Raw genomic sequence first — 57,671 nt, forward strand, 5'->3', positions numbered from 1 at the left:
ATGCATAAATGGATCCGGGTGGCCTTAGCCGTCTTACAATCGGGGAAGCCGTTTGATTCTCGACTAAACCTGCCAACCGAAGAAAATTTGGTTTCAAACTTGTAAAATTTGACAGTTCATAGGTACGACATGTTTGTAGCAAAACGAATCACCCGATTCCTCCCGCGTGCCTTTGGGTACGCAACAAGTGCAGCAGATTGCGTACCCAAAGGCACGCGGGAGGAATCGGGTGATTCGTTTTGCTACAAACATCAGTCCGCTACGCGGCCAATAATCCCATAGTTCGCGTTAAAATTAGAGGTATTACAAAAAATAAAATTGTGTGGTAGTCAAAATGATCAATTTATGGCGGACGAAATAATAAAAATAAGAGAATTGCTTAATATCGTCGAAAAATCAATGCTGGCAGACAATGCTACTAGTATTAAAGTAGCATTCGATATCTTTGAACTTCCACAAATTACCAAAGACATAGTTGATTTCTTACAGCCATTAATATCGCCTTACGAAATGGATATTTATTGGTTTATGTTTAGACATTCAATTTTAGAAACGGGCGACACTTTATTGAGAGTTAGCAATGGAAAATTGGCAAAAGGTATTGGTACAAAATTCAAAAATATTGAAAAACAAAATTTTCGTTTTGGAGAGAAAACAGTAACCGAAAACTTAAGGTTTTTAGAAAATTTAGGTATAATAAAAAAAGTTGGCGATACAAATAGAGATGGAACCCTTTACAAAATTTTTCTGCCGGAAGAAATTGAGATCTGTAAGGAAAAGATGCAAAAACACCATCTTGAGCATTTGCCAACTGTAGACCCACGCAAAGAACAAGACTATTATAATATTAAAGAAAACCGTTTAAAAGTCTTTGAACGTGACATGTTTATCTGCTATAAATATAACAAACAATTGACACGTTTTAATGCAACACTTGACCACATACAACCCATCAGCGAAGGGGGCAACAATTCTTACGATAACCTTGCAACCTGCTGCTTTCAATGCAATACAACTAGACGTGCAACACCAATTTTAGATTTTATAGGCCGATAACAAGTAGGCACCTCATATTGCATAGTACAACCTAATGAAATAAATCTTTTCTCTTTATCATTACAGAATTGATGAGCGATATTTTACCTTTATGAAGGTTTTGGATGGCTATTTTATAGAATTTATATAAAATAAAGGTTAGTACCTCCAACAATCAAATTCAAACAATGAAAACCAGAACTGCCCATTTTAATCCTTCGGATTTCGAACCCGTACGAACGGTGGCGCTCCGGTTTCCGGGAACCGAAGAAAGCGTCTCGCACGAAAATACGCCCTCCATCAAAGTGCGGGGCAAACTGATGTGCCGGTTGCACGAATCCGGCGAATTTATCCCCATCCGGCTCGATTTTGCCATCCGGGATGCCTACCTCGACAGCCATCCCGAGATTTTTCATTTACCGGATCACTTCAAAGGCTACCCTTATGTCTGCATGTGGATTCATCCGTACGACTGGAAATTGCTGGCTGAAATCCTGGAACTCAGTTGGCGGGGGCTGGCCACCAAAAAACAACTTTTGGAATGGGAAGCCCGAACGGGTTCAGATGAACCCCACTGAATTGTCTAAAAACCAGTTCTGCCATGAAAATCGGTGTAGCCCAGCCCCACCCCGTTAAAGGTGACATTCCGCGCAACATTGCCAACCACCTAAGGCTCATTGACCTCGCCGTTTCCGACGGTGCCGACCTCCTCATTTTCCCGGAATTATCCCTGACCGGCTACGAACCGGAACTGGCCGATGCCTTGGCCACGACTCCGAATGATAGCCGGTTCGATGTGTTTCAGACCCAAAGTGATGCCCACCGGATTACGATTGGCGTTGGCGTCCCGATCCGAAGCGAGAAGGGCATCTGGATCAGTTTGCTCATTTTCCAACCGAATCAGCCCCGGCATCTGTATTCAAAAACGTACTTACACGCGGATGAAGAACCGTTTTTTGTCAGCGGCCAGAGTACCCTTCGTTTTCTGGGCGAAAAAGCCAACGTAGCCCTCGCCATTTGCTACGAATTGTCGGTTCCGGAACATTCGGAAAATGCCTTTCAAAATGGCGCAGCAGTCTACCTGGCCAGCGTAGCGAAATCAGCCCCTGGTATGGAAAAAGCCAGCAAAATGCTGTCTGCGATAGCCCAAACCTACGCCATGACGGTTTTGGTTTCCAACTGCGTGGGACCTTGTGATAATTTTGAAAGTGCCGGAGGTTCAGCCATCTGGAACACCAAAGGCGAGTTAATCAGACAACTTAATGACGTTGATGAGGGGATTCTGATCCTCGATCTGGAGACCGGGTTATGACGCCGGACACAGCCGCTAAAGTTCTATTTTTTTATCTTTTCACTCGCTACCAACCCAGCGGTTTCCGAATGCCGGATGGCTTCAGAACTGTGATTAAAATAACAGCACAGCACCCCGGCAGCGACAATCTGATCGACAAATTCCTGGGTTCGAACGCCATTCTGCTTGTGAACCCGGCGCAGATACACACACCGGATTTGATGCGGAAAATGGGAGACCAATGAACTGTAGATGTTGGGATCTTCCTGCGTATCGTCGCCCAGCAGCACAAATTTCATTTCCGGAAACGCTTCCAGAATCCGGACAATCCGGGCAAATTTGGTAACGTGTTTATTCTGACCGGTTTTCCAGACTTCGCGAAACCGCTTGATCTGGCTCAGGAGATAAATCCCGTTGGGCATGTCATTCTTTTCGCAGAACGTCAGAATGTAGTCGTACAGATTCCATTCGCTGCTCGACACGTAAAAAAACGGGTTCGTCGCATTGCCGTCCGTTCCGGCGCGCGCCAGCAGTTGATAATGCGTCACCACATTTTCAAACGGATCACGGCTGTGGGCATTTTGGGTGAGCAGAACGTGCAACCGCTTGCGAAGGTTGGACGAGTGCGAAATCAGAAACGTATCGTCGATGTCGGAAACAATGCCAAACTGCGTCGAATGCGGCCGGTAGACTTCGCCCTGACCCGTTGCAACCGGATCGTCCGGCCCGAGGTTGGCCGTAATCAAATCGACTTTCACCGGATGCCAGCCGGGCGTAAAGGGTTCGTCGGGCGTCCATTCCAACCGAAAAAAACCGTCCTTTTCGGTAACAAACCGCACATCTTCCGCAATTCCACTGACTTTGACGGTCACGCCCGAAACCGGGCGCATCATGAAAAGCCGCAGCAACGCAAAGGTGTTGATCCAGAAATTCTGCCGGTATTTCTGGCGGGGCATCGGGCTCACCCGCAACACATGACCAAACACCACGACCTTCTGCTGGTGGACATAGCCCCGGTACACTTTCACCACGGGCTTGTCCGTAATTCGGAGCCACGTTAAGATTTTATCTTTTATTCCGCCACTTGCCTTCATTCTTTGTTTATTACAAATAGTTAATCAATCTGGTGTTCTGTTTCCTTGTTTCATTATTCGCTATTCAATATTCATTATTCGATATTAAGAACTCAGGAACAATGAATAACGAATATTGAACACTGAATATCGAAACAAGGAAACAGAACCCTCAATCCCTGCAAACTAACTCAGGAACATGCCGGAAGCTAAAAAGTTAAAATTTCTGTTCGCCATCAACCCGATTTCCGGCGGACAGGACAAATCGACCTGGGAATCAGGCATTCTTTCTTTTTTCGAAAAACAACCGCATTCGGCTAACCTGTTCATCCTGGATGGTAAAAACGACGACAAGGAACTCCCAAAACTCATCGAATCCTACCAACCCGACCGATTGGTGGCCGTGGGTGGCGATGGCACCATCAAATTCGTGGCCGAACACGCCCTGACGGCCAATCTGCCGATGGGCATTCTGCCAGCGGGCTCGGCCAACGGTATGGCCAAAGAGCTGGGCATTCCGTCGACGCTGGAGGAAAGCCTGGAGGTGGTGGTCAACGGGGTCGAAAAACCGATCGATCTCATTGGCATCAACGGCACCGAACACTGCCTGCACCTGAGCGACATCGGGATGAACGCCCAACTCGTGAAGTATTTCGAAGAAGGCAAGATGCGGGGTAAACTCGGCTACGCGCGGGGCGTATTGCGGGTGTTGATGCGGAGACGGCTGCTGCGCATCCAGGTCAACACGGGCAACGAAGTGGTACACCGGGCGGCATTCATGGTGGTGCTGGCCAACGCCCGCATGTACGGCACGGGGGCGGTGATTAACCCCGACGGCGACGTGGCCGACGGCAAATTCGAGGTGGTGGTGATCCGTAAACTGTCGTTGCTGGCCATTTTCCGGATGTTCATTCACTTCCGGCCGTTCGATCCAAAACACATCGAAATCTTCCCGGCCACCTCCGTTCACATCATCACCAAACGAAAAGCCTACTTCCAGATCGACGGCGAATACCGGGGCCGCATCCGGGAAATCACCGCCGAGATTGCGCCGGGCCTGTTGCGGGTGCTTTTGCCGGAAAATACGTCGGTTTAGCCTTCTAGAACTTTCCCTTTTTGCCCCGTTCCCCTAAAGGGGACTTGAACGCAGATCCTCCGGATTCTAAAGTCCTCTTTAGGGGAACGGGGCAATTTGTCACTGTGACAGAATGATCAGACATAAGTCTCACTTTCTTCGTTTCAAACACCCCCGGGTTCCCGATTTCCACCCGTTATTCATCCAAAACCACCAGTTGTTAAATCAGGGTAGCCTGCCCGCCCCTTCTGCCCTACTTTTGAGCCATCGTTCAACGCAAAACAACGCAACAATGGCTAATGTAAAAACCGTGATCGATGAATGGGCGGTTAAAGACCTCGAAGACGGTTCGTCGCTGAAAATTGCAGTTCTCGGTTGTACGGAACTGGGCAACGAGTCACGACCCGGCATTCAGGTCATCTATATGGGAACCATCATCAACTACGAACCCCTGTTTGTGGAACGACTGGCGTATCAGGCGCACAAAGCGGGGGTCGATGAGTACCTGCTGGAAAGCTACTCCTGGATGGTCCACGACGATCAATACATCAAAAATTCGCTGGTGCTGGGTTTTCCGCTGAAAGCCAAAGTGGAAGTCAAAACCCGCTCCTCAAAACCCATTATCAAAGAATACGACCTGCCGTTTGAAGTTTAGAATTAGACAAGAGAAGTAAGATAAGAGACAAGAGAAGTAAGACAAGAGATGGGAGACATGAGAGTAAAGACTTTTTCAGTAGTCTCTTGTCTCACGTCTATCTTCTCTACTCTTGAAAAACATTGAAACCATATCCACACCATCGTAAAAAACAAACCCGGTTGATCAGCGTTTGCCGATCAACCGGGTCTTTTGTTACCGTACACATCGTAGCGCCCCTCTATTATTTTGCCCCCACGATCAGTTCGTGCCTGTCCTCGGCGGTTTGCTGAGTAAACGGCATTTTGCGAAAGCTAACCTGGCTCATCGCGTCTTTCTCATATACCGCCAGGCAGGACGGTTCAAACTTTTTATCAAAATGGGGCCGCTTCGGAAAAACCTGCGTGGGCGCGGGCCGGCTTTCCGGAAAGAAATAGACTTTGGTCGTTCCGTATTTGGTGTACAGCATAAAATCACCGTATTGTCGCATTTCCTCCCAGAGCGTGTCCTTCACCGTCACTGCATAAATCCGAACGATGGGGCCGGTATTGTTCTCATTCCGGTACATCGCCACTTCCCGGTAGGTTCCTTTCAAGTCATTGATCCCGGGTTCTGAGCCCGCATCATAGACCATGTAGGCCACCAGCAAAGCCACGAGTCCGAACAGGATGTATTTCCCTTTTTTACCAACCATTTTTATTTCGCACTCACCATCAGTTTGTACATTTCGTCGGCCACCAACTGATTTCCGGTATCGTTCAAATGAACGCGGTCGGTGGTCAGAATGCCTTTCTCCGCATTGGTGGGGTTGTTTTTCAGGTTATACGCCAGAAAAGCCTTCCGCAGATCGCAGAGAGGCAGATTATGACGGGCGGCCAGTTCGCGAATCAGCGTCGAATAGTGCTGCAAATCCCCATCCTGATCATTGGAGAAATCGGTTTTTTCGCCAATGACCGCGGGTGTGCAAAGAATAACCTTGCTGCCAGCCGCCTGTAGTTTTTTAATTACCGCATCGTAAAACTTCACGAACTTGTCGGGGTCGGTGCCGGTGCCGTAGGTGCGTTTATGCCAGACGTCATTCACACCCACATACACAAACGTAACCGTCGGCTGTTTGGCCAACACGTCCTCATCCATGCGCAGAAACAGGTCGTAAATTTTGTTTCCGCCAATACCAGCGCCAACCAGTTCATACTCATTCGACAGGTTCTGTTTCTTCAGCATGTCGCCAATGCGGGTGATGTAACCGCCGGGCTTCACACCCGCCTGCGTAATGGAATCACCAAAAAAAACAACGCGAACCGGTTTCGACGGGGTTAGAGCCAGCCACATGAAGGTGAGCAGGAGAATAGGGAATGTACGCATGATCAATTTGTGTCAGGTTAGGGAGTTGGTTACAGAGGTTAATACGTAATCCGGCGTTTGCGGGCTTCAATGGCCCAGCGACCGGTGGTTTCGCCATTCAGAATTACCTGGGCTTCGTCGTGCAGCGCCACCGTGGGGCAAATGTGATACGGCACCCCGTACAATACATCGCCAACCTGAAGGTCATCCCAGTTTTCAACCTGCAAAACCAGGTGTTCTTCACTTTGTCCGGTGATTTCGTAGCCCGTCAGGTTCAGAAACTTCACCCGTTTCGCCAACGGATTTTCGGCCGCGACGGCTTTGTGTCCCAAATCGGTGGTCACAATGCCGGGTGCCGGTTTTGACACCACGCGGGTGAGTAGCAGGGCGGCCCACTGAAAATGCTGTTCGGTCAGTAAATCGCCGTAGCCCCAATCCCACAACAGGCAGGTTCCGGGGCTGCACCAGACGTTCGGGCGGTGGGCATGGTTGGAGAAAGTCGGCGTTCCTCCCACGATCATCACCGGGCGCGGTTGCCCTTCCTCCTCCAGCTTGTCGGCCAGCAATTCCAGCGGTTTGATGGCCGCATCGGCATGAATCTGACGGATCGCTACGTCAGCATCCCGAATGTGACCATCGTAGCCATGAAAACCGCGCAAATCCAGCCGGTCATCGGCTTTCAACTGCCGGTACAAAGCTTCCAGTTCGTCATCGACGACGTGCCCCGTCCGGTTCATGCCGAGGTTCACGTCGATATAAATCACGGGTTTGTGAACGGTTTTCTCAAACTCCCGCGCCAGTTCCTCCGCCGACGCCAGGTTGTCGACCAGCGACGCCCATTCGACCCAGTTATAGGCCTGCACCAGTTCGCAAAACCGGTGGAGTTTCGGACCGGTCAGTTGGTAAGAAATCAGGACGTGCCGCGCGCCGGTATCAGCCAGCATTTCGGCTTCGGCGATGGTCGCACATTTGAATTTGGTAATGCCCGCTTCGACCTGCATTTTGGCAACTTCCGCCATTTTATGCGTTTTGACGTGCGGAATCAGCTTATCGGCATCGCCATCCACCATCTCCAGCATGGTCTTGATGTTGTCGGCAATGCGTTCGGGATAGACCAACAGGGCCGGAGAATCGATCAACTGAACGTTGTGAACCAGGTATTCATCCATGTAGTAAAAGCTCTAAACCCTGACAGCGGCCCAAAGGCCCTGTCAGCGGTTTGAACGGAAATTAGTAAATTGTAACTCGTATTTTGAGCCGTAGATTCAAACCCTGACAGCGGCCCAAAGGCCCTGTCAGGGTTTGAACGGGGATCAGTATATAGTATCTCGTATTTTGAGCCTTGAACTAAAACCGCTGACAGGGCCTTTGGGCCGCTGTCAGGGTTTTAGTCCGCCAGTTCGAACATCACTTCAATTTCGACCGGGATGTTTTCCGGCAACGTGCCCATGCCCACGGCCGAGCGAACGCCGACGCCGTTGTCTTCTCCCCAAACTGCCACAAAAAGCTCACTACAGCCGTTGATGACGAACGGATGCCGCTCAAAGTCCTCCGTTGCATTCACCATGCCCAGCGTTTTGATCACGCGTTTGATTTTGTTCAGGGTACCAAACTTGGCTTTCAACGTCGCCAGGATGGTCAGGCCAACCTGCTGAGCCGCCAGCTTGCCTTCGTCGATGTTCATGTCGGCCCCAATGCGACCAATGATGCGGCTTCCGTCGTTCTTCACCGGCCCATGACCGGAAACGTAGACGAATTTGTCGACAATCAAACACGGTTTGTACACGCCCATCGGCTTCGGCGCGGGCGGCAGGGTCAGCCCGAGTTGGGCGAATTTTTCGTCAGGAGTCATAAGTGCAGGTTCTGCGAGATGGTCAGGCTCAGGCCCGAATGTTAGGTTTTTATCGGGTTCAGGCCCGAGGTTCAGATACATGTGCGAGGTGTATTCCATATAAACTAGTTGGTTTTTGGTTTACGGTTTTCGGTGGCTGACGAATTCGGGGACAGCAGCCACCGAAAACCGTAAACCAAAAACTGAAAACCGTCTTTAAACCACCAAATTTAATGCTAAAACGCCCAACAGACCCACAATGGAGACAATTGTTTCCATGACAGTCCAGGTTTGCAGCGTTTCTTTGATGCTCAGGTTAAAATATTCCTTGAAAAGCCAGAAACCGCCGTCGTTCAGGTGCGACATCATCAGGCTGCCGGAGCCAATGGCCAGCACCATCAGTTCCGGTTTGATGTTGGGGTTGCCCTGAATCAGCGGCAGAATGATCCCGACGGTTGTCAGGCCCGCAACGGTGGCCGAACCCACACAAACCCGGATGACGGCGGCAATGCCCCAACCCAGCAACAAGGGCGAAATATCCACACCCTGAAGCATAAAACCGATGTATTTGCTCGTTCCGCTGTCGATAAAAATCTGTTTCAACGCCCCGGCTCCGGCAATGACGAGCAAGACCGGCGACGCGGCTTTGATGGCTTCTTCGAGGTCTTTCATCACCACTTTCATCGTCTGCCCCCGCTGAATTCCCAGCGTATACACCGCCACCAGCACGGAAAGCAACATTCCGATATACGGCTCGGCCAGCAGCGTAACGACCTGATGACCAGCGGACCCTTCCGTGAATACCGCCTTCAGGGGGCCGGTCAGCGTCAGCAACAGAACCGGTAACAGTGCCACGAAAAAGCTGATACCCGCACTGGGCAACTGGTCTTCAGGAATCACTTTGACGTTGAAAAGTTCCCGGTCAATTTTGGGTTGGTATTTCGACAAGGTTTTCCCGAAAATCGGCCCCGCAATGACAATCGCCGGAATCGAGACGATGATACCGTAAATCAAGGTCCGGCCAATGTTGGCACCCAACTGCCCGGCAATGGCCGCGGGCGACGGGTGCGGTGGCAGGTAGCCGTGGGCCACCGACAAAGCCGCCAGCATCGGAACCGCCACGGTCATCATCGGCAAACCCGACGAAGCCGTAATCGTGACGATCAGCGGAAAAACGATGATAAAACCGGCGTTGTAGAACAGCGGAATCCCGATGATAAAACCGGCCAGTGCCAATCCCCAACGCAGGTTTTTGACCCCAAATATTTTAATCAGGACGTTGGTAATCCGCATCGCGGCTCCGCTTTCGGCAACCAGTCGGCCCAGCATGGCTCCAAATCCGACAATGAGAACCAACTCGCCCAGCGTTCCGCCGATGCCCGTCTGAATGGATTTGCCAACTGCCGCAACATCCATTCCCGACGCCAGCCCAATGGCGAGCGACACGAGAACAAACGATATGAACGTGTCGATCTTGACAAAGGCGATCAGAAATACCAGGGCCAGAATGCCCAGAAAAGTGAGTAGAAGTGGCATTTAGGAAAGTCGAGGGTTTAGGTGTTCGGGGCGTAAGTTAATTAAGTTAATGATGAATGATGAATGATGAACGATGAATTCTTTCGTCGACCCATTCATCATTCATCATTCATCATTCATCATTACGTTCAAAACTGCTTCCTCCAGCGGCACATTTACGTCGAACGGAACGACGCGCAGGTGCAAGGTTTCATCGTAGCCGAAGAGGTCGAGCGGGTGTTGAAAAAGCGCCGAAGCCGGGTAAATCAGAACCAATTCAGAAGCTTCGTATTTTTTGCCGTAGGCATACAACTGGTACAGATCGGCCTGGTCGATGCCGTAATTTCCGGCCGTATTCGTGGCATCGATTCGTTTCCATTTGGTATCCAGAACCGTCGTTACGCCGTTCTGGCGCAGAATCAGATCCGGGCGCAATTTGAACTTCCGCAGTCCGCTGTGGTTATCGATCAGGTGCTGCGACGATTCCTGCACAACGACGTCGCCCGTGGTAACATACCGTTTAAAACCGGCCGCCACGTAGTCTTCAAAAACCCGTTCCATCGGAAACAAGAGCGCCAGATTCAGGTGTTTGCCAGCCGCCAGACCAAAAGCCCGGCCACTCAGCAGGGCTTCGGCCCAGCGCAAAGCCGGTTGATAGTGGACAAAAAGGCGGTTTCTCGTTGCAACGGCCCGCAAATCGTCCGCAATCCGGTCCGACGGCGGGATGTCATCCATCGCAAACAGCAGTCGACGGATGCGGCTCTGGTTGGGAACCGTCCGGGCGCGGGTCTGCACAAATTCCAGGGCGGATTTCAGCAGGCGGTTGGGCGGCAGATTCGTCGTTTGCTCATCGAACGTGGTAACCATACGCTCGGCATGGTGGCGGTTTTGCCGGATCTGCTCCGCCAGTTCCAGCTTCCCTTTCAAAAACCGCTGATTATTGGTTTGCGACACATACGACTTCTGCAAGCCCCGCGTCAGAAGCGGGGTCACTTCGTCCAGAAACATCGCGATAAATACTTCCCACAACGGCAGTCGGCTGATTCCCAGCCGCACCGACTCGACGGACCGAAACGGGCTGTTGCGCAGATGAAGCAGCATTCGCAGCAGGGAGGCCCGGGCCGCGTTCGGTCTGTCGCCGATGGTTTTGGGCAAAATCTCAAGCTGGGTTCCGTCTCTGGTTTCGAGCAAACCGACGTAGTTTTTCACCCGGATGCACTCCCGGCCCCGTTGCAGAAAAAATGTCATCACCGCATCGGCTTCGTTGTCGGTCACGAAGTTTTTGAGGGATTCAAAGGCCACATCCGCCAGAAACAGTTCCGTCAGCGAATTCGGGCGATCCGGAAAATCCCGGATGCGCCGGATGAGGCCGTATTCGGTAATGGAAAGCGTCATAACCTTGATCTAGCGCGTGGTACTTCCTTCTTTTCTCACCATTTTCCGAAACGACATCACGTACTTTCCGTCGGCCAGCAAGGTCAGGCGGTTGTTGCTGATGCGGTAGAGCGTGACGCTTTGCAAAGCCGTCAGAAAACCGCTTTCGAAGTTGTAGGGACAGGCCCGGCGCGTGGTGGAAAGAGCCTCGAACCGGACGTTATCGCCATCGGCTTTTACCTGCCCGTTCAGGGTATTACAGCCGGTGAATCCCTGCAACCGGTTCTCTTTCAGGTTAATGTCGAGCGTCGGAATTTGCCGGTTTACAAACTGTTCGGCGTGGAGTCGCTGGCCACGATACGTTTCCAGCACCCACTGGCTGTTCAGCCGGGACATGCCGTTGAGAAATGTCCCGCAACCGCTGTAGCGCTGGCCGTTGGTTTCAATTGTCACGCCGTACGCGTACGTTTGGCCGGAACGGGTATCGCGGCACACCACCGGACTGATGACCACCTTCAGCCGACCCTCGCGCCGGGTGACCATTGCCGAACGGCTGGCAGATCGGCTGATTGATTCGCTTGCGTCGGCAATCAGCGCGGCATCGAACAGAATACCGTTGCCGCGCGGATCGCGTTGGGACTTGGGAACAGCCGCCGTGAGCAGCGGGCCGTTCGGGGTCTGAAAACGAATGGTTTTGGCAAAATCGATGTCCAGCGTCCAGGTCGGCGTGGCGCCCTGCGCCGTAAAGTCGATGCCCTGCCGCCGTTTGCTACCCGCGTCCATCGCCGTGATGTCGACCGTTTCCGCTGGTTTTGAACCCTCCGAGGGTGGTTTTCGGCAACCATCTGCCAGCACCAGGAAGCCGCTCAGGTAAACAAGTTGTGCCAGTTTTTTCATGATCCGATGCGTTACTTCCAGAACGTTACGCATCGGATTTTGTTGAATACCGCCTAGGAACTCAATCGAACGGGCTGCCGGGTGCGGGTCGATTCGTAAATAGCCTCGAACAAAGCAACCACTTTGCGGCCTTCTTCGCCCGTCACCAAGGGCTGGCGGCCGTCGCGAATGGCCTGACCGAAATCCGCCAGTTGCCGCGAAAAATAGTGACTGGACGAATCGACACTGTTGAAAACCGCATCATCTTCCGCTTTCCAGACCAGCCGCTGATCTTCTTCGCCCACCACCGACCACACATCGTTGTAGGGTGCATCCTGAATGCCCGTCATGCCCGCGATGAACATCGATCCGCCATCGGTCTGAACGCCAATCGACGCACCGTTCTGGCCGTGAATATGCACTTTTCCGTAGAGCCCCGGTTTTTGCGAATTGCTGACAATCACGTTGCCAATTCCGCCGTTTTTGAAACGAACAATGGCCACCGCCGTGTCGTCGACCTCGATTTCGGGGTGGTTGAGGTTCGCCCAAACACCGTAGACTTCCTCCATTTCGCCCATGTACCACAGCAGCAAATCCAGTTGATGCGGAGCCTGATTGACCAGCACGCCCCCGCCCTCGTGTTCCCACGAACCGCGCCAGGGGTCGCTGCGGTAGTATTCTTCGCTGCGCCAGCCGAATAGCTGCGCCATACCAAGCACCGGTTTCCCGATTTTTCCGTCGGCAATCGCCTGGTGCATCCGCATGCAAGGTTCATAAAACCGCCGTTGGCTCACCACGGCGAGTTGCCGGTTGGCGTTCCGGGCCGCGTTGATCATGGCGTCACAATCGGCCAGCGACGACGCCAGCGGTTTTTCGACCAGCACATTGGCCCCGGCTTCCAGTGCCGCCACGGTCACGACGCGGTGGGCGGGGTGCGGGGTGCAAACGATGCAGATGTCGACATTCTCGCGGTCGACCATGTCATAAATGTCGGAATACGCCGTGATGCCGTATTGATTGGCAAATTCGTCCGCTTTGATATGATTCCGGCCGTAGATGGCAACGAGTTTGGTGTCAGGGGTTTCTAAAGTAGCCCGGGCGTGGTTATGAGCTACTTTGCCGGGGCCGATCAGGGCGATGTTCAGGATTCGGGACATGAAAAGAATTAAATTAATTATAGGATGCAATCCAACGATTGGTTTGCCAAATGGCTCCTCTTTACAAATGTAGAATAGTCATGAAACTACTGATTTTATTTGCGCTGATTTTAACCCTCTCCACTTCCTGTGACCGATCAAAACGGGAAGCATCCCCTTCCGATTGGCTCTACCGAAAATGGGAGTTGGTGGAGACAAAAAGTGGTACTGAAAATTGGAAACCGGTCTCGTATGTGTGGCAAATCGAGTTTCGCAGCGATGGCGGCATCTTGTATCACAACACCAAACCGCCCTGCTGTTCGCCGGTTCGATTTGAACGCGACCAACAGACGCTGAAGGTTACCGAACTGTACGGAGGGCCCGGTTGTGAGTACGTCGATTGCGCATCTCCCTCGGAGTTGAAACTGGTTGCGTTAACGGCCAACGAATTAATCGTGGAGAATGTATTTGGCTCATCCTACCCGGCTGGTCAGTATGTTATGAAATATAAACCGGCCAGCGGACTGTGATCGTTGTTGTTCGTTATTCAATATTCGTTATCAGTAGTGTACGAAGGATGCATTTTTTTCCACCCTCTTTGACTGTTGGCGTAGAACGATCTTTAGAATGGTTTTTTCTGATACTGTAACGCGAATGAGGGATGGTTGGCCGCGTAGCGGACGGATGTTTGTAACGAAAAGACTACCCGGTTCCTCCCCCGTGCCTTTGGGTACGCAACAGGCAGGTGCAGGTGATTGCGTACCCAAAGGCACGCGGTCTTTTTTGATGGCACACTGTGGCTACAAACATCCGTCCCTCATTTGCATTAGCATCGACAAGCATTTGCAAAAATCGTGACCAAAAAAGGGAAGGAAAACGGTTTACCAATCATTTTAAATCCTTCGTACAGTACTGATATTGAATAACGAATACTGAAGTTTATGAGCTTGTCAGGGCTTTAACACCACCTTGATCAATCCTTTTTCTTTATCGTACAACCGCTGGAACCAACTGGCTCCTTCAGTCAGGGGTACTTCCGCGCTCAGAATGGCTTCGACGTCGATTTTACCGGACGAAATCAGCGCCAGAGCCGCTTCATATTCGCCGTTGATCGCACAGGAACCCTGCAACCGCAACTGACGGGTCACGATGGCCTGCAACGATACTTCAACCGACTTCGACAGATTCCCCACCAGCGTCACCGTAGCGCCTTTCCGAACGCAGTCGATGGCGGTTTTTACAGCGGGGGCAATGCCAACGACTTCAAACGAAACATCGGCCCCGCGCCCGTGGGTCAATGCCTGAACCTCCGCCGTAATGTCTTTCTCACGGGCATTGAGACCAACCGTTGCACCGAGTTTCAGCGCCAGTGCCAGGCGGTCATCGTCCAGATCGACAGCGATGATGGAACCACAACCCGCCAGTTTCAGTGCCTGAATGATGAACAGGCCAATCATGCCCGAACCCACAACCACCGCCGTATCGTTCACCTGAATGGGCGTCAGACTCAGGGCGTGCAACGCCACCGCCACCGGCTCGACCAAAGCTGCCTGCGTATAGCTGACGTTGTCGGGAATCTGGTAGAGGATGTGCTGCGGCACCACGATGAATTCGGCAAAAGCCCCCTGCCGACGAAAATCCGGGGTCGAAACCCCCAGGACTTCGCGACCGTCGCTGAGGTTATACATGCCTTTCCGGCTGAACCAATCGTCTAACGCATAGACAGTCGAGTCGAAGGTTACCCGGTCGCCAATGTGCCAGTTTTTAACATTTTCGCCGGTTTCCACCACAATGCCTGCGGCTTCGTGCCCCATCACGATGGGGGGAATCCGCCGACCGCTGCTGCCGTCCATGCCGTGGACGTCGCTACCGCAAATCCCTACGGCCTGAACCTTCACCAACACATCGGATGGGCCAGGTTTGGGGCGGGGAAGGTCTTGTAATTCAAAGTGTTTGTACTCAGTTAGGACGAGAGCTTTCATAATTTTTGACGGACCCGCAGAATTAAATTCTACTTTTTTGTGGTGAACAGAAAACTGTAACACAAAAACGTGAACTTTCGTCCACCAATACGTCATTATTTTTGATAAATAGAGATAAATGCTTCTTTCGGCACTTGATCATAATTCCGCCGGAGCAGATGCGGATTGATTTCAAACGTGACCACTTCGGTCAGGTCATCCGGCTCTTCCCCAAAAATCTCTTTGATTAAAGCCGGTCGATACTGCTTTTTTACCCAAATTAATTTCTGATCGGGAGATTTTCCCCAAGCCTGATTATCACCCAAAACGAACTGAATTTTCCGCCAGTCGTTGTAAAAATATTCCTGCAACAACGGAATGATCCGGTCACTGAACGCATCGCACAATTCGGCATGTGACTGAATGTTCATCAGATATGCATGACCGATAAGGTGATCGCGGTCATAAAGATATTCAATTCGTTCGTTAATCATTCGCAATACTTCGCCCAGATCAACCCCATCGACCACGGTAAGCAGCGTCGGGTCGGGCAAAACCTCCCGAAAATGAAAACGGCGACGCAACGCAATGTCTAACAAGGCAATAGAACGGTCGGCGGTATTCATGGTGGCCACAATATACAGGTTGGCCGGTACCCCAAACCGCTCCTGTGAGTAGGGCAACGTCAATTCGACTTCATGGGCGGCTCCCAGCCGTTTGTCCGGCTCGATCAGGGTGATCAGTTCACCAAAAACCTTGGAAATATTGGCCCGGTTGATTTCGTCGATGACCAGCACCTGTGCATCCGCCTGCGCCAGTTTTCGCTGCCGGTTTTCGGCCGAATCGTTCAGGCAATCGGCCATCGTGGCATACCCGGCTTTCTGGAGAGCGGCCAGGCAGGATTTATAGAAAATCCCTTTGCCTACTTTGTAACTGATCTGCCCGCCACGGGTTTCGGGCCGGATTCCTTCCAGAAACTCTTCGTAACCAAACGACGGATGAAACGTAATCCACTCGCTGGCAAAGGCCTGGCTCAGTTGCCGGGCTTCGTACGATTTTCCGGTACCGGGCGGGCCAAAAAGGATAAAGTTCTGCGGAACAGCGGGTCGGGTCGCAACGGTTTTTTCATACACTTCCGGTTCTTCCTCCACCCGATCCCATTCATCATCCGACCGATCCGGCCGGAGCAGGGCCGTCATGATTTCGCCCCGAATGGCCTCATCGTCAGCAGCCTGATAAATAAACGGGTTGTGACTGGCCGTATGCGGGCCGCGTTTGGTCGTCACCAGCAATTCCATCAGGCAATCTTCCCAGCAGCTCCGCAGCACAGGATGGTTCAGCAAATGATCCGACGATTGCCCAATCACGATGGAAATATAATCCGACTTCTCCGACAACGGCACCACATCCACCACCGCGATCGACTCGATCCGCTCCCGGCATCCTTTCTTCACCGTGAGCCAGTATTCGATTTCGCCCTGACGCGGGCGGAACAGACGTAAAGCCAGAAAAAAGTTGATGTGCGCCGAAATGCCTTTCCGATCCCGGTCGACCACAAACGCCAGCCGGGCATCGCCGTTGGGCAGATTGACCATGTCGATCAATTCCTTGAGCAACCCGAAGTATTTTCGGGCCGCTTCCGGCTGATCGATGGTCCGTAATTTTTCAATAAGCTGGTGTCGTTGCTGGGTCAGGGTCATGGTATGGTTTGGTATCCCGCCTATCGAAACTACGACATTTTGATAAATAGTTCGTATTTTGGCGGTTCATTGTTGTTCCGGGCATCTTTATACATGAAAAAATGGTTTGGCTACGGAGGGATAGCCCTGACGCTGGTTGCTTGTACGCTCAAGAACCCCACTCCTGCCGATACGGTTTGTCTGGTCACGGAACTGGTTCGCTATCAGCAAAGAGATGATGATCAGCAGGAAATTGGCCGACAATCCTTTGCCTATAACAATGGCCAGCTCACCTCGTACACGAGTACGACACCCGACCGCTCTATTTCTTTCCGATTTGACTACTTGGGCGGAAAAATTGCTTCCGCTTATACCGAAGACCGTTCGATCGTACTGAGTCTCGATTACAATGCCCTCGAACGGGTCGAAAAAGCATCGTATGTGGTCAACAACAAGGAACAATCCGTGTTTTCACTTTTTTACGATTCCGTTGATCGTACGGTCCGTTTAATCCGCCTGGTCGAGACGCGGGTGACATTGCCGACCAATTCCTTCATTGCCAGCCGGACCTTTCAGTTTTCGTACGATACCATTGCCCGTAATACCGTAGATCTGGTTTCACAATCGGTTCAGAATGGGTACAAAGATGGTTCACGAACCGAGGAAGAATTGGCTTTTGAGCAAAGTGCCGACAATCATTCGCCGTTCTACGACTCGGGGCAGGCCATTGTGCTTGCACTGCTGGCCCTGACCAACCCCGCTGAAGCAGACATTGCACGATACTTGCAACGGTATGACTGCAAGGGCTTTACCCGAAAAACCAGAAATACCAATGGGGCGGTCATCCTGGAGGAATCCAGTCAGTTCACGACCAGTTATGACGGAAATTTCAACCCGCTACAGGCCATCCAACTTTCCCGCTTGTCGGTTCCGGCCGACACCTTTCCGGCCGACCGGCACTACCGGCAAACGTACCAGTACAACTGTGTAGAATAAGGGTACCTGATTCCGGTTTCTAGTTCAGAGCATCGAACAGGATTTCCGCCGGATGTTTTGCCAGACGTCCTGTTCCATCTTTGATCTGATGGCGGCAACTGGTTCCGGGCGCGGCAATCAACACCTCCGCGGGCTGCTCACGGACCGTCGGAAACAACACCAGTTCACCCACCTGCATCGACAGCGCGTAGTGTTCTTTTTCGTAGCCAAACGATCCCGCCATCCCGCAACAACCGGAAGGAATCAGTTGCACCTCGTAGTTTTCGGGCAACGACAGCATTTTCTTCGTCGGCACCTGCGAGGCCAGGGCTTTCTGGTGGCAGTGTCCGTGTAGCTTGATCAGTCGTTTTTCGGACGTGAAGGCGGTTTTGGTAATGTTGCCCTTGTCCATTTCCTGTGCAATGAATTCATCGACCAGCAACGAATGCTTGGCCAGGTGCTGGGCGGCTGCTTTTAATTCCGCAGGCATCAAATCCGCGTATTCGTCCCGGAATCCCAGAATGGCCGACGGTTCGATGCCGATCAACGGGGTTTCAGCCGTGATCAGGTCCTTCAAGCGGTTTACGTTTTCGATGGCTATCTTCTGCGCATCCCGCACCAGGCCTTTCGAAAGATACGTCCGTCCGCTTTCCAGATGGTCGGGAATGATCACGTCATAGCCCAGTCGTTCAAGCAGTTGGATAGTTTTCTGTCCGACTTCCACGTCGTTGTAATTCGTAAATTCATCGCAGAAGAGGTAGACGGTTCGGCGGTTTTTATGCGCCGGAACGTCCCGGTTTTTCCACCATTTTTTCAAAGTCGTTCCCGCCAGTTCCGGCATGGTTCGATCCGGGTGAAAACCGGCCATCCGGTTGGCAATCCGCCGAAGCGCGGGCGTGTCATAAATCGCGTTGTACGCCCAGGGAGCCAGACTCGCCAGCGACATCAGTTTCGTAAAATTACCAATCAGCCGGGCGCGCAAGGGCGTTCCGTTGGCGTCGTAATAATGCTGCAAAAACTCCGCTTTCATCCGGCTGATATCGACACTCGACGGACACTCGGATTTGCACCCTTTGCAGGACAAACACAGATCCATCACTTCCTTGATTTCCTCGTGATCGAAGTGATTGGCCTTGTCGGAGTTGGTCAGAAACTGGCGGAGGATATTCGCCCGCGCCCGGGTCGTGTCGCGTTCCCGGCGGGTTGCCATGTAGCTGGGACACATCGTTCCACCCGTAACGGCGGTTTTTCGACAATCCCCTGATCCGCTGCATTTTTCGGCCAGATTGAGAATGCCGTCTTCCGCCGAAAAATCAAAAATGGTGTCGATCTGAACCGCTTTCTGATCGGGCTGATACCGCAGAAATTCGTTCATCGGCGGTGTATCGACGATTTTTCCCGGATTAAAAATGCGCTGCGGGTCCCACATCCGCTTGATATCCTGCACCAACTGAAAGTTAGCGTCGCCAATCATGTAGGGAATAAACTCGCCCCGCAAGCGTCCGTCGCCGTGTTCGCCCGACAGCGAACCACCGTATTTTTTTACCAGCTCCGCGGTATCGGCCAGCAAGGCCCGAAACTGCAACCGGCCTTCATTCGATTTCAGGTTGATCAACGGCAGCACATGGAGTTCGCCCGCACCGGCGTGGGCCGAATATTCGAGCGTCAGGCCGTGCTTTTCGGCGGCCATTCGGTCCAGTTCATCAATGTAGTCGGGCAGATCGCGGACATCCACGGCGCAATCTTCGATAACGTTCGCCGGTTTATCATCGCCCGGAATGTTATACATGATGCTCAACCCGGCCTTCCGCAGGTTCCAGGCTTTCACCGCTTCCTGATCGAACAAAATCGGAAAGGCGTAACCTAACCCTTTCTCCTTCAACGCAGTAATAAGGCGATTGGCTTTTCCGGTGACGGCTTCAACGGTATCATCAAAAAACTCGACCATCAATACCGCCTTGGGATCACCCTCGACAAAATCCCGGTTTTTGGCCTGCTCGATGTTGCCTTTGGTCAATTGCAGAATGTAATCGTCGACCAGTTCAGAAGCCGAGCAGCGGTGCTCCAGCGCCACCAGATTGGCTTCCAGCGATTGCCGGATGGTGACAAAATGGGCGCAAACCAATGCACTTTTTTTCGGCGGCAGTGGCAGCAGGTTCAGTTTGGCTTCGGTAATAAAACACAGCGTTCCTTCCGAGCCCGCAATGAGTTTGCAGAAGTTGAAGGTCTGGTCGGGATTTTGCTCAAAAAACGGCAGTAATTCATCGAGCGCGTAGCCCGTATTCCGGCGGGTGATGGTCGGCTTGGGAAAACCGGCCCGGATCTGTTTCTGATTTTGTGATCCACTGAGCAGGTCGCGAACCTGTTGATACAACCGCTGTTCGAGCGGACTCACGACCCCAACACCCCGGCATTTGCCGTCAAATTCGTCACGACTCAAACTCCGGAAGGTCACTTCGGCACCGTCGCTCAGGATTGCTTTCACTTCCAGCAGATGGTGGCGCGTGCTGCCCCAGACAATCGAGTGCAGTCCGCAGGAATTATTGCCGATCATTCCGCCGACCATCGCCCGGCTGGCGGTCGAAGTTTCCGGGCCAAACATCAGGCCGTACGGTTTTAAAACCGCATTCAGATCGTCACGGATAACACCCGGCTGAACCCGAACCCAGCCTTCTTCAGGATTGATTTCCAGAACATTCGAAAAATATTTGGAACAGTCGGCTACGATGCCCCCACCGACTACCTGCCCGGCCAGCGATGTTCCGGCGGCTCTCGGAATCAGTGATGTCTGGTTTTGGCGGGCAAACCGCACCAGCCGCTTGATGTCTTCCGTCGTTTTGGGAAGGGCAACAGCCAGCGGTTTTTCCTGATACACCGACGCATCCGTGGCATAGAGCAGGCGCATGGCTTCGTGTTCGGGGGAGGAGTCGTGGTATAATTCTCCCTCGAACGACTGTACGAGCGATGAAAAGGTAGGGGCGGGAATTTTAAACATAAAAAGCGAAAACCGGTCAGGGAACCGGCGAAATTAGGAATGAATGCATTGAAAAAAAACAAAACGCCGACCGCAGTTCACCAGGCCCGAAAAAAGATCCCACCGCTCCGGCAGACAATTTTCACCAAAAAGAGTTTATAGCCTACAAACCACTCACTTGAACGACCATGAGCGTAAAAAGCATTTTCGGAATTATATTGACCCTGGCCGGACTGATCGGCCTCATCTACGGCGGCATGGATCTCACCAGCGGGGGCGTTGCCCGGGCGTCCTGGATTTACCTCATCATGGGCGGTATTTTTTTCTTTTCCGGAATCAGCCTGATTCGCAGCACAAAAGACGCTGCGTAGGAATTTACTATTTGAGCGTATAGGCTCGTCGGACATAATAAATGATCGTGCCTAAAATAGATAGCCCTATGAAAATGAGGGGTGCTATTTTGCTCCTGACAAGTTCACCATTGGATGCGGAACGTATCCAGTCCCAAAGTGACCAGAACATAAAGATCATTACTACACACGCCAACATAGCCAGCATTTCGTGTGTATTGCGGATTTGCCGTTCCCGGTTTTCGGGCGTTAACGGAGTGGGCATGTTGTAATAATCTGGCGGAATTTGGCGAATTGACCAGAATATAACGAAAATAAAGGTAGCAAGTCCCGGCACAATGAACAGTTGCCCGCGACCACCCCAGCGATCCGGTTTTCCGGCCAGACCAAAATGAACCGGGATGGTTTCGGGCAGTTGGGCATAATACCCGATAATCAATACAACTTGACCGACGAGCAACAGCAAGGTCAGGGCGTTCAGCAGACGTTCCGTTCGTGGAACGGCGGTGGATAGCAGGGGTTTCATGTCAATTTAATTAAGGGGTATAAACGGTTGTTTCGACCGCATCCGGTTTGATCTGCCGAACCAGCCGGAAAAACCGGATTGGAAACAAAATAGCCGCCATCGTCAAACCGGCCAGCAAACCGATCCAGATCCCGATTGCGCCCAGGTTAAACCAGAAACCCAGCACATAACTCATCGGCAAACCGATGATCCAGTAAGCAAACAGGCTGATGATGGTTGGCGTGTTGACGTCCGACAAACCACGCAACATGCCGATTCCGACCACCTGAATGCCGTCGGACAGTTGGAAAAAACCGGCCATGATGACCAGCGAAGCCGCGATGGCGGCCACCTCGGCATGGTCCCGGATATACCAGCTTACCAGCCAGTCGTTGGCCGTCAGAAAAACCACCGCCGGTAGACCCATGAACACAAAAACCAGCCACAAAGCCGCTACCCCGGCCCGTCGCACGGCGGTCAGGTTGGAGCGACCCAGCGCACGGCTAACCCGAATGGAACCCGCAGCCGAAATCCCGGTGGCCATCATGTAAGTGATCGACGCCATGTTGATGGCGATCTGGTGCGCGGCCAGTTGGTCGGTTCCGAGCCAGCCCGCCATCATAGCAGCCAGCGAAAACGTCGCCACTTCAAAGAAAAACGTAAATCCGCCCGGCAGGCCCAGTTGCAGAATCTGACGAATGTGCCTGCTCACCCGCAGCTTCTGAAACGAGGGTGAGAAGTAAGCCTGAAACAGGCGGTTTCGCCGAATATAAAGAATGATCGCGGCTGCCATGAAGCTGCGCGAAAGCAGCGTTCCCAGCGCCGAACCCTGAACGCCCAGTGCCGGAAACGGGCCTACGCCCTTGATCAGAACATAATTGAGCAACGCATTCAGAAACAGGGCCAACAAAGTGATGATCAAGGCAATTCGCGGATACGAAAGACCGTCGCACAACTGCCGGGCGGCAATAAACAGAAACAGCGGAATGTTCGACAAACTGAGAATGAGCAGGAAGTTCCGGCCAATTTCGGTGACCTCCGGCGTCTGTCCAAACTGATCATAAAAGTAGGCCACACCGACACCGACCAGCCCTAACGCCAAACCCAGCCACAGGGCAACCCACAAACCCGCCCGAAACAACCGGTTGATCTCGGCGGCATCGTTACGCCCGCGAGCCTGCGACACCAGCGCAGCCACCACCGACAGGCCGCCAACGCCAATGCTCGATACCAGAAAAGACAGCGACACCGACAAACCCGCCCCCGCCAGCGGAATGGCACCCAACAACCGCCCAACGAACAGATCGTCGGTGACGCCCATCAACACCACACCCAACTGGGCAATCACAATCGGAATGCTCAGCCGGATGGTGTCGGCAAGTTCCGGTTTATACATCTGGTACCACTGCTTCATGCTTTCCCAACAGCAACTTTTCGATGCTTGTTCCGGTCGTCGACGCTCACGAAAGGATTAATGATGGTGCAAGACTTTTTTTGTTACTTTTGTCTAAACATACCATAGACGCCCCAATCGATTGAAAGAGTACGGCAGCAACATCCAAAAATTAGTCGAACATCTACAGACTATCGAAGACCGCGAAAAGCGCACCCGCTACGCGCACATCCTGGTAGAGCTTATGCGGCAAATCCATCCCAACATGCGGGATAATCAGGACTACTATAATAAATTGTGGGACGACCTCTACATCATGTCGGGCTTCAGGCTCGATGTGGACAGCCCCTACCCGCCCCCAACGGCGGATGTCCTGGGGAAGAAACCGCAACCCGTTCCGTATAATACCCACGGTTTGCGTTACAAGCACTACGGACAAAATATTAACCTCTTGATTGCCAAAGCCATTTCGCTGGAGGATTCTGAAGAACGCCTGGCCTTCGTTTCGTACATGGCCAAGTTGATGAAGACGTTTTATTCGACCTGGAACAAGGAGGCTGTGGAAGACGAGACGATTCTGACCAACCTCGACGAGATGGCGAACGGCAAGCTCCACGACGACATCATGTCGATCCGAACCAACGGTTTTGTCGATGCCACCCCGCGCGAACGGACGGGAGATCAACCGCCCCGCCGGACGCCCAGCGGCCCTTCGCACGGCCGAAACGAAGGATCGGGACAACCCTACAACCGAAACGAAACCTCAGGAAACCGCCAGAATAACCCGAATTTCTACCCCAACCAGGGACAGCGTGGCCACCGGGATGGTGGAGCCGGCGGCCGTGATAACCGCGATGGCGGACACCGGAACGACCGTTTCAGAGGTGGCAACAATCCTAACAACCGCAAAAGACGTTAACAGAGTTAAGAATTAAGAGTTAAGAGATATGAGTTAGCCGCTCGTGTGGCTGGCTGGTACGCTCTTAATTCTTAATTCTTAACTCTTAATTCTTAACTCCCTATATGGCTTCTTTCCGAATTGCCGGTGACCAACATTTGAAAGGCGAAATCAGCCCGCAGGGCGCTAAAAACGAAGCGCTCCAGATTCTGTGTGCGGTTTTGCTGACTGATCAGCCGGTTACCATTCATAATATTCCTGACATCCGTGACGTCAACAAATTGATCGAACTCCTGGGCGATCTGGGCGTTCAGGTCAAGCAGTTATCTCCGTCATCGTACCGTTTTCAGGCCGACCAGGTCGATATTTCCATCCTGGATACGGCCGACTACCGCGAAAAAGCTTCGGCCCTGCGTGGCTCGGTCATGCTGCTGGGTCCCATGCTGGGGCGTTTCAAAACCGGACGGATTCCGCGCCCCGGTGGTGACAAAATTGGCCGTCGGCGGCTGGATACGCACTTTCTGGGTTTTGAAAAACTGGGTGCCAAATTCAATTTCGACTCCGACGAAAGCGGCATGTACCATGTCGATGCCAGCCATTTGAAGGGCACCTACATGCTGCTGGACGAAGCCTCCGTCACCGGAACCGCCAATGTGGTGATGGCCGCCGTGCTGGCCGAAGGCACTACGACAATCTACAATGCCGCCTGCGAACCGTATTTGCAGCAACTGTGCTCGATGCTGAACCGCATGGGTGCCAAAATCAGCGGTATTTCTTCCAACCTGCTCACCATCGAGGGCGTCGACAAACTGGGCGGAACCGACCACACGATGTTGCCCGACATGATCGAAATTGGGTCTTTCATCGGTCTGGCTGCCATGACGCAGTCGGAAATAACGATCAAAAACTGCCAGATCCCGCAATTGGGCATCATTCCGGACGTCTTCAAACGATTGGGGATCAAGATGGAATTTCGGGGTGATGATATTTTCGTGCCGGCACAGGAACACTACCAGATCGAGAGTTTTCTGGATGGCGGGATGATGACGGTTTCTGATGCGCCCTGGCCCGGTTTCACGCCGGATCTGCTCAGCATTGTGCTCGTCACGGCCATTCAAGCGCAGGGAACGCTGCTCGTACACCAGAAGATGTTCGAGAGCCGGTTATTCTTTGTGGATAAACTCATTGAAATGGGTGCCCAGATGATTCTCTGCGATCCGCACCGGGCCACGGTGATTGGGCTGAACCGCCAGCAACAACTGAAAGGCATTCGGATGTCGTCACCCGACATCCGCGCGGGCGTTGCGCTGCTGATTGCCGCTCTCTCGGCCAAAGGCGAAAGCATTATCGATAACATCGAGCAAATCGACCGGGGGTATCAAAACATCGACGGGCGGCTCAACGCGATTGGAGCGAAAATCGAGCGATTGTAACATAACACGATTTCCTTGTAATTTTCAAAAAGCCGCCCCATTATGGGCGGCTTTTTGAATGTAAATGCTATTTATTTTGTATTCCTCGTGATAAGCGATAGTATTTTTTGATAAACGGTACGTACTATGTAGTAAAACGAACGTTATAGTTCATGAAGGGTGCGCGGCAGATCCTTCATCGTATTCCTAAAAACAACAGATCAATGAATCCTACCAGCGAACTTTACCAGCGGCTGAGCGCCCGCCGGAATGCCTTATTAGTGCATTACAGCCACAACGACACCCTCAAGAGCAGCGATCCGGCCACGTATCAGAAATACCAGGGGGAACTCCGGGATTTAAACCGAAAATTGAGGCTGATCCGGGGTCAGATGGAGGAGAATCCAACCCTGCACAACTAGGCTTTTCTGTACGTTTATTACGTTACCGGCATCAGGAGATTGATGTCCACTCATCAGTGTGCCCCTATGTGTAGGAAGCCTTCGGTTTGGGAGCCGAATCTTTCATGCTTTCCGGCTCCGAATCAGGCGTATCTTTGTTCAGATAAAACGTACGGTGACAACGCCGGCAACGGAAATACTTGAGTGGAAGATAATCATAAAGCCGGCGAACGTAGAGGGGCCTGTTCGTTCGTTCCAGATGCATGGCCGTGTGGCAGTGATTACACTCGCAGACTTTTTGGATGTTCAATACAATTACCAGCAGCAGGATGATGTAAAGTGCTGCCAGAACAAGGAGTGCGTAAAGTACCAGGATCATTTATTGTTCCGAACGATGTGGGTTAATGAATCTACAAAATTGAGTTACCTACGAATAGGAGACAATTTTAGTTGCGTCGAAGTGGCATAAAAAATATTTTTTTTTACTATACGGTCTCACTTATTGTTCAAATCACTCCGCTTTATACCTAACAATCAGGGCGTTAGTTTGTTCTAACTTTCGTTTTTGCCAATGCAAAGGACACACATCCTTTCCAATGTGTATCTTTGCGGCTTTCTTGAACAATCGGACAATGGCGAAATCGCCCAAATATTACGTCGTCTGGAAAGGGCGGCAAAAAGGAGTTTACGATACCTGGGAAGGCTGTCAGGAGCAGATTCAGAATTTTCCCGGCGCTCTTTACAAATCGTTTGAAAGCCGCACAGTGGCCGAAAAAGCGCTGGGTGAAAAACCGCATCTGCATTTACAGGGCAAAGGGCCCGGAACGGATGGCAAAAGCCAGAAGCTGTTTGTTGGTAAACCCATCGCCGACAGCATTGCCGTTGATGCGGCCTGGAACACCGCTACGGGCGATATGGAATACCAGGGCGTGCATGCCACCACGAAGCAACTCCTCTTCCACCAGGGCCCTCATCACGACGGGACCAACAACATTGGCGAATTTCTGGCCATTGTTCACGCCCTGGCCTGGTTGAAACAGCGCGACAGCAATCTGCCCATTTATTCCGATTCACGGACGGCCATTAGCTGGGTTCTGAAAAAGAAGGCCAACACCAAACTGGAAGAAACTCCCCGCAACGCCCACCTGTTCGAGCTGATCGACCGGGCCGAAAACTGGCTGAAAACCAACAACTTCCTCAACAAAATTCTAAAATGGGAAACCGAACACTGGGGCGAAAACCCCGCCGACTTTGGCCGGAAATGAATTTAATTAAAAATGAAAAGTTAAAAATTAAAAATAAGTCGCAAATGCGGCACAATGGCGCGTCCACCACTTTTAATTTTTAACTTTTCATTTTTAACTCATAACTCCCTTTGTTTCGCTTCAAACAATTCACCATTCACCAAGACCGGGCGGCCATGAAGGTCTGCACGGATTCGTGCGTGCTGGGAGCGTATGCGGAACTGGGAACCGGAGGGCGGTTGCTGGACATCGGAACGGGGACGGGTTTACTGGCACTCATGGCGGCTCAGCGAACTCCCACGGCCCGGATCAATGCGGTGGAAATAGATCAGGCGGCTTTCGGGCAAGCAACTGATAATGTGAGCGATAGCCCGTTTTCGGATCGGGTCCGGGTGATTCAGGGCCGGATTCAAACGTTTTCGGCCGAGCCGTATGACCGCATTCTGTGCAACCCACCTTTTTACACCAACCACCTACGCTCGCCCGATCAGGCCATCAACCGGGCGTTGCACAACGACGAACTGCCGTTTGAAGAGTTGATCACCAGCGTCGTCCGTCTGCTAAAACCGGAGGGCCAATTCTGGGTTTTGCTGCCGCCTTCCGAAATGCAACGACTGGTTGTGATTGCCGAAAAAGCCGGTTTGCATCCATATCAACAACTCGAAGTACGGCACAATGACACAAAACCGGTTTTTAGAACCATCGCCGGTTTCGTTTTCGACCGGTTTGCCCCTCCGAAAATCGAGCAATTATCCATTTTCAACCCGGATGGGAAGCTCTACACAGAATCATTCCGTCAGTTATTGCAACCTTTTTATCTGAATTTCTAAAATCCTTACGACCTTTGGTGAACCGATCCTAAACACCGGGCTTCGCGAAGTTGCGGAAACGTTTCCTGCCTGCGCTTCATTTCCGCCGTGTTTAGCCCGTATTTTTATGACTGATAAACGCCAACTTTCCATCGTTATCCCGCTTTACAACGAAGAAGAGTCGTTGCCCGAACTGCACGACTGGATTGTGCGGGTGATGACGGAGCAGGGATATTCGTACGAAATTCTGTTTGTCGACGACGGCAGCACTGACCGTTCGTGGGAGGTTGTCACCCGGCTTTCCGAACGCAACCCGCAGGTGCGGGGCATCCGGTTTACGCGGAATTACGGCAAAACGGCCGCGCTCCAGACCGGTTTTCAGGCAACAAACGGACAGGTGGTCATTACGCTGGATGCGGATTTGCAGGACAGTCCCGACGAAATCCCGGAATTGTACCGGATGATCACCGTCGATGGCTACGACCTGGTATCGGGCTGGAAACAGAAACGCTACGACCCGCTGACCAAAACCGTCCCGACGAAGTTCTTCAATGCCGTATCCCGCTGGGTGTCGGGTGTGTACCTGCATGATTTCAATTCCGGCATCAAAGCCTACCGCCAGGCAGTGGTGAAGTCGATGAATCTGTACGGTGAGATGCACCGAAATCTGCCGATTGTGGCCAAATGGAACGGTTTTCACAAGATTGGCGAAAAGGTCGTGCAGCATCAGGCGCGTAAATACGGAACGACTAAATTCGGACTCAACCGGTTCATCAACGGTTTTCTGGACTTGCTCGTTATCGCCTTTGTGCATAAATTCAGCCGTCGGCCGATGCACCTGTTCGGCAGCTTCGGAACCCTGTCCTTTTTTATCGGAACCGTCATTACGATTTACCTCATCAGCGAAAAGTTATATAACATTGCCAATCGCCTGAAATACCGCAATGTGACCGACAATCCGCTGTTTTTTCTGGCCTTGGTGGCAATTATCCTCGGCGTTCAGTTATTTTTGGCCGGTTTTTTGGGGGAAATGCTGGTACGGCAATCGGCCAACAAAACGGGGGATTATTTAATCGCCGATCAGGTTGGTGGCTGATTAGTTAACCATACCAACCATTTACAACCATAAAACCATTCTTAACCATACCAGCCATTTAGAATAAACCAACCGCATTTAGTTACTCGACTATAAAAAAGATGAACAATCAATTTAAAGCACATCCCTGGCATGGGATTCCAATCGGTGAAAACGCTCCGGAACAAGTGACGGCTTTCATTGAAATTGTACCAACCGACACGGTGAAGTATGAAGTTGACAAAGAAACGGGCTATCTAAAAATCGACCGCCCGCAGAAATATTCCAACATCGTTCCGGCGCTCTACGGATTTATTCCGATGACCTATTGCGACGAGCAGGTGGCCTCCCTCGCCCGCGAACGCTCCGGTCGTGAAATTGAAAAAGGCGATGGTGACCCCATCGACATCTGCGTGCTGAGCGAACACGCCATTACCCACGGAAACATCATTCTGCAAGCCATCCCCATCGGCGGTTTTCGCTTGCTGGACAAAGGAGAAGCCGACGACAAAATTATCGCCATCTTGAAAGGCGACGGGATGTATAAAGGCTACGAAGACCTGCATCAACTGCCCGACAGCGTGGTGCAGCGCCTGAAACACTACTTCCTGACGTACAAAAACTTACCCGGCGAACCGATGACGTGCGAAATCGTCAATGTCTACGGTCGGCAGGAAGCGCACGAAGTCATTCGCCGGTCGATCGAAGACTACTGGCTGCTGATCCGCAACCAGGCGAAATAACCGGAACGAATGAACGGAAACAGGAAGAAAAGCGGACTGGCTGACGGGCGGCTTTCCTCCCTTCCGTTCTGTTTTCCACTCTTCCTCAAATAGTCACATTCAACATAAAGTAAGGAGATGGGGAGCCGTCTCCTTTTTATTTTTGTTATGGATTTGGTGTGAATTTCAATCCGTTTCATGTACCTTATTGCTTTAGGTGTAAATACATGAAATAATGGTACCATTGGAAGAGCATTACGACGGACCGTCGCATGTCTCACATCGCTTGTCTTTTTTCTCGTTTCTAATTCATTACTTATCAGTCGTCAACCCAAAACATGCGTCAGTTTTTTAAATACGTTTTTGCAACCATCGTCGGTATACTGCTTTTCACCTTCGTGGCCTTCCTGATGGTGCTGGCAATCGGATCCGCTTTTTCTGCGGCCTCCGGCGATGAAGTATCGGTGAAGGAAAATTCCGTTTTGAAGCTCAACCTGAATAGCCCCATTCGTGAAATCGGCGTTGAAAACCCATTCGGCGGTTTTGGCCCCTTCAATTCATCCGGCGATGTGATTGGCCTGATCGACCTGAAACAGGCACTGGCCAACGCCAAACTCGATCCAAACATCAAAGGGGTTTATGTCCAAACCGAATACCCACAAACCGGCTGGGCATCGCTCGAAGAAATCCGGAATGCCCTCATTGACTTTAAAAAATCGAAGAAATTCGTCGTCGCCTATGGCGAGGTGATGACCGAAAAAGGTTACTACATCGCATCCGTAGCCGACAATATTTACCTGAACCCGGCCGGTGCCCTGGAGTGGAACGGTCTGGATGCCGAATACACGTTTTTCAAAGGCACCTTCGACAAGCTGGGCATCAAACCGGAAATTTTCCGGGTCGGCGAATTCAAAAGTGCCGTCGAACCCTTCATTCGGGAGGATATGAGTGAAGCCAATAAAGCGCAAACCACGTCCTTCCTGAACTCCCTCAATACGCATTTTCTGGCGAATGTCGCCCAAAGCCGGGGCTTGCAGGTTCCGGAATTGAAGAAACTGGCCGACGACCTCTCTATTCAAACCGCCGGAGATGCGCTGAGAGCCAAACTGGTGACAAAAGTGGCCTATTACGACGAAGTGGAGACCGACATCCGCAAGAGTCTGAAAATAGATGAAAAGAAGAAAATCGACTTCGTTACGCTGGGCAAATACGAAAACGCCAAGAAATACGTCGAAGAAGGAAACATTAAAAACCGCATTGCCGTCATCGTAACCGACGGTGAAATTGTGTCCGGAAAAGACGACGAAAACATTGCTTCCGACCGCGTGGCCGAGCAAATCCGGAAAGCGCGTCTGGACGAAAAAGTGAAAGCCATTGTGATTCGGGTCAACTCGCCGGGCGGCAGTGCGCTGGCGTCGGATGTGATGTGGCGCGAAATCGTGCTGGCCAATAAAGCCAAACCGGTGATTGCTTCGATGTCCGATTATGCGGCTTCGGGCGGGTATTACCTGGCGATGGGTGCCCGCCAGATTGTGGCCGAACCCAATACGATTACGGGCTCGATCGGTATTTTCGGGATGCTGTTCAACACCGAAGGATTCTTCAAGGATAAATTGGGCATCACCTACGACCGCGTGGTGACCAACACACACTCCGATTTTCCGTCTTTCACCCGCGAAATGACGCCTTTCGAAAAGAATGTGCTGCAACAAAGCGTCAACCGGGGCTACGAAATTTTCACCAGCAAAGCCGCTCAGGGCCGCAAGCTGTCGGTCGACAGCCTGAAAGCCCTGGCTTCGGGCCGGGTTTGGTCGGGCGTTCAGGCGAAAGCCAACGGGCTGGTCGACGAACTGGGCGGGCTGGACAGAGCCATTCAACTGGCCGCCAAAGCCGCTAAACTGGAAGCGGGTGACTACCGCGTCCGGTATACGCCGGAAAAGAAAAACGCCATTGAAGAACTGGTCAAATCTTTCACCGGCAGCGACGAAGAAACCATGCAGGCCACCCTCGGCGACCTGGCACCCTACGTCAAATACCTCAAAACCCTGAAACGGATGGAGGGGATTCAGGCCCGTCTGCCGTTTGGGCTGGATGTGAAATAACGACTACGCAGACCTGTCAGGTTTTAAAAACCTGACAGGTCTACATCGAAAACCGTCAATACTAGACCTGCCAGGTTTTAAAAACCTGGCAGGTCTTTTTGATAGTAAACACCTGCAACGTCTTTTTTGTATCTTACGAACGCATTGCTGCCACCTATGAAGACACTGACGGTTCACCTCGATTTGTTTGCTCTGATTATTCTGCTGGGAGTGGCCCAGGGAATTTTTCTCGGCATCTTTTTCCTGACGGGCGAACGGGGGCGGGTGGTTTCAAACCGGTGCATTGGCTGGTTTGTGCTGGGTTTGTCGGCCATCATTGCCGAAATTTTCCTGTGCTATACCAATTACATGTTCCAGGTGCTCTGGCTGATCGACTTTTCAGAACCGGTCAATTTTACGCTCGGCCCGCTATATTATTTCTTTGTTTTCGCCCGGCTCCACCAGCGGTTGCCGAAGCACTGGTTCTGGCATATGCTGCCCGCCATCATCTGGGCCATCAATTCCGTCACCTGGTTTTATCAACCCATTGAGTTTAAATACAACGCTTACCTCCATGCGTATCACCCCGAACTATCCTATATAGACAGTGACGAATACCTGCCGGAAGATTTCACGAACCTGCGCGATTACGTCAGTGAAATGACCATGCTGGGTTGCGCTATCTACGCTTTCTTTTCTTTCCTCGACATTCGCAAAGCGTTTCGTCAACGGGGTCTTTCGCTGTTCCAGCCAGCACCCAGCCAATTGGCCCAACTCCGAAACCTGATTCTCCTGAATTTATCTTTTCCCCTTCTGGCGGTTTTTATCAAACCCCAATTCTACGAGGATCTGGGCGATTATATCCTGGCCTGTTACCTCACCCTGCTCATTTATACCACCAGTTTTCTGGTGATGCGCGGATCCAACTTCTTCGTCGAAGAACCCGATCCGGAGCCTGAAGCTCCATCGCCCCGCAAAAAGTATGAAAAGTCGGCTCTATCGGAAGAGGTAGAAGAAGCGGTTTTGCAAAAATTGACGCGCTTGATGGAGGACGAAAAACCGTTTCTCCAAAGCGACCTTTCCCTTCCCAAACTGGCACAGCAGCTCGGAACCTCATCTCACCACCTTTCGCAACTGCTGAACGACCGGCGGGAGCAAAGTTTCTTCGATCTGCTGGCGACTTATCGGGTGCGTGAAGCGCAGCAATTGTTAAAGGATTCCGGCACGGCAAATCTCAAAATCGACGAGATTGCTGAGCGGGTAGGCTACAATTCCACCTCGGCTTTTCACACGGCTTTTAAGCGGCTGACGGGGCAGACACCGGCGCAATTTCGGGCCATAGCGACTTCGTCCCGGTCGGCGTGAACTTCTTGACGATCGGAAAACGGCGGTTTAGTGCCCGTAGACGGCCATCTTTGTCCCAGCCAATCAGCGATTAGATTTTCCGGTCAGTGCGCTGGCGTTGGCTTTATTCATCCAGATTAAACCGTCCATTTCGGAAGAAACCATCCCCATGAACTACCTCCTTTCAACGCTTCTCTTTCTTTACGCAGCCATTCCTGTCATCGGTCAAACGCCAACCAGCGGCTCGGTCGAATGGCCCGCTTACGGCAACGATCCCGGTGGCATGCGGTTTTCACCCCTGAAACAAATCAATACCGGCAACGTCAAACAGTTAACCGTGGCCTGGACTTTCCGAACCGGCGAACTGGAGCAATACAAAGGCACGAGTGCCGACGAAAAAGCGGCTTTTGAAGCGACGCCGTTGATGGTCGACGGAACGCTTTTCTTCAGCACACCCTCGTCGCGGGTTTTTGCCATCGATGCCGCCACCGGCCAGCAAAAATGGTCGTACGATCCGGAAGTCTATTTGCGGCAGGATTTGTCCGAAATTACGTCGCGTGGCGTGTCGGTCTGGCCCACGTCCAACGGTAAAACCGCTTCCGGTGCCGCCAAACGGATTTTGATTCCCACACTGGATGGTCGGCTCATTGCGCTGGATGCCAAAACCGGCAAGCCGGTTTCTTCGTTCGGAAAGGACGGAATCGTCGATCTGCGGCAGGGCGTCGGCAACATCAGCGTCACTTCGCCCCCCGCCGTTATCGGCAACACCATCGTTGTCGGGTCGTCGATGGGCGACAACCAGCGGTTTAATTACGAACGGGGCGTCGTTCGGGCCTACGATGCGCTCACCGGAAAATTACGCTGGAGTTGGGACCCCATTCCGCGTTCTAAAACCGATCCCGGTTTCGAGACCTGGAAAGGACCCAATGCCACCCAAACCGGTGCCGCCAACGCCTGGTCGGTCATCTCGGCGGATGCCGAACGGGATCTGGTGTTCATTCCTACCACCTCGCCCAGCCCGGATTATTACGGCGGAGAGCGGCTGGGCAAAAACGCCAACGCCAGTTCCATCGTCGCCATCCGCGCTTCCACCGGAAAAGTAGTGTGGAGTTATCAGACAGTTCACCACGACATCTGGGATTATGACAATGCGGCCCAGCCGTTGCTGTTTTCGTATGATCAGAATGGAAAACCGGTTCCGGCGGTGGCTGTCGGCACGAAGATGGGACACGTTTTCATCCTGCACCGGGAAACCGGTGTTCCGTTGCTGCCCGTTGAGGAACGGCGCGTTCCAGCGTCCGATATTGCGGGAGAAGAAGCGCATCCCACCCAGCCTTTTCCGGCGACGCTTCCCCTGCTGGGATTGCAAAAACCGGAAGCCTGGGGCCTGACACCCGACGCCAAAGCAGCCGCCCAACGCCGGATTGCCGCCCTGCGTTACGAAGGCCCTTTTACGCCCCCTTCGCTCAAAGGCACACTCGTTGCACCGGGCAATGTGGGCGGGATCAACTGGAGCGGGATGTGTTATGATCCCGAATCCGGTTTGCTGATCACCAATGTCAACCGACTGGCCGCGTCCATCACCTTGATTCCGAGAGCCCAATTGGCACAATCGGTCAAAAACGACCAGGAGCTGATGCGGGCCGAAACCGGTATGCAGTCCGGCACTCCCTACGTGATGAAACGCAGCTATCTGTTTGCCAAAACGGAAACCGGCTTAACGATGCAAACCGCTCCGCCCTGGGGAACCTTAGCGGCTATTAATCTCAAAAAAGGCACATTGGAATGGGAAGTACCACTGGGCTTCATGCTCGATCCGCGTCAGTTTCCCGAAGCAAAACAATGGGGTTCGATCAACTTTGGCGGGGCCATTGCCACGGCGGGCGGTCTCGTTTTCGTAGCGGCTTCAATGGACGGACATTTTCGGGCGTTTAAAACCAGCGACGGTAGCCTGCAATGGGAGGTTCCATTGCCCGCCGGTGGACAGGCCACGCCGATGACGTACCAGATCAATGGAAAGCAATATGTGGTCATTGCCGCCGGAGGCCACGGCAAGCTGGGAACGAAACTGGGTGATTATGTAGTGGCCTATCAATTGCCGTAAGTATGATTTATGGTACAATTTTAATGTCCGTTCAAAAAATGTGTAAATTCCCGGATTGTTAACGCATTTACACTATGCTATCTCCGGATGAATTGATCAAGTTATTATCTGATATGGAGTCCGACAGAATCGAACGGACCATCTCTACCCACAATACCGATAAATTTTGTGAAGCAGTTTGTGCTTTTTCCAACGATTTCCCAAATCACAAACTTCCTGGCTACCTAGTAATCGGCGTAGATGATAAAACAGGAAGAATAATAAATATTAACATAACAGACGAACTGCTGCGCAACTTAGCAGCAATACGGGACGATGGTAATGTGCTACCTAAACCGGCAATTACAATACAGAAGTATGATTTGTCAGCAGGAAGTGTTGTCGTTGTAGAAGTATTTCCAAGTTTCTTCCCGCCTGTTCGGTACAGAGGAAGAATATGGATTAGAAATGGTCCAAGAAAAGCCATTGCTACAGAAGCCGAAGAACGAATGTTAACTGAAAAACGGGCTACTAGTTTTCGCTCTTTTGACTCCAGTCCGGCCATCGGCAGCAGCCTGAATGATATCAATGTTGAAATTTTCAAATTAATTTATTTACCCAATGCCATTGACGCTGAAACATTGGCAGCTAATCACCGAGAATTAAAACAGCAACTAGGTTCGTTACGTTTATATGATGTTGTGCGCGACTGCCCGACACAAGCAGGAATTCTCTTGTTGGGGAACAACCCTAACTACTATATTCAAGGGGCCTATATCCAGTATGTTCGTTTTGCCGGAAACGGTCTGGATTCTGATGTCATAAATGAGCAAGTATTTTCAGGAGACTTGCTGACGACAATGAGAGAGTTGGACGCCTTTGTAAAAAACAATATTGAGAATCGGCCAATTAGCATTAGCTCTTTACAGGAGGAAATAGTTAGAGCATACCCATTCAGAGCTATTCGGGAACTGCTTAACAACGCCGTAATGCATAGGGATTATGAATCAAATGCCCCTATAAAATTTTATGAATTCAATGACCGAATTGAAATAACAAACCCAGGAGGCTTATACGGAGTTGCTAGACCAGAAAACTTCCCGCATCAAAATGACTATCGGAATCCGGTTATTGCAGAAGCATTAAAAATAATGGGATATGTAAATCGGTTTAATAGAGGCATTGCAACTGCTAAAAGTGAATTGTCAGCAAACGGGAACCCTGCTCCCGAGTTTCAGTATGACCAACCGATGTATTTTGGGGTTAAAATTTTCAAAAGGCCTACAATATGAAGATAATAACATTTTTCAATAATAAAGGTGGTGTAGGAAAAACTACCACTGTGTATCACATATCTTGGATGTTATCAGAATTGGGGCATCGGGTTTTAGCAGTTGATCTCGATCCTCAATCAAATTTGTCTTCTATGTTTTTAACGCAGGAACGCATGGAAGAAATTGTGCTGGAAGAGCGTAATGAAACGATTCTTGACGCAATCATACCAGTTAGTGAAGGAGAGCCTTACCAACCCGTTCATATTGAAACAATAACCCCTACTATTTCTTTGCTCATTGGCAATCTGGCCCTTTCTGCTTTTGAGGATAAGCTTAGTGATGCTTGGACCAAATGTTTAGCCGGAGACCTCTTTGGGTTCAAAGTAACTTCATTGTTTAAAAGCTTAATTGATGACGCATCACAGCAAGTTGGTGCCAATTTTGTCTTGATCGATGTTGGTCCTAACTTGGGAGCCATCAACCGGGCCGTACTCATTAGTACCGACTATGTAGTTTTGCCTGTAGCCTCTGACTTATTTTCACTACAAGGAATAAAAAATCTAGGAAAAACTTTAAGCGACTGGCATAATCAGTGGGAGAAACGTAAAAATGAATATCCTAAACCAGACAAAAGCCAGATTCCTGCAGGAAAAATGCTTCCCGTAGGCTACGTAATTTTACAATATAGTTCACGTGACAGTCGTCCGGTAAAGTCGTATATCCGCTGGGCTGACCGAATTCCTGAAGTATATCAAACGTTTGTGCTTAGAAATCAATCAAATGTGTTTCCTTCCTCCATTGAAGCTGATTTGAATGTAAACTGCCTAGCCATGCTAAAACACTATCGTAGTCTAGCACCTATGTCAATGGAAGCTCACAAACCAATGTTTTTACTAAAACCGGCTGACGGGGCTATAGGGGCTCATTATCAAGCTGTACAGAAATGTTATATGGATTTTAAGGATCTTACAAACAAAATCATTGAGAGAGTTAATGCGAACTAAAAATACGGCGAACATATTCTATTTTTTTTTCAATACAACGCAACCATTTACGCCCCTGACTCGTATATCCGGCACAGAAGCCTTTGGCTCGACCTACCTATGATAACGAAGCGCCAGGGGAACCGCTGATGTTACCGGCTCGCGTCATGAGGTTCTGACTGAACACACCCGGTCGTTTCGAATCGCTCGAAATGGCCGGGTGTTCTGTTTTTATAGAATTTTCACCGGATTTTTATGCTCATCGATGGCCACGAATGTGAACGAACCATGAACGGCCCGTTCCCGGTGATCGCTGTACATTTCCTCGACAAAAATATCGACATCGATCCGCAGACTGGTATTGCCCAGATGCGCCACCCGGCCGATGAGTTCAACAATCGTTCCGGCCGGAATGGGCTTGTTGAAATTGATTTTATCTGACGAAACCGTTACGACCCGTTTGCGGGTAAACCGGGTGGCGGTGATGAACGCAATTTCGTCCATCATTTGCATGGCCGTACCGCCAAAAAGGGTGTCGTAATGATTGGTGGTGTTGGGAAAAACCGCTTTAAAAACCCGGGTTTCGGCGAGTTGTATTTTTTCTTCGATTGACGTCATACTTTCAGATTAGGAGTAAAATTCAATGCGCATTCCGGAATTTCCCCAGCAATTCCTGATGCTTTTGTTGGTTATATTCCGTTCGTACTTCCTGCAAACACCTGGCACACAAACAAGTGGCAAACTGAGAACGAACGTAATCCCGCTGTTCGTCGCTCAACGGAACCGCCACGCACTGGCAGAGGGTAATGCTCCCCACCTTGCATTCAAAAGCCGCTCCGCAACGCGGACAACCGACGGTTTCGTGCTTTTTCGTTAGTGTTTCCATAGGTTTATAGCAACGGAAATGAAAAATATTAAAAAGTTTGGTTACACCCTCTCAATCACCAGATTCCGCGCCGTTTGGGCGGCTTGCACCATGTTTTTGAGTGCCTGTTCCGTTTCCGGCCACCGGCGGGTTTTCAGTCCACAATCCGGATTGACCCACAGATTCCGAACCGGCAACACATCGGCAGCTTTATGAAGCAACGCGATGATTTCTTCCGTGGTCGGCACGCGCGGGCTGTGGATGTCGTAGACGCCGGGGCCAATTTCGTTCGGATAATTGAATTGAACAAAAGCATCCAGCAATTCCATCTGCGACCGCGAGGTTTCAATCGTGATCACATCGGCATCCAGATCGGCAATCGACTGAATAATATCGTTGAATTCAGAATAGCACATGTGTGTGTGAATCTGGGTTTCGTTGCGCACACCCGACGCCGACACCCGGAACGCCTTCACGGCCCAATCCAGGTAGGTTTCCCAGTTTTCCCGGCGCAGCGGCAAGCCTTCCCGAATGGCTGGTTCGTCAATCTGAATAACCTGAATACCAGCCCGTTCCAGATCGACCACTTCATCCCGAATCGCGAAAGCGATCTGCATACACGTATCCCGGCGCGGCTGATCATCCCGGACAAACGACCATTGCAGAATCGTTACCGGGCCGGTCAGCATCCCTTTGACCGGTTTCCGGGTCAACGATTGCGCATATTCGGCCCAGCGAACGGTCATGGCCTCGGGGCGGTAAACGTCGCCGTAGATGATCGGTGGTTTGACGCAGCGCGAGCCGTAGCTCTGCACCCAGCCGTTCTGACTAAAGGCAAAACCGTCGAGCCATTCGCCGAAGTATTCGACCATGTCGTTGCGCTCAAATTCGCCGTGAACCAGCACATCCAGACCGATTTCTTCCTGCCAGCGGATGGCCTTTTCGGTTTCGACCCGAATGAACGCTTCGTATTGCTCCAGCGTCTTTTCGCCTTTTTTGAACTTCGCCCGGTTGATGCGAACATCGTCGGTTTGCGGAAATGAACCAATGGTCGTCGTTGGAAACAACGGCAGATTCAACCGCTCGTGCTGGATGCTTTGGCGCCGATGAAAGGGTGCGCCCCGGTGCGTATCTTTGTCGGTCAATTGACGCACCCGTTGCTGAACGTCCGGGCGGTTGATCAGCGCGGATTGTCGGCGCTCGGCCAGAACCGTCTCATTTTCAATCAGCCAGATCTTCGCCTGTTCGCTGTCGGGCTGAGCCGCAATCGTTGCCAGTTTAACCACTTCGCTCAGTTTCTGTTTGGCAAAAGCCAGCCATTGCTTGATTTCGGGCGTTAAACCGCTGGCTTCCGTTTCCGAAGCCAGATCGCAGGGCGTGTGCAACAGCGAACACGATGGAGCCACCCACACGCGGTTTTGGCCCAGGGCGTCAGTGGCTTTCTGAATCAGGCTGAGCGAACGGTTTAGGTCATTGATCCAGATGTTCCGGCCATCCACTACGCCCAGCGACAGGATAGTTTTGCGATCCACAAAATCCGTGTGCAGCAGGTCATCCAGTTGATTGGGGCAGCGAACCAGGTCGATGTGCAGCGCATCGACCGGCAATTGCGTTGCCAGAGGGAGGTTTTCGCCAAAACATTCGAAATACGAAGCGACCAGAAATTTCAGGTTTGGAAACCTTTCGCGCAAAAACCGGTAGGCCGTGGCGTAGGCTGTTTGTTGTTGCTCATCGGCATTCAGCACCAGACCCGGTTCGTCAAACTGAATCCATTCGGCACCCTGTGCCTCCAGACGGCTCAGAATCTGTTCATACACCGGCAGCAGTCGGTCGAGTAAATCCAGCCGGTGAAAACCGTCCTCTTTTTCTTTTCCCAGCAACAGATACGTTACCGGCCCCGGCAAAACCGGTTTGGGAATACGGCCCAACACGGTTTTGGCTTCCTCAAAATCCGTGAAGACTTTCCCGGAACGCAGCGAAAACGACTGTGCTTTGCTGAATTCGGGAACCAGATAATGATAGTTGGTATCGAACCACTTCGTCATTTCCAGGGCGATGAGATCCAGACCGTTCTGTTGATAGCCGCGGGCCATCGCAAAATAGAGATCCAGTTCGCGAACCCCGGGTTTTTCGGCGAGGGGCCGAAACCGTTCCGGGATGGCGTCGACGGTTAGCGACCAGTCCAGAATCTGATCGTAAAACGAGAAATCGTTGCACGGAATGAGCGAGATCCCGGCCTGTTGCTGGGTCAGCCAGTTGTCGCGCCGGATGCGCTGCCCGGCTTCGGCCAGTTGGTCATGCGTAATTTTTCCGGCCCAGTACTGTTCATTGGCCTTTTTGAGTTCGCGGTGGCTACCGATTCGTGGATAGCCGAGGTTGTGTGCGACCATTTGTGTGAGTTGGTTTATAAGGGTACAGAATTCTTTGCCGAACACCCTACACCCGCACGCTGTGGAAAACCAACACCCATGGCACACCTCACCCAGCCCCTGAAAGACAGGGAAATACGTAAAAGTCAGGAACTGATGGAAGTCCGGAAGCGTGTCGGTTTGATCAACATGGCTAAGGCAAGTCGCCTGCCCATCTTTCAAGGAAAAGCTGTGTCAAATACAATCGAACCCTCTGTACTAGATTAAAAATCTCAACAAAATTATATAATAAGACTAAATATCTACTAGTGAGGATTAAATTTAGAATAATAATCTATATTTGTAATCTTATTAGATATTTCTTCTTTTAACAAGTCATTTTTTACAAATAGAAGGAAATTATTCCGTGGAAAAACCAGATCAAATAGACCTACAGTTGCTCAAATTGTTGGGAGAAAATTCGAATGTGACCATTAAGGAATTGGCAGATCAGGTAAATCTGTCGCACACACCGGTTTTTGAAAGGGTAAAAAGACTGGAGTCGAATGGTTACATTAAAAAATACATCGCCATCATCGATGCGGAAAAGCTCCATTACGGGTTAATCGTTTTTTGTAATATCAAGCTTAAGCAGCACGATAGAAGTATTGGTCATGAGTTTGTAAGCGATATTCTTAGACTGGAAGAAGTCGTCGAATGCTACAATATTTCCGGGGATTTCGACTTTCTATTGAAAGTGTATGCGAAAGATATGAAACACTACCAGGATTTTGTATTCAATAAACTTGGTTCGGTGACAAGCATTGGAAGCACACACAGTACCTTTGTGATGTGTGAAAACAAAAACTCCTATAACGTTAATTTTTAGTCAGTAAATCCGATCACTCTCAACCGATTGACCGGAAAAACCCAAAACCCCATGCGATATATCCTGCCTTCAGGACTCCTGATGTTGGTACTCAGTAGCTGCGGTGACGGTTCCCGCCGGTCGGAAACAACGGAAAATGCGGCTGATTCGACGGTTACGTCTATCGATACCGTTTGCTACCGGCAGGTAGTGGGGCGCGATACCACGCTGCTGCGGCTAGTCATTCAGGGCGCCGAAGTAACCGGCGAGCTGGCCATTTTGCCTTATGAAAAAGACCGGGCGCGGGGTCCGTTGAAGGGAACGTTAACGAAGAATCAAATCCGGGCCGACTGGCAGCGTTCGGGTGAAGGCGTAACGCAACCACACGAAATCACCTTCACGCTCACCGGCGATGCCATTACCTGGCACGAAGGCGAGCGTGTTGAAACAGAAGGACGGTGGGTGTTGATAAAACCGGAAGGCGGTTTCAGGTATACGTTACTGAAGACAGAATGCCGGTAGATTATTCCAGCCCCAAATCCGTCAGGATTTTTTGCGTTTTAGCGTCGTAACTCTCCACGGTTTTCAATTCGATGGCAAAGGAGTTGTTTTTCCCAAATGAACTCGCATCGATGATTTTGGAAACCCGGTAATCCAGTTGTTCAGGCTTAAACCGAACGTTAAACAACGGCTTCGGTTTGTTGGGATACTGACTGTGGTAGAGCAGTTGTTTCATCGCAAGCGGGCGTTTGTCGGGTGCTACCGACTCCAGCAAATCACCGAGTTCGCTCCTCATTTGCTCATACCATTCGGCTACCACTTCGGTCGGTAATTCAGCTTCCCACTGCGAAATGTGTTGCCATTCTCTCAGCACACCCACCACTAATTTTTTAGCCGACCCTTTGCCATTTTCAGCAAAACGGAGGGTATACAACAGAATGGGAATTTCCAGATTCTGCTCCGGCCCCAACCCTTCAATGTAGGCATACTGATACCCTTCGTACGAATGCCGTTCGTTTCGGAACCACTCTTCAATGCCAAAGCCGTAGGTCGCTTCAAAAGCCGTCCGGCTTGAGGTGGCATTATCAGACTTATAATTAGGGCCGGATGGTTCTTTGTAGCCCCTATTATTATTCGTTAAACGAGCAAGATAAAACATACTATTAGGTTTTGATACTATGTAAATTTGTATTTTCGTTTAAATCAAAAAACGATTGCACTTTCCTTTCAATCCTTATGAAGCACCTCAACCTCCCTCGAAAAACCGAAAATTTGAATCGCAAAAAGCCTGTAGTGAACAAAAAGATCACTTAGGCAGACTTCATCACGCTGCGGCTCAAAAGAAAAGATCAGCTAGTAATCAGTAGATTAGTGAACAAAACATTCGCCAAAAAACCGGTAACCGCCTTGACGCTGGTTTTGGTTTTATCGTACCCGTTGGATAGCCTGTTGGGCGGTGTTCACAAGTCAAGATCGTAGTTCTACTGCAAAGGTCGCCAAATCTGACAATTTAGCCAACAATTTTTACGACTGGCCGAGTATGATTTTTTTTATTTGGCAGCCACAGCGACAATACCGAACTTTACCCCAAATTAAAACCACCCATTCGTTACATGCTATTTTTTGAGGATACGGTTTCAGTCGTAAAAGTCGTCGTTTCATTACTTCTCGCTCTGGCCAGTTGGCTTCTGATTCGATTTCCCGCTCCTTTCCGCCACCACCTGAACCCACGGCCCGCTTTGACGCTCTGGGTTTCGTTCATCGTTTTCCGGGTTATTCCGTTCCTGATCGTGTATCTGATCCTGGATTTTGCCCCCCGCAGCGACACTGAATTCTTCTACAAGAAAGCCATTGCGGCTTTTGCGGGCAAAATGGTCTACCGGGATTTTCTTTCCTACCACGGTCCGCTGTTTGGCTACCTCATTAGTCTGCCGCTTTACCTCTGGTACAATGCCAAAATTCTGATTCCCTTTATGGCCCTCATCGAGTTCGCCATCGTCTGGGCCACCTGGCGGTATTACCAGGCTAGCCGACCGGATTCCCTGCTGATGGCGGTTTTGTATTTTTTGTTGCCCATGCCGTTTGTCGCCATGATCCTGAGCAGCGAAGAAGACGTCTGGTTCTGGGGGGTAGGTCTCATCACCCTGCTCTACACCAGCCGTGCGCAAAGCAGCCTGTGGATTGGCGTCATCTGGGGGCTGTCGATGATTGTCATCAAAAGCATGATCATCGTGCTGCTGGTGCCGGTGTTCTTTCTGGTCGACAACAAATTCAAGTACGTGCTGGGGCTGGCGCTCGTTGGCGTTCCGTCCATCGTCATCCTGTACCTTCTGATGGGCGATGCCTTCCTGATGCCGCTGCAACATTCCGGCTACCACATGACGCCCAACATCGTCAGCATCACCCGGCCGTTTCTGAGCAGTCTGTATAACCAGATGAGCCTGACGCGGCTCAACACGATCAGCCTTTTCATCACCATGGGGTTGTCGTCCTGGGTGGCCATCCGGTACCGGCATCTGGGCTATCGGCAGATTTTCCCTTCGCTTTACATCCTAACGTTCGGCATTTTCATGCTGGCTCAGCCCAGTGCCCCCGGTTTTTACCTGTTCATGTACATGATCGTGGTGCTGTTTGAATTTGTCAGAATCGAAGACAAATCGTTCAATTTTCAGCTTATCCTGCTCAACTTCCTGATTGTCATTCAACCCATCATCTGGGTAATCTATGTCGGGATGCTGAATTATGACGACTGGCAAACCGTTTTTGCCGCCCCGGTGAATACCGCCGATTATGTGATTCAGGTCATTGAAGTGGGGCTCTTGCTTTCACTGGTCTGGCACACGTTTAACCACCTTAAATCACTGGACCGGGCCACGAGCCCATCCTTTCCGCCCCAATCCTGGTCGACGGGTCGTTCGTCGGTTTCGTAAGGCAGGTTTTCTTTTCATAGCATTTCAACTATGTTTATTGTTTACGCAAAGGCCGCAACCGCCTTCCTCCTGAGTGCCGTGCTGCTGGTTGCGTGGTTCAAACGCCCGGTTCTTGAATCGTTTCTGGACGAAAAGAAGGTGCCCTGGCTGTTGATTTTCTGGGTTCTGCTGCGGCTGGTTCCGTTTGTGGTGATTTATATTTTCTTCGACTTTTCGCCCCAGTCGGATGTCGCCAACTACTATTATCCCATTGGCATCTCCGCCAAATTGCGGGAAATACCGTACCGGGATGTCCTGAATCCGTATTCGCCCTTCTACGGTTTCTGGATGGAAATTCCGCTGATTTTCTGGGACAATACCCGCTCGCTGGTGCTGTTCTTAACCCTGATCGAACTGGTGGCGGTTTGGCTGACATACCGAACCTATGAGGACGTAATGCCGCGCGCGGAACGTCTTTTCCGGGTCTTGTTTTACATGATGCTTCCCGTTCCTTTCGTGATGTCCATTCTGAGCGGACAGGAAGACGTGGCACTCTGGATTTTTGCCCTGCTGGCCATTGTCGCCCTCCAACGCGACGGGAATGCGTACCTCTGCGGTTTGCTGCTGGCATTGGGCATTCTATCGACCAAAGCGGTTTTCATCCTGATCATTCTGCCATTTTTCCTCCTCACCCGTCGGCTGATTCCATTGATGGCGGGTCTGGCCACGCTGGGTATCCCGGTTCTGATTTTCCTGTACATTAAAACCGGTTCGTTGTTCATCGAACAACCGCTGGAAGAAGGGAAATACCTGAAAGCGCCCAACTGGGCTTCCCTGCTGCATCCTTTCACCTCCGGTTTCATCAATGCCGAACTGTCGGTCTGGAACTACGCCGGGCTGGTCATTTGCCTGCTGGTGGGGGTACAAGTGCTGCGGTTACGAGGAAACCACGATTACCGAACGTATTTTCCGCTGTTCTACATCGCCACCTTCAGCCTGATGACGGTGGTCCAGAAAAATGCCGTTGCCAACTATACTTACCTGTTTATGTTGCCCCTGGTGTTTCAGATGGTCGACTTCCGCAACCGAACGTCAGTGGTTTTTCTACTGGTGTTCAACATTGCAGCGGCCGTCCATCCATCCCTGTGGTGGCGAATCGGGCAGCCGTATTACCAAACGGTGAGTGAAATTTTCAGTAAACCGGTTTATATCCTGGAATACAGCATTGAGCTTTTCATCGTCGGCTACCTGCTCTATCTGGTGGTAAAGGCGCAAAAACAGCTCAAACTGGCTCCGCAGTTGGCTCCCATTCTGCCCCTGAGACCCGAACCAACCCGGATGTAAGTTTCAGAAACCGGTAAACATCGGTGGATTGAAGTGGTTTTGCGTTTGCGCCAAACTCCTCCACCCCCTATATTTGGCTTTATTACCTGACACGCTCTAGATTGTTGCTATGACTGACGTTCGTACTGACTGGACCCGCGACGAAATCGCTGATATTTATAACTCCCCTGTTCTTGATCTGATCTACCGGGCTGCCACGGTTCACCGCCAGCACCACGACCCGCAGGAAGTGCAGGTTTGTACGCTGTTGTCGGTCAAAACCGGGGGCTGCCCCGAAGACTGTGCCTATTGCCCCCAGGCCGCGCGGTACCATACCAGCGTAAAAGTTCACAAGCTTATGGAAGTGGACGAAGTGCTGACGGCCGCCCACCGGGCGAAGGAGTCAGGCAGCACGCGTTTCTGCATGGGAGCCGCCTGGCGCGAAGTCCGCGACAACCGGGACTTTGACAAGGTGCTGGAAATGGTGCAGGGCGTCAACCGGATGGGCATGGAAGTGTGCTGCACGCTCGGGATGCTGACCGAAACGCAGGCGGAAAAACTGAAAACCGCCGGTTTATACGCCTATAACCACAACCTCGACACCAGCGAAGAATACTACGGTGACATCATTTCGACCCGTACCTACGACGACCGGCTGGATACGCTCGGCAACGTTCGGCAGGCTGGTATTTCGGTTTGTTCCGGCGGCATCATCGGCATGGGCGAAAGCCACCAGGACCGCATCGGGATGCTGCTCACCCTGGCCAATTTGCCCGAACACCCCGAATCCGTCCCGGTCAATGCGCTGGTTCCCGTTGAAGGGACTCCGCTGGAAGATCAACCCCGCGTATCGGTTTGGGAAATGCTTCGGATGATTGCCACCGCCCGGATCATCATGCCCAGGGCGATGGTACGCTTATCGGCGGGCCGGGTTCGGATGAACACCGAAGAGCAGGCATTGTGTTTTCTGGCCGGTGCCAACTCCATTTTTGCCGGCGACAAACTGCTGACCACACCCAATCCGGAAGAAGATCAAGATCGGCAATTGTTCCAGACGCTTAACATCCGCCCGCGCAAGGCGTTTAAGGATGCGGAGAAACCGGCGGTGGTTTTTGAGCAGATTCCGTTGTGAGACAAGTTTCGGAGAGACTGTAACTTTGTTTATTATGTTTCGTAAAGCTCCAGAATATACCTTCCGAAGCTTTACGAAATACGTGTGCCGCAAACTTAAATGCAAAGTATGGAATCTAATGAAACTTACGATCTATGGCATAGAAGACAATATCCAAGCCAGTACATTTGGGAAAGCTATTTATTTCCGGCTTATGGCATTACGGATTCATCTTGCCAATGTGGAGTGAATTTAAAGATTTTTGGCTGTAATAAATGTCACTTTCAAGCACAGGGAACAACACTAAATCAAGAACAAATTAAAACAGTTACTACGTTAGTTGAAAAGCAGCAATCTTTTGTTGATGACATTCGAAAATCTATATTTGAATATTATCAATTTATATGGAATGACTACGGTCATTATATGGATGACACGACTAAATACCCTCTAATACAATTAAATGAGGTATATAAAATCGATGATTTAATAAAATTAAAATCGCTTCACTGCCCGGAAAAGATGAAAGAAGGGACTTTCGGCCTTTGTTTTAGCTGCACTTTCGATGAAGAACACGGGTTAGGAATTCGTTTTAAGGAATATAAAATTGCTGAAATTGGTGGAGAAGATGTAGGCTTTGGTCAGTTTCACTGGAACCCGATCTAAGTAACTACTTCACAAACACGTCCTTGTCTTTCCCAATCGTGTTGAATAGGGCGTCCTCGATCCGGTCGATGGCCTTTTCAAACGTCCACTGCTCCTGAACAATCCGCCGGGCATTGCGCGAAAGCCGATCCGCCAGGCCGCTATCCGTCAGTACCCGCTCCACCGCCCGCGCCATTTCTTCCGGTTTCCGGTTGACTAACAGGCCGTTGTAATTCCCAATAACGGTTTCCCGGACTCCTCCTTCCGCAACAGCGACCACCGGCAAACCGCAGGCATTGGCCTCCAGCGGAGCCAGGCCGAAGGGTTCCAGAGTCGACGTATACAGCAGACAAGATGCCGTATTGAGGAGTTGCACCAGTTCCTGATGCGGTATTTTTTCCCTGGGTTCAAAGTTCACCTGCAACGACCGGCTCAGGTCCTTCAACTTGTCGACATACGCCGTGTCGCCCATGTCGCCCACCCAGATCAGTTTCGGGCGAATGGCTTCGGGAATCAGGGCCAGCGACTCAATGGCCAGATCGGGCCGTTTGTGCTGAAAAAACGCCCCCAAGCCCATGACAAACGGTTCACGGGGTAAATTTTGGTAGGGAAACAGGCTGGCGTCGATGCCCAGATAACAGACTTCACCCGCGCCACCGTAGGCGCGAAGCACGTTTTCGTTGCTGAAATAGGAATTGACCAGTACTTTATCGTAACTGCGGTAGTTCTGAATTTCTTCCCGTACCCGCACGCGTGCCTGACGAATCTTGAACATATCGTCCCAATACTGGCTCCGGTAGTCGGCCTTTCTCCAGTTTCCGTTGGCCGGCGGAAGCCCTTCCCAGATCAGTTCCGGTGACGATTCAAAGAGGGTACGGTTGGGTTCGCCCAGATACAGGGCTTTCGGAATATTAACGAACCGGCCGATGTAGGGCATCGAAAAATTGATGCAGGAGTTGGCAAAAAGCACGTCAAAACCGCCCGCGTTGATCTGATCGGCGCAGCGGCTGCAAAAGTCAAGCATTCGCCGGATGCGGGTTTCCGGCTCGAATTTCAACGCCCAGAGCTTATCCCGGTATTCGTCCCGAATGCGGATGTCCATCGACAACGGCAGGATGTGCGTCTTGTCCACATACCGGTCCACGTCCAGAAACTTCGTGTCGGCGACCGACGACGTCCACACTTCAATGGAATGACCGCGCTGGGCAAGCCCTTTAATATGCTGGTGCAAAGCCCGGCTTCCGCCCCCGCTCCGCAGATTATGCCAAACTGCAATTTTCATCAACTACCACTCATTCAGGTAAACGAGTTGCCAATATAGTATTTATTTTCGGCAACTTTTTTACCGCTTACCCAATTCTATCACTTCCATATCCCGAACCCGACCGGCATCAAGCGTAAACCGCAAAACCGTCCGAACCGGGTGGAAACCGTGTTTTCCGGCAGCTCCGGGATTGATAAACAGCAGGTTATTGATTTTAGGATCGCGGGTAACCTTCAAAATATGGGAATGACCACATACAAACAGATCCGGCGAATGCTGGATCAAACCGGGCCGGACAATAGGATTATACCGGGGCGGTGTGCCGCCGATGTGCGTCATCCAGATGGAAAGCCCTTCCAGATCAAACCGCTGGTGTTCGGGACATTCGTGGGTCACATCCCGGTCGTCGATGTTGCCGAAAACGCCCCGGAACGGTTTGAAAGCCCGCAGGTCGTCGATGATCTTCACCGAACCGATGTCGCCGGCATGCCAAATTTCATCGCATTCCGCAAAATGGGTAAACAGTTGTGGATCTAAAAAACCGTGGGTGTCGGAAAGCAAGCCGATGCGAGTCAAGGTTGTTACACAGGGTTTATCGGAGAAAATCAAAGTTAATCAGAGACGCCCTGATAACCTCTGGTTCCCTCCGATAAACCCTGTGTAACATAACATTTAGTTTACTGCCAGCCGCCCCCCAGCGCCCGATACAGGTCGATGACGGATAAGAACTGCGCCCGTTTGGTGTTAATCAGCGAGAGTTCAGCCGCCAGCACACTGCGCTGTGCCGTGATGACTTCCAGGTACGAAGCATAGCCCGTTGCAAATAGTTCATCGGAAATAGTAGCCGCCTGGCCCAATACCGCCACTTCCTGTGCCTGTAGTTCCGCCACCTTGCGGTAATTTTCAATTCCCCGCAAACTGGTGGTCACTTCGCTGAAACCGGTCAGCACGGTTTTCTGGTATCCGTAAAACGCTTCCCGGCTTTGGGCAACCGACAACGAGTAGTTCGATTTCAGGTACCGGCGGTTGAAAACCGGAGCCGCCAACCCGCCCAACACGCCGATTGCCAAGGAAGCCGGATCAAGCAAAACCGACGCCCGGAATGCATTCAGGCCCACGTAGGGCGTCAGCGTCAGGGACGGCAAAAACTCCGCCCGGGCCACCTCCACGTCGACGTTCGCAGCTTCCATCGCCAGTTCGGCCTGCTGGATATCCGGTCGGCGACGCAGCATCTGACTCGGAATGCCCGCCGAGATCTGGGCCGGCAATTCCTGGTTGCTGATGGTTTTATTTCGTGCAATGGGTTGCGGAAACCGCCCCAGCAACTGATTCAACTGGTTTTCGGTCTCCACAATTTGCTGCTGCACCTGGGCTTCCAGGCTCCGGGTGTTGAGCAATTGCGCATTGAATTGCTGAACGGCGAGTTCGGTAACGCGTCCGGCGGCTTTCTGAACCACCACCAGTTCGGACGCCCGTTGTTGCAAAGCCTGGTTTTCGCGAAGAATCTCCAGTTCGCTGTCCAACGCCAGGAGCCCGTAATACAGGCGGGCGACCTCGGCAATCAGTGAGGTAACGATCAGATGACGCCCTTTTTCGGACGCCAGAAAACGCACGTAAGCCGCTCGTTTGCGGTTTCGCAGTTTCCCCCACAGGTCAATCTCCCAGTTGCTCCGTAAACCCAGGAAGTATTCCGGCGTTGCATCGGGGATGCGCTGTTTACCATCAATGTTAGGCGACAGGTTGGTATCAAAATTCCCGACGCCGTTCAGGGTGTAGCGCCCAAACCGATCGACTCCGGCGGCAGCCACGGCATTGACCGACGGCACCAGCGCCCCCCGGCTGTACTCAAAATTGGCACGCGCCATTTCGATGCGCTGCGAGGCAATCTGCAAATCCGGGTTTCGGGCCAAAGCCGTATCGATCAGACTTTCCAGATCCGGGTCCGAAAAGAACGCTTTCCAATTCAGGTTGCCAACCGATGTCGAGTCCGTGTTTCCGGTAAACGACGTGGGCAGTGTCCGGGCTTTCGGCAGTTGCAGGGGTTCAGAAACCCGGCAGCTACTCAATAGAAAAAGCGGAATGAGATAAACTATGAGCTTTTGAAACTTCGGTTTAATAGCCCCTAAATCCCCTAAAGGGGACTTGGACGCAGCAAAATCCGGATGTTCCAAGTCCCCTTTAGGGGATTTAGGGGCTTCTGAAATACTTGATTTATGAATGAACGGTCGTTCCATTTTCGTGAGTTTGAGTTAATACCGGAACCTGATCCAACTCGTCGTCTTTGGGCGGTTTGGCTTGCAGCAGTTGGGCGAGTTTGGCAAATGCGACATACAGCCCCGGAATCAGAAAGAGTCCGAACAGGGTTCCAATGAGCATACCGCCCGCAGCCGCCGTCCCGATGGAACGGTTCCCCAGGGCTCCGGCACCGGAAGCAATACAAAGCGGAATCAGTCCGGCAATAAACGCGAAGGAGGTCATCAGAATCGGGCGCAGACGCGACATCGCTCCTTCCATTGCGGCTTTCAGTATCGACATTCCCTCCTGCTGTTTCTGGTTCGCAAACTCTACGATCAGAATGGCGTTTTTACCCAGCAAACCGATGAGCATGACCAGCGAAACCTGCGCGTAGATGTTGTTTTGCAAACCGGCCAGTTGCAGACACAGAAACGACCCGAAAATACCGGCGGGCAACGATAGCAAAACCGCCAGCGGCAAAAACAGACTTTCGTATTGCGCCACCAGCAACAGGTAGACGAAGACCAGACAGATCACAAAAATCCAGATGGCCTGGTCGCCCGACAATACTTCTTCGCGCGTCATCCCCGACCAGTCGAAGGTAAAACCGCGCGGCAGCTTTTCTTTGGCCACTTCCTGAATCGCCTTAATGGCATCCCCACTGCTGTAGCCGGGCGCCGACTCGCCGTTGATCATGGCCGAGGTAAACATGTTGTAGCGGGTCAACTGCTCCGGCCCGTAGACGCGCTCCATCGTGATAAAGTTGGAATACGGCACCATTTCGCCCTGTTTGTTCTTCACCCGCAGGTTCAGCACGTCCTCCGGTTTGGCCCGGTATTGGGGTGCAGCCTGAACCATCACCTTGTACATCTGATTGAAACGGATGAAATTGGACGCGTAAAAACTTCCCATCAGCGTCTGAAGCGTACTCATGGCATTGTCAATGGAAACGCCTTTCTGAGCGGCTTTATCCTGATCAACATGCAACACGTACTGCGGAAAACTGGGGTCGAAACTGGTGAACACCCGGCTGATTTCCGGTCGCTTTTCCAGTTCGGCGATAAACTCATCCGTTACTTTTTTAGTCTTTTGCAGATCATCGCTTCGGGTGCGGTCCTGCAACCGGATTTCAAAACCGCTCGAATTCCCAAAACCGGGTACCGTGGGTGGCGAAAAGAACTGGATGCTGGCATCGTTGATATTCTTGGTTTTCTCGGCCAGCAAGGCAATCACATCGTCGACCGACTCCTTGCGTTCGTCCCAGCTTTTGAGGTTGATCATGCCCATCCCGTACGACGCCCCGGCGCCGTCGGTCATCAGACTCAAACCCGCCAGCGTCGATACGTTCTCGACTGATTCGAGTTTGGAAGCCGCCTGCTGCACCAGATCCATGACCTCCTCCGTCCGCTCCACGGTAGCCCCAACGGGTGTGGTCACGTTCACGTAAATCATACCCTGATCCTCGGTCGGAATGAAACCGGCGGGCAAAATGGTGTTGATCCCCCAGATTGCCGCTACGAAAAGCAGCAAAACGCCCCAGGTCACGACGCTTCGATTCACAAACGGACGCAAACCGCGCCGATATTTCCCGGCAACGGCATCATATCCACGGTTAAATTTGGCAAAAAACCGTCCCAGCAATCCCTTTTGCTCCCCATGAACGGGTCGTAGCAAGAGGGCGCACAAAGCCGGTGTCAGGGTTACGGCGTTGATCCCCGAAATCACAATGGAAATCGCCAGCGTCAGCGAAAACTGCCGGTAGAAAATACCGACCGGACCTGACAGGAAAGCGACCGGGATAAATACCGCTGACATCACCAGCGTAATGGCAACAATGGCTCCGCTGATTTCTTTCATGGCCGCAAACGTAGCCGCCCGTGGAGATAAATGTTCTTCGGTCATTTTGGCATGAACGGCCTCCACCACCACAATGGCATTATCGACCACAATCCCGATGGCCAACACCAAAGCGAAGAGCGTAAGCAGATTCACCGAGAAACCGATCACATCCATGAACGCAAACGTACCGACCAGCGCCACCGGAACCGCCAGGGCACAGATCAGTGTCGAACGCCAGTCCTGGAGGAACAGGAAGACGACGATGAATACGAGGATGAAAGCTTCGAACAGCGTACGAACTACTTCGTGAATGGAAGCGTCAAGAAAACGCGACACATCGTAGGCAAAGTTGTAGGTCATGCCTGGCGGGAAAGTCGTTTCTTTCAGCTCGGCCATGCGTTTCTTGACGTTGGCAATCACATCCCGGGCATTCGACCCCGGACGCTGTTTTAGCATGAGAGAAGCGGAAGGTCGCCCATCATTTTTCGACAAAATACCGTAGTTAAGTGACCCAAATTCTACGTCTGCGACATCCTTTAAACGAAGAATCGAACCATCGTCTTTGGTTCGGATAACAATATTTTCGTACTGAACCGGTTCAATAAATTTCCCCGTGTAGCGCAAAACATATTGCAACACCTGCGCATCCCGATCGGCACTTTCACCCGTTTTTCCGGGAGCAGCCTCCACATTTTGTTCCCGAATGGCCGCGATGACATCATCGGCAGAAACTTCATAGGCCGTCATCCGGTCGGGTTTGAGCCACACCCGCATAGAATACTCCCGAGACCCCATGATTTCGGCAAAACCAACGCCATCAATCCGTCTCAGTTCCGCCAAAATGTTGATATCGGCAAAGTTATAAATGAACTTTTCGTCAGCCACTGAATCTGTGCTGACCAGGTTCATATACAACAGCATGCTGTTTACTTCTTTCTCCGTCGTTACCCCGGCCTTGATTACTTCCTCCGGAAGTTCATCCAAAACCGTCGTAACCCGGTTCTGGACATTGACAGCCGCCAGATCAGGATTTGTTCCTACCTTAAAAAAAACCTGTATCAAGGTGATCCCGTCGTTTCCGGAAACAGCGGTCATGTAGGTCATATTGGGAACCCCGTTGATCGCTCGTTCCAACGGCATTGCCACAGCTTTTGTACTTACCTGCGCATTTGCTCCGGTGTATTTTGCCGTTACGGTAACTGATGGCGGAACAATATCGGGAAATTGGGTAACCGGTAAATTCATCAGCGACAAGACTCCCAGCAGCGTAATAAACACGGAAATTACGGCAGAGAGTAATGGCCTTTTTATGAACGTATTAAACATAGTTTCGTGCTAATAAATCTAAAGTACAGGCTGCCCTCCGATCGCGGATGCGACCGAAAGTTGCTCTGTACCGAAGAGTGGAGTGTAATGATCGGAGGTTTACCCGGTTAGTTGGCAACGACTTCGGCCTCGGACTTTGCGGGGTTTAAGGTCAGCAAACTTTCGGGTGACAGGGCCTGCGGAACGATTTGCTGACCATCACGGATGTTCTGAATGCCTTCGTAGACAACCTTTTCGCCGGGTTCCAGCCCCGATTTCACGAGGTAAAACTGGGCGACGCGGCTCTGGGGAACGAAGCTCCTCATTTTGACTTTGTTGGACGCATCGACCACATACACGTAGTTCTTATCCTGGATTTCAAACACGGCTTTCTGGGGAACCAGAACGGCATTGTCCACTTCATTTTTCAGGCGAATTTTGCCCGTAGCCCCGTGCTTGAGCATTTTATCAGGATTTGGAAAACGGGCCCGGAAAGCAATCGTGCCGGAACCATCGTCGAACACGCTTTCCATCGTTTCGATTTTTCCCGCCTGCTTGTAAGGGGTATCGTCGGCCAGGAGCAGCGTTACTTCCTGCCCGCTGCTGCTATGCTGCCCTTTTTTGATATACTCCAGGTATTCTTTTTCCGACACGTGAAAATAAGCGTAGACTTCACGAATGTCCGAAACCGTAGTCAGCAGCGCGCCTTCTTCGATCAAACTCCCCATTTTGGACGGAATCCGGTTGATCACGCCATCAAACGGGGCGCGGATGCTGGCGTGAGCCAGGCGCAGCGAAGCATTCTCCTGGGCCGATTGAGCCTCTTCGATGGCGGCTTTGGCCGCATCGAGTTTCGACTTCGACAGTTCCAGTTCGGAAGCCGAAATTACTTTCTTGTCGACCAGCAACTTGACACGACCCAGCTCTACCTCGGCGGTTTTGGCTTCGGCCATCGCGCTCTTCAGGTTGGCTTTGGCTTTGGCCAGTTCGGCCTGGTACTCAGCCTGGTTGATCTGGAAAAGCAACTGGCCTTTTTTCACCTGCCGCCCTTCGTCGACATGTATTTTATCTAGAAACCCGCCAACGCGGGCACGAATTTCCACGTTCCGAACGGCCTCCACATTGCCGGCGTATTCACGCTGCAGGGTGGTCGACTGTCTTGTAATTTCAAAAATGGGGAGTGCCGGTTTTTCAACCTCGGTTTTCTCCTCGGCCTGGCTACTACAACCCGTGATAAAAGCACTGATTGATAGCGCAATGGCAATGACGTATCCTTTCATGATTGTGATATGATTTCTCGTTAAGCGTTTAAGCGTATAGGGAAGCCAGGACATGTTCATCCCTGAACAAAGTCCGACCTGATTTCTAATCAATAAAAAAGGTAACAGGGTAGTATCGTACTGGATTGAAAGCGCTCCGCCTGAGCGCAAAGACCCCTTAAGCTTGAGGTGGAGGGGAGTTTATCTCCTGAACATGCGAAAAAACACGAATGGATGTTAGTCCAACAGGTCGGGCTGCCAGGCGCCAGTAAACGGGCTTTAAGGAAAAAGAAAAAAGTGGAGCAGAGAAATAATCGTGTTCAATGTTGGCAACGTCGGACTCTTCTTTGGCATCGTCCTGTTCCGGAAGGGCGTCGATAATGCCCAGCCAGTTTTCAAGAATCAACTCACCGATGCTTTCAATGCGGTTAACGGATAAATCTTCTTTTTGGGCACCATGAATCATTCTCGGCGAAAAATGTTCGGGCACATCGACACTAATGTTGATGATGTGCAGCGCCATTAGCCAGCAGAATAACCGGTGCAGAAAGAAGTTTTTTCTCCGTTTACTCATTTGAGTGTTGAATCCTTAATCGTTACAAAATTAAGTACATATATGGGAAATATACAAATAAAATTCGCAAAATCGGCCAAATTTGCAAATAGTTACTGCTTTTTCTCCGATCATTACAATTTAACAACACCAACTTTTCCGTTTTACGCTGGCGTATACGGCGTTTGTTGGTATTCTCTATAAAAAGAAACGCAGAAGTCGGAAAAGAGTTCGACGGATATGCATACTACTCTGAATGATAGACTAATTTTACAAACCCAGACAGGTATTTTTACCCACTGTTTGGTGCTCTTACCGTTATGAAAACCGCCCTCGCAATTCTCCGTGGCATCAATGTCAGTGGTCAAAAAAAAGTCCCTATGAGCGAGTTAAAGTGCTTGTTCGAGGGCTTGAACTGCCAGCAGGTCAAAACGTACATTCAAAGCGGCAACGTCGTTTTCACGCATTCCGCTGCCGACGAGGAACAACTGGCGAGACAGATTGAGAAGAAAATTACTGAAACATTTGGCTTTCAGGTGCCGGTTTTGACCCGGTCGCTGAGCGAACTGGCCGACATCGTTGCCCAAAATCCTTTTTTACAGGAAGATAACACCGAGGTCGATAAGCTTCATATTACGTTTTTATCGGATACACCCGACCCCTCGAATGGTGACAAAATAAAGGACTTGTTATCCGGTGCCGACCGGTTTGTGCTCTCCGGAAAAGAAATATACGTGTATTGCCCGGGCGGTTATGGCAACACCAAACTGAGCAATACCTTTTTTGAAAACAAGCTCAAGGTAACGGCCACGACCCGAAACTGGAAAACCGTCAATGAGCTTTTAAAAATGATGCAATCGTTAAATCCAGGCCAGTAGCGAACCGGATTTTTTTGCTCCGAAAGGGGCTTTTTCAGGAGAATATCAGCGCTTTCATCTCGGCCCGGATTTTCTTTTTATCTATTTTACCGACGCTGGTTTTCGGAATTTCACCGACCAGCACAATGCGATCCGGCACATACCATTTGTTGATATCTCCGCTTGAAATCTGGCCCTGCAAGGCGGTTTTGATCGTTTCAGCCGTCACTTTGCCGGCATACTCCGGTTTCAACACCACCAACGCGTGCGGACGTTCTCCCCATTTTTCGTCCGGAAAACCGACCACCGCCGACTCCGCCACGCCCTCGATTTGCGACAGGCAGTTTTCGATCGCCAGCGACGAAACCCACTCGCCACCTGACTTGATGACGTCCTTGGTGCGATCGGCAATGATCACCCAGTTGTCGGGTGTGATGGCGGCCACATCACCCGTGTGGAGCCAGCCATTGCGCCATAGTTCTTCGCCCCGCTCGGTTTCCTTGTAATAGCCCTGCGTAAGCCAGAATCCCCGCGCTGTCAGTTCGCCGAGCGAATGACCGTCGTGCGGAACCGGCTGTCCGTCATCGTCCTGCAACTGGATGTCGATAAAGGGCGCGATGCGACCGGCCCGCGTCCGAAACTCCACCTGCTCGTCGATGGGCAACGCACGTTCGGTGTCATTCAGGTAGGTGAGCGACAGAATCGGAGCGGTTTCGGACAGTCCATAACCCGCATAGATTTGAATGCCCAGTTCCAGGGCGGCTTTTGCCAGCCCTTTCGTCAGCGCCGAGCCGCCGATGATGACCTTCCAGCGACTCAAATCCACCTGTCTGGCAACCGGGCTATTCACCAGCATCGTCAGAATGGTCGGGACGCAGTGCGAGAGGGTTACTTTTTCTTTTAGGAGTAATTTCAGAAGCATTTCGGGTTCATACCGCCCCGG

The 57,671-nt window shown here is 51.3% G+C and carries 54 protein-coding genes (1 of these 54 running past the window's edge); 28 read left to right on the plus strand and 26 right to left on the minus strand.

The window, feature by feature from the left end; translation table 11 throughout:
- Nucleotides 1-345 precede the first annotated feature (345 nt).
- From DUE52_RS27790 to DUE52_RS27800, 3 genes are all read left to right on the plus strand, one after another.
- On the plus strand, nt 346-1,056 hold the full coding sequence (locus DUE52_RS27790; protein WP_114409362.1) for an HNH endonuclease: 711 nt from the start codon (nt 346-348) through the stop codon (nt 1,054-1,056).
- Between the two features lie 167 nt (nt 1,057-1,223).
- Nucleotides 1,224-1,613, plus strand: a complete 390-nt coding sequence (locus tag DUE52_RS27795; protein ID WP_114409363.1) for an MmcQ/YjbR family DNA-binding protein — start codon at nt 1,224-1,226, stop codon at nt 1,611-1,613.
- 23 nt (nt 1,614-1,636) lie between these two features.
- The gene (locus DUE52_RS27800; RefSeq protein ID WP_114409364.1) at nt 1,637-2,347 is read left to right on the plus strand and encodes a carbon-nitrogen hydrolase family protein; all 711 of its coding nucleotides are present in this window, start codon (nt 1,637-1,639) and stop codon (nt 2,345-2,347) included.
- 23 nt (nt 2,348-2,370) lie between these two features.
- On the opposite strand, the gene DUE52_RS27805 is transcribed toward DUE52_RS27800, so the two are convergent.
- Complete coding sequence (locus DUE52_RS27805) at nt 2,371-3,420, minus strand: App1 family protein phosphatidate phosphatase (RefSeq protein WP_114409365.1); 1,050 nt, start codon at nt 3,418-3,420, stop codon at nt 2,371-2,373.
- 178 nt (nt 3,421-3,598) lie between these two features.
- Between DUE52_RS27805 and DUE52_RS27810 the strand changes: the two genes are divergently transcribed.
- Nucleotides 3,599-4,495: a diacylglycerol/lipid kinase family protein gene (locus DUE52_RS27810; protein WP_114409366.1), complete on the plus strand. Its 897-nt coding sequence runs from the start codon at nt 3,599-3,601 to the stop codon at nt 4,493-4,495.
- 271 nt (nt 4,496-4,766) lie between these two features.
- The gene (locus tag DUE52_RS27815) at nt 4,767-5,129 is read left to right on the plus strand and encodes a hypothetical protein (protein ID WP_114409367.1); all 363 of its coding nucleotides are present in this window, start codon (nt 4,767-4,769) and stop codon (nt 5,127-5,129) included.
- Nucleotides 5,130-5,352: 223 nt separating this feature from the next.
- Here DUE52_RS27815 and DUE52_RS27820 read toward each other — a convergent pair whose 3' ends face one another.
- The 8 genes from DUE52_RS27820 to DUE52_RS27855 all read right to left on the minus strand — a co-directional run bounded on the left by DUE52_RS27820 (nt 5,353) and on the right by DUE52_RS27855 (nt 13,205).
- The gene (locus tag DUE52_RS27820) at nt 5,353-5,802 is read right to left on the minus strand and encodes a hypothetical protein (protein WP_114409368.1); all 450 of its coding nucleotides are present in this window, start codon (nt 5,800-5,802) and stop codon (nt 5,353-5,355) included.
- A 2-nt stretch (nt 5,803-5,804) separates the two neighbouring features.
- Nucleotides 5,805-6,473 carry an SGNH/GDSL hydrolase family protein gene (locus DUE52_RS27825; protein WP_114409369.1) on the minus strand — a complete coding sequence of 223 codons (669 nt, stop codon included), beginning with the start codon at nt 6,471-6,473 and terminating at the stop codon, nt 5,805-5,807.
- Nucleotides 6,474-6,511: 38 nt separating this feature from the next.
- Entirely contained in the window at nt 6,512-7,621 is a 1,110-nt protein-coding gene (locus DUE52_RS27830) for a D-TA family PLP-dependent enzyme (protein WP_114409370.1), read from the minus strand.
- Nucleotides 7,622-7,839: 218 nt separating this feature from the next.
- Nucleotides 7,840-8,304: a RidA family protein gene (locus DUE52_RS27835; RefSeq protein WP_114409371.1), complete on the minus strand. Its 465-nt coding sequence runs from the start codon at nt 8,302-8,304 to the stop codon at nt 7,840-7,842.
- A 195-nt stretch (nt 8,305-8,499) separates the two neighbouring features.
- Nucleotides 8,500-9,819 (minus strand): gluconate:H+ symporter, encoded by a 1,320-nt coding sequence (locus DUE52_RS27840; RefSeq protein WP_114409372.1) that lies wholly within the window; start codon nt 9,817-9,819, stop codon nt 8,500-8,502.
- A 105-nt stretch (nt 9,820-9,924) separates the two neighbouring features.
- Nucleotides 9,925-11,193 (minus strand): McrC family protein, encoded by a 1,269-nt coding sequence (locus tag DUE52_RS27845; RefSeq protein WP_114409373.1) that lies wholly within the window; start codon nt 11,191-11,193, stop codon nt 9,925-9,927.
- 9 nt (nt 11,194-11,202) lie between these two features.
- Nucleotides 11,203-12,102 carry an META domain-containing protein gene (locus DUE52_RS27850; RefSeq protein ID WP_114409374.1) on the minus strand — a complete coding sequence of 300 codons (900 nt, stop codon included), beginning with the start codon at nt 12,100-12,102 and terminating at the stop codon, nt 11,203-11,205.
- A 20-nt stretch (nt 12,103-12,122) separates the two neighbouring features.
- On the minus strand, nt 12,123-13,205 hold the full coding sequence (locus DUE52_RS27855) for a Gfo/Idh/MocA family protein (protein WP_114409375.1): 1,083 nt from the start codon (nt 13,203-13,205) through the stop codon (nt 12,123-12,125).
- An 80-nt stretch (nt 13,206-13,285) separates the two neighbouring features.
- Here DUE52_RS27855 and DUE52_RS27860 point away from each other — a divergent pair, with 80 nt between their 5' ends.
- Nucleotides 13,286-13,714 carry a hypothetical protein gene (locus DUE52_RS27860; protein ID WP_114409376.1) on the plus strand — a complete coding sequence of 143 codons (429 nt, stop codon included), beginning with the start codon at nt 13,286-13,288 and terminating at the stop codon, nt 13,712-13,714.
- Nucleotides 13,715-14,134: 420 nt separating this feature from the next.
- Here DUE52_RS27860 and DUE52_RS27865 read toward each other — a convergent pair whose 3' ends face one another.
- Both DUE52_RS27865 and DUE52_RS27870 read right to left on the minus strand, forming a co-directional pair.
- Nucleotides 14,135-15,166, minus strand: coding sequence for a galactitol-1-phosphate 5-dehydrogenase (locus DUE52_RS27865; protein ID WP_114409449.1), 1,032 nt, complete (start codon nt 15,164-15,166; stop codon nt 14,135-14,137).
- 95 nt (nt 15,167-15,261) lie between these two features.
- A complete protein-coding gene (locus tag DUE52_RS27870; protein WP_114409377.1) occupies nt 15,262-16,845 on the minus strand; it encodes an McrB family protein in 1,584 nt (527 codons plus the stop codon).
- 93 nt (nt 16,846-16,938) lie between these two features.
- On the opposite strand from DUE52_RS27870, the gene DUE52_RS27875 reads away from it, so the two are divergent.
- Nucleotides 16,939-17,820 (plus strand): hypothetical protein, encoded by an 882-nt coding sequence (locus DUE52_RS27875; protein WP_133299966.1) that lies wholly within the window; start codon nt 16,939-16,941, stop codon nt 17,818-17,820.
- Between the two features lie 19 nt (nt 17,821-17,839).
- Here DUE52_RS27875 and DUE52_RS27880 read toward each other — a convergent pair whose 3' ends face one another.
- Nucleotides 17,840-20,794, minus strand: coding sequence for an FAD-binding and (Fe-S)-binding domain-containing protein (locus DUE52_RS27880; RefSeq protein ID WP_114409379.1), 2,955 nt, complete (start codon nt 20,792-20,794; stop codon nt 17,840-17,842).
- 167 nt (nt 20,795-20,961) lie between these two features.
- Between DUE52_RS27880 and DUE52_RS27885 the strand changes: the two genes are divergently transcribed.
- A complete protein-coding gene (locus DUE52_RS27885; protein WP_114409380.1) occupies nt 20,962-21,144 on the plus strand; it encodes a hypothetical protein in 183 nt (60 codons plus the stop codon).
- Nucleotides 21,145-21,151: 7 nt separating this feature from the next.
- Here the strand turns inward: DUE52_RS27885 and DUE52_RS27890 are convergent, their stop codons facing one another.
- Both DUE52_RS27890 and DUE52_RS27895 read right to left on the minus strand, forming a co-directional pair.
- Nucleotides 21,152-21,649 (minus strand): DUF1648 domain-containing protein, encoded by a 498-nt coding sequence (locus tag DUE52_RS27890; RefSeq protein ID WP_114409381.1) that lies wholly within the window; start codon nt 21,647-21,649, stop codon nt 21,152-21,154.
- Between the two features lie 10 nt (nt 21,650-21,659).
- Nucleotides 21,660-23,042: an MATE family efflux transporter gene (locus tag DUE52_RS27895; RefSeq protein WP_114409382.1), complete on the minus strand. Its 1,383-nt coding sequence runs from the start codon at nt 23,040-23,042 to the stop codon at nt 21,660-21,662.
- 121 nt (nt 23,043-23,163) lie between these two features.
- On the opposite strand from DUE52_RS27895, the gene DUE52_RS27900 reads away from it, so the two are divergent.
- From DUE52_RS27900 to DUE52_RS27910, 3 genes are all read left to right on the plus strand, one after another.
- Nucleotides 23,164-23,940, plus strand: coding sequence for a DUF4290 domain-containing protein (locus DUE52_RS27900; protein WP_114409383.1), 777 nt, complete (start codon nt 23,164-23,166; stop codon nt 23,938-23,940).
- A gap of 104 nt (nt 23,941-24,044) precedes the next feature.
- Complete coding sequence (gene murA / locus DUE52_RS27905) at nt 24,045-25,352, plus strand: UDP-N-acetylglucosamine 1-carboxyvinyltransferase (RefSeq protein ID WP_114409384.1); 1,308 nt, start codon at nt 24,045-24,047, stop codon at nt 25,350-25,352.
- A gap of 203 nt (nt 25,353-25,555) precedes the next feature.
- Nucleotides 25,556-25,753, plus strand: a complete 198-nt coding sequence (locus DUE52_RS27910; RefSeq protein WP_114409385.1) for a hypothetical protein — start codon at nt 25,556-25,558, stop codon at nt 25,751-25,753.
- Nucleotides 25,754-25,817: 64 nt separating this feature from the next.
- Here DUE52_RS27910 and DUE52_RS32225 read toward each other — a convergent pair whose 3' ends face one another.
- Entirely contained in the window at nt 25,818-26,111 is a 294-nt protein-coding gene (locus tag DUE52_RS32225) for a hypothetical protein (protein WP_133299967.1), read from the minus strand.
- A 253-nt stretch (nt 26,112-26,364) separates the two neighbouring features.
- Between DUE52_RS32225 and DUE52_RS27920 the strand changes: the two genes are divergently transcribed.
- The 9 genes from DUE52_RS27920 (at nt 26,365) to DUE52_RS27960 (ending at nt 37,368) form a co-directional block, all read left to right on the plus strand.
- Nucleotides 26,365-26,997 carry a ribonuclease H1 domain-containing protein gene (locus DUE52_RS27920; RefSeq protein ID WP_114409387.1) on the plus strand — a complete coding sequence of 211 codons (633 nt, stop codon included), beginning with the start codon at nt 26,365-26,367 and terminating at the stop codon, nt 26,995-26,997.
- 110 nt (nt 26,998-27,107) lie between these two features.
- On the plus strand, nt 27,108-27,806 hold the full coding sequence (locus DUE52_RS27925) for a tRNA1(Val) (adenine(37)-N6)-methyltransferase (RefSeq protein WP_114409388.1): 699 nt from the start codon (nt 27,108-27,110) through the stop codon (nt 27,804-27,806).
- A gap of 106 nt (nt 27,807-27,912) precedes the next feature.
- The gene (locus tag DUE52_RS27930) at nt 27,913-28,881 is read left to right on the plus strand and encodes a glycosyltransferase family 2 protein (protein ID WP_114409389.1); all 969 of its coding nucleotides are present in this window, start codon (nt 27,913-27,915) and stop codon (nt 28,879-28,881) included.
- 101 nt (nt 28,882-28,982) lie between these two features.
- On the plus strand, nt 28,983-29,603 hold the full coding sequence (locus DUE52_RS27935) for an inorganic pyrophosphatase (RefSeq protein ID WP_114409390.1): 621 nt from the start codon (nt 28,983-28,985) through the stop codon (nt 29,601-29,603).
- A gap of 317 nt (nt 29,604-29,920) precedes the next feature.
- Nucleotides 29,921-31,684, plus strand: coding sequence for a signal peptide peptidase SppA (gene sppA / locus DUE52_RS27940; RefSeq protein ID WP_114409391.1), 1,764 nt, complete (start codon nt 29,921-29,923; stop codon nt 31,682-31,684).
- A 156-nt stretch (nt 31,685-31,840) separates the two neighbouring features.
- Nucleotides 31,841-33,028 (plus strand): helix-turn-helix transcriptional regulator, encoded by a 1,188-nt coding sequence (locus tag DUE52_RS27945; RefSeq protein WP_114409392.1) that lies wholly within the window; start codon nt 31,841-31,843, stop codon nt 33,026-33,028.
- Nucleotides 33,029-33,176: 148 nt separating this feature from the next.
- Nucleotides 33,177-35,111, plus strand: a complete 1,935-nt coding sequence (locus DUE52_RS27950; RefSeq protein WP_114409450.1) for a pyrroloquinoline quinone-dependent dehydrogenase — start codon at nt 33,177-33,179, stop codon at nt 35,109-35,111.
- 74 nt (nt 35,112-35,185) lie between these two features.
- Nucleotides 35,186-36,382, plus strand: a complete 1,197-nt coding sequence (locus tag DUE52_RS27955) for an RNA/DNA-binding domain-containing protein (protein ID WP_114409393.1) — start codon at nt 35,186-35,188, stop codon at nt 36,380-36,382.
- Nucleotides 36,379-37,368, plus strand: a complete 990-nt coding sequence (locus DUE52_RS27960) for a ParA family protein (RefSeq protein WP_114409394.1) — start codon at nt 36,379-36,381, stop codon at nt 37,366-37,368. Before DUE52_RS27955 ends, DUE52_RS27960 begins: the two co-directional genes overlap by 4 nt.
- A 210-nt stretch (nt 37,369-37,578) precedes the next feature.
- Here DUE52_RS27960 and DUE52_RS27965 read toward each other — a convergent pair whose 3' ends face one another.
- The 3 genes from DUE52_RS27965 to metE are packed head-to-tail and all read right to left on the minus strand — an operon-like array spanning nt 37,579 to nt 40,602.
- Nucleotides 37,579-37,965, minus strand: a complete 387-nt coding sequence (locus DUE52_RS27965) for an acyl-CoA thioesterase (RefSeq protein ID WP_114409395.1) — start codon at nt 37,963-37,965, stop codon at nt 37,579-37,581.
- A 22-nt stretch (nt 37,966-37,987) separates the two neighbouring features.
- Nucleotides 37,988-38,233, minus strand: coding sequence for a cysteine-rich CWC family protein (locus DUE52_RS27970; RefSeq protein ID WP_114409396.1), 246 nt, complete (start codon nt 38,231-38,233; stop codon nt 37,988-37,990).
- Between the two features lie 41 nt (nt 38,234-38,274).
- The gene (gene metE, locus DUE52_RS27975; protein WP_114409397.1) at nt 38,275-40,602 is read right to left on the minus strand and encodes a 5-methyltetrahydropteroyltriglutamate--homocysteine S-methyltransferase; all 2,328 of its coding nucleotides are present in this window, start codon (nt 40,600-40,602) and stop codon (nt 38,275-38,277) included.
- 78 nt (nt 40,603-40,680) lie between these two features.
- Between metE and DUE52_RS32540 the strand changes: the two genes are divergently transcribed.
- The 3 genes from DUE52_RS32540 to DUE52_RS27985 all read left to right on the plus strand — a co-directional run bounded on the left by DUE52_RS32540 (nt 40,681) and on the right by DUE52_RS27985 (nt 41,950).
- A complete protein-coding gene (locus DUE52_RS32540; protein ID WP_165841051.1) occupies nt 40,681-40,848 on the plus strand; it encodes a hypothetical protein in 168 nt (55 codons plus the stop codon).
- A 139-nt stretch (nt 40,849-40,987) separates the two neighbouring features.
- Nucleotides 40,988-41,449, plus strand: a complete 462-nt coding sequence (locus DUE52_RS27980) for an Lrp/AsnC family transcriptional regulator (RefSeq protein ID WP_114409398.1) — start codon at nt 40,988-40,990, stop codon at nt 41,447-41,449.
- 51 nt (nt 41,450-41,500) lie between these two features.
- On the plus strand, nt 41,501-41,950 hold the full coding sequence (locus DUE52_RS27985; RefSeq protein ID WP_114409451.1) for a hypothetical protein: 450 nt from the start codon (nt 41,501-41,503) through the stop codon (nt 41,948-41,950).
- Between the two features lies 1 nt (nt 41,951).
- Here DUE52_RS27985 and DUE52_RS27990 read toward each other — a convergent pair whose 3' ends face one another.
- A complete protein-coding gene (locus DUE52_RS27990; protein WP_114409399.1) occupies nt 41,952-42,587 on the minus strand; it encodes a hypothetical protein in 636 nt (211 codons plus the stop codon).
- Between the two features lie 454 nt (nt 42,588-43,041).
- Here DUE52_RS27990 and DUE52_RS27995 point away from each other — a divergent pair, with 454 nt between their 5' ends.
- The 4 genes from DUE52_RS27995 to DUE52_RS28010 all read left to right on the plus strand — a co-directional run bounded on the left by DUE52_RS27995 (nt 43,042) and on the right by DUE52_RS28010 (nt 47,437).
- On the plus strand, nt 43,042-44,358 hold the full coding sequence (locus tag DUE52_RS27995; RefSeq protein ID WP_114409400.1) for a hypothetical protein: 1,317 nt from the start codon (nt 43,042-43,044) through the stop codon (nt 44,356-44,358).
- A 30-nt stretch (nt 44,359-44,388) separates the two neighbouring features.
- The gene (locus DUE52_RS28000) at nt 44,389-45,681 is read left to right on the plus strand and encodes a hypothetical protein (protein WP_114409401.1); all 1,293 of its coding nucleotides are present in this window, start codon (nt 44,389-44,391) and stop codon (nt 45,679-45,681) included.
- A 109-nt stretch (nt 45,682-45,790) separates the two neighbouring features.
- Entirely contained in the window at nt 45,791-46,792 is a 1,002-nt protein-coding gene (gene bioB / locus DUE52_RS28005) for a biotin synthase BioB (protein WP_114409402.1), read from the plus strand.
- 108 nt (nt 46,793-46,900) lie between these two features.
- Nucleotides 46,901-47,437, plus strand: a complete 537-nt coding sequence (locus tag DUE52_RS28010) for a DUF6985 domain-containing protein (protein ID WP_133299968.1) — start codon at nt 46,901-46,903, stop codon at nt 47,435-47,437.
- Between the two features lie 4 nt (nt 47,438-47,441).
- Here the strand turns inward: DUE52_RS28010 and DUE52_RS28015 are convergent, their stop codons facing one another.
- The 6 genes from DUE52_RS28015 to DUE52_RS28040 form a co-directional block, all read right to left on the minus strand.
- The gene (locus DUE52_RS28015) at nt 47,442-48,698 is read right to left on the minus strand and encodes a glycosyltransferase family 4 protein (protein WP_114409404.1); all 1,257 of its coding nucleotides are present in this window, start codon (nt 48,696-48,698) and stop codon (nt 47,442-47,444) included.
- A gap of 60 nt (nt 48,699-48,758) precedes the next feature.
- A complete protein-coding gene (locus DUE52_RS28020; RefSeq protein ID WP_114409405.1) occupies nt 48,759-49,256 on the minus strand; it encodes a metallophosphoesterase family protein in 498 nt (165 codons plus the stop codon).
- Between the two features lie 101 nt (nt 49,257-49,357).
- Nucleotides 49,358-50,797, minus strand: a complete 1,440-nt coding sequence (locus DUE52_RS28025; protein ID WP_262511014.1) for a TolC family protein — start codon at nt 50,795-50,797, stop codon at nt 49,358-49,360.
- A gap of 94 nt (nt 50,798-50,891) precedes the next feature.
- Nucleotides 50,892-54,080 (minus strand): efflux RND transporter permease subunit, encoded by a 3,189-nt coding sequence (locus DUE52_RS28030; RefSeq protein WP_114409407.1) that lies wholly within the window; start codon nt 54,078-54,080, stop codon nt 50,892-50,894.
- A 107-nt stretch (nt 54,081-54,187) separates the two neighbouring features.
- A complete protein-coding gene (locus tag DUE52_RS28035; RefSeq protein ID WP_114409408.1) occupies nt 54,188-55,339 on the minus strand; it encodes an efflux RND transporter periplasmic adaptor subunit in 1,152 nt (383 codons plus the stop codon).
- Nucleotides 55,340-55,496: 157 nt separating this feature from the next.
- Complete coding sequence (locus DUE52_RS28040) at nt 55,497-55,841, minus strand: hypothetical protein (RefSeq protein WP_114409409.1); 345 nt, start codon at nt 55,839-55,841, stop codon at nt 55,497-55,499.
- Between the two features lie 350 nt (nt 55,842-56,191).
- Between DUE52_RS28040 and DUE52_RS28045 the strand changes: the two genes are divergently transcribed.
- Entirely contained in the window at nt 56,192-56,749 is a 558-nt protein-coding gene (locus DUE52_RS28045) for a DUF1697 domain-containing protein (RefSeq protein ID WP_114409410.1), read from the plus strand.
- A 34-nt stretch (nt 56,750-56,783) separates the two neighbouring features.
- Here DUE52_RS28045 and DUE52_RS28050 read toward each other — a convergent pair whose 3' ends face one another.
- Nucleotides 56,784-57,671, minus strand: partial view of a fatty acid--CoA ligase gene (locus tag DUE52_RS28050; protein WP_114409411.1) — the 3' portion only. Its footprint extends 786 nt past the window's final position; only the last 888 of its 1,674 coding nucleotides appear in the window; its start codon lies off the right edge, out of view; the stop codon is at nt 56,784-56,786.

It is taken from the genome of Larkinella punicea, assembly GCF_003334855.1.
In the GTDB taxonomy this organism is placed as follows: Bacteria; Bacteroidota; Bacteroidia; order Cytophagales; family Spirosomataceae; genus Larkinella; species Larkinella punicea.

Coding starts and splice junctions, on each gene's coding strand:
- DUE52_RS27815 (WP_114409367.1), top strand. CDS start 4,767: ATGGCTAATGTAAAAACCGTGATCGATGAATGGGCGGTTAAAGACCTC.
- metE (WP_114409397.1), bottom strand. CDS start 40,602: ATGGTCGCACACAACCTCGGCTATCCACGAATCGGTAGCCACCGCGAA.
- DUE52_RS27885 (WP_114409380.1), top strand. CDS start 20,962: ATGAGCGTAAAAAGCATTTTCGGAATTATATTGACCCTGGCCGGACTG.
- bioB (WP_114409402.1), top strand. CDS start 45,791: ATGACTGACGTTCGTACTGACTGGACCCGCGACGAAATCGCTGATATT.
- DUE52_RS28030 (WP_114409407.1), bottom strand. CDS start 54,080: ATGTTTAATACGTTCATAAAAAGGCCATTACTCTCTGCCGTAATTTCC.
- DUE52_RS27840 (WP_114409372.1), bottom strand. CDS start 9,819: ATGCCACTTCTACTCACTTTTCTGGGCATTCTGGCCCTGGTATTTCTG.
- DUE52_RS27850 (WP_114409374.1), bottom strand. CDS start 12,102: ATGCGTAACGTTCTGGAAGTAACGCATCGGATCATGAAAAAACTGGCA.
- DUE52_RS27845 (WP_114409373.1), bottom strand. CDS start 11,193: ATGACGCTTTCCATTACCGAATACGGCCTCATCCGGCGCATCCGGGAT.
- DUE52_RS27990 (WP_114409399.1), bottom strand. CDS start 42,587: ATGTTTTATCTTGCTCGTTTAACGAATAATAATAGGGGCTACAAAGAA.
- DUE52_RS27965 (WP_114409395.1), bottom strand. CDS start 37,965: ATGACGTCAATCGAAGAAAAAATACAACTCGCCGAAACCCGGGTTTTT.
- DUE52_RS27865 (WP_114409449.1), bottom strand. CDS start 15,166: ATGAAAGCTCTCGTCCTAACTGAGTACAAACACTTTGAATTACAAGAC.
- DUE52_RS27805 (WP_114409365.1), bottom strand. CDS start 3,420: ATGAAGGCAAGTGGCGGAATAAAAGATAAAATCTTAACGTGGCTCCGA.
- DUE52_RS27960 (WP_114409394.1), top strand. CDS start 36,379: ATGAAGATAATAACATTTTTCAATAATAAAGGTGGTGTAGGAAAAACT.
- DUE52_RS27955 (WP_114409393.1), top strand. CDS start 35,186: ATGCTATCTCCGGATGAATTGATCAAGTTATTATCTGATATGGAGTCC.
- DUE52_RS27945 (WP_114409392.1), top strand. CDS start 31,841: ATGAAGACACTGACGGTTCACCTCGATTTGTTTGCTCTGATTATTCTG.
- DUE52_RS27820 (WP_114409368.1), bottom strand. CDS start 5,802: ATGGTTGGTAAAAAAGGGAAATACATCCTGTTCGGACTCGTGGCTTTG.
- DUE52_RS28040 (WP_114409409.1), bottom strand. CDS start 55,841: ATGGCGCTGCACATCATCAACATTAGTGTCGATGTGCCCGAACATTTT.
- DUE52_RS27835 (WP_114409371.1), bottom strand. CDS start 8,304: ATGACTCCTGACGAAAAATTCGCCCAACTCGGGCTGACCCTGCCGCCC.
- DUE52_RS27795 (WP_114409363.1), top strand. CDS start 1,224: ATGAAAACCAGAACTGCCCATTTTAATCCTTCGGATTTCGAACCCGTA.
- DUE52_RS27985 (WP_114409451.1), top strand. CDS start 41,501: ATGCGATATATCCTGCCTTCAGGACTCCTGATGTTGGTACTCAGTAGC.
- DUE52_RS28000 (WP_114409401.1), top strand. CDS start 44,389: ATGTTTATTGTTTACGCAAAGGCCGCAACCGCCTTCCTCCTGAGTGCC.
- DUE52_RS28015 (WP_114409404.1), bottom strand. CDS start 48,698: ATGAAAATTGCAGTTTGGCATAATCTGCGGAGCGGGGGCGGAAGCCGG.
- murA (WP_114409384.1), top strand. CDS start 24,045: ATGGCTTCTTTCCGAATTGCCGGTGACCAACATTTGAAAGGCGAAATC.
- DUE52_RS27870 (WP_114409377.1), bottom strand. CDS start 16,845: ATGACCCTGACCCAGCAACGACACCAGCTTATTGAAAAATTACGGACC.
- DUE52_RS27930 (WP_114409389.1), top strand. CDS start 27,913: ATGACTGATAAACGCCAACTTTCCATCGTTATCCCGCTTTACAACGAA.
- DUE52_RS27895 (WP_114409382.1), bottom strand. CDS start 23,042: ATGAAGCAGTGGTACCAGATGTATAAACCGGAACTTGCCGACACCATC.
- DUE52_RS27825 (WP_114409369.1), bottom strand. CDS start 6,473: ATGCGTACATTCCCTATTCTCCTGCTCACCTTCATGTGGCTGGCTCTA.
- DUE52_RS27855 (WP_114409375.1), bottom strand. CDS start 13,205: ATGTCCCGAATCCTGAACATCGCCCTGATCGGCCCCGGCAAAGTAGCT.
- DUE52_RS28045 (WP_114409410.1), top strand. CDS start 56,192: ATGAAAACCGCCCTCGCAATTCTCCGTGGCATCAATGTCAGTGGTCAA.
- DUE52_RS27995 (WP_114409400.1), top strand. CDS start 43,042: ATGCTATTTTTTGAGGATACGGTTTCAGTCGTAAAAGTCGTCGTTTCA.
- DUE52_RS32225 (WP_133299967.1), bottom strand. CDS start 26,111: ATGATCCTGGTACTTTACGCACTCCTTGTTCTGGCAGCACTTTACATC.
- DUE52_RS27800 (WP_114409364.1), top strand. CDS start 1,637: ATGAAAATCGGTGTAGCCCAGCCCCACCCCGTTAAAGGTGACATTCCG.
- DUE52_RS27950 (WP_114409450.1), top strand. CDS start 33,177: ATGAACTACCTCCTTTCAACGCTTCTCTTTCTTTACGCAGCCATTCCT.
- DUE52_RS27790 (WP_114409362.1), top strand. CDS start 346: ATGGCGGACGAAATAATAAAAATAAGAGAATTGCTTAATATCGTCGAA.
- DUE52_RS27920 (WP_114409387.1), top strand. CDS start 26,365: ATGGCGAAATCGCCCAAATATTACGTCGTCTGGAAAGGGCGGCAAAAA.
- sppA (WP_114409391.1), top strand. CDS start 29,921: ATGCGTCAGTTTTTTAAATACGTTTTTGCAACCATCGTCGGTATACTG.
- DUE52_RS27875 (WP_133299966.1), top strand. CDS start 16,939: ATGAAAAAATGGTTTGGCTACGGAGGGATAGCCCTGACGCTGGTTGCT.
- DUE52_RS27910 (WP_114409385.1), top strand. CDS start 25,556: ATGAATCCTACCAGCGAACTTTACCAGCGGCTGAGCGCCCGCCGGAAT.
- DUE52_RS28035 (WP_114409408.1), bottom strand. CDS start 55,339: ATGAAAGGATACGTCATTGCCATTGCGCTATCAATCAGTGCTTTTATC.
- DUE52_RS32540 (WP_165841051.1), top strand. CDS start 40,681: ATGGCACACCTCACCCAGCCCCTGAAAGACAGGGAAATACGTAAAAGT.
- DUE52_RS27970 (WP_114409396.1), bottom strand. CDS start 38,233: ATGGAAACACTAACGAAAAAGCACGAAACCGTCGGTTGTCCGCGTTGC.
- DUE52_RS27935 (WP_114409390.1), top strand. CDS start 28,983: ATGAACAATCAATTTAAAGCACATCCCTGGCATGGGATTCCAATCGGT.
- DUE52_RS27880 (WP_114409379.1), bottom strand. CDS start 20,794: ATGTTTAAAATTCCCGCCCCTACCTTTTCATCGCTCGTACAGTCGTTC.
- DUE52_RS28010 (WP_133299968.1), top strand. CDS start 46,901: ATGGAATCTAATGAAACTTACGATCTATGGCATAGAAGACAATATCCA.
- DUE52_RS27890 (WP_114409381.1), bottom strand. CDS start 21,649: ATGAAACCCCTGCTATCCACCGCCGTTCCACGAACGGAACGTCTGCTG.
- DUE52_RS27860 (WP_114409376.1), top strand. CDS start 13,286: ATGAAACTACTGATTTTATTTGCGCTGATTTTAACCCTCTCCACTTCC.
- DUE52_RS27830 (WP_114409370.1), bottom strand. CDS start 7,621: ATGGATGAATACCTGGTTCACAACGTTCAGTTGATCGATTCTCCGGCC.
- DUE52_RS27810 (WP_114409366.1), top strand. CDS start 3,599: ATGCCGGAAGCTAAAAAGTTAAAATTTCTGTTCGCCATCAACCCGATT.